Origin of the sequence: Arachnia propionica (genome assembly GCF_003932785.1) — a bacterium.
Taxonomy (GTDB): domain Bacteria; phylum Actinomycetota; class Actinomycetes; order Propionibacteriales; family Propionibacteriaceae; genus Arachnia; species Arachnia propionica_B.
Genome location: NZ_RQYT01000030.1, coordinates 1 through 57,671, shown reverse-complemented (window position 1 = coordinate 57,671; position 57,671 = coordinate 1). Strand labels below are relative to the sequence as shown.

Here is a 57,671-nt window from a genome sequence, read left to right as displayed (position 1 = left end):
ACAGCTTGTTGATGCCGCCGACAAGACGTTCCATCACCATGGTGCCGGTGGCCATGAGGAAGGCACTCAGGACCAGGATGGCCAGCAGCGCGAGGTTCACCCCCCAGTTGCGCACCAGGTCGGTACGTGAGTACCGCCAATACAATCTTTCCTTCATGGGGTGCTCCAGACGTGTTCGACATGGTCTCGGTGCGGATCGGCCGACGGGACCTACCCGACCTCGATGATGGTCGGGAGCTGCGGAGGTTCAATGGTGATGCTCTCACCGTCAGCCACGACCTTCGACCATCCTGCACCATTGCGTTCCAGCGACGCGGCGATTCGACGTGCCACGACCAGCCCGGCCTCGTTGAGCAATCCGTCGTGGATGGCGAGCACCCCGGTGGGTCGGAGCCGGTCGATGTAACGGATCAGATCCGTCGCCCGCAGCCAGGGGGCATCGACGGGGGTCGCCAGGACCGTGACCGGTCCGGGTGGGTCGGGGTGGTCGTCGCCGGTGACGAAGACCGTCTCCGCGATGAGGTAGGCGCGATTCTGCGGGCCGGGGATCACGGGATGCACCTCGGCGTGAAGGTCGCCGGTCACGTCCACCTGCAGCGTGTTCACGGTGAACGTGGCTCCGGCCACTGTCTCATGGAGGCCGCTTCCCCGGCCCAGGGCCTGGCAGGCGTCCGACGGGGCCCAGACGGGGATCCCGGCGTCGAGGGCGGAGCGCACCACCGTCGTCGACATGTGGTCGTAGTGCTGGTGGGTGATGAGCACGGCATCAACACCGCTGAGATCGGGAGCGTCGCCGAGTTCGCCGGGGTCGACGAGGAGCCGCGTCGCGTCGTCCTCGACGAGGAGGCAGGCGTGGTGGATCTTGGTCACCCGAATCACATCCGACATCCAGCCAGCCTACGTCGGCGGCAACCCCGTCGCGCAGCGCATCAGCCCGCTGGGGGACGGCTACTCGTAGCTGCGGCCGAGGTCCAGGAGGGTCGCCAGGAGGGACCAGTCCCAGGTGACCGGGAGGTCGTGGTCCTCGATGGCGCTGGCTCCGCATTCCAGGAGGGAGTGGGCGGTGGCGTTGTACCAACGGTGGCCGGTGGGTGAGGACACCCCGAGCCAGACCGCGTCCAGTTGCCCGGCCTCGGCGAGGCGGTGCAGGTCGGCGGCTGCGAATCGGATCATCGCGAGGGTGGCGGCGTGACCGTCGAACTCGGTGGGCGGGTCGGTGATGTGCAGCCACGACTCGTCCAGCGGCGGGGCCTCGGCGCTGAGGGAGGACTCCAGCAGGGACAGCATCGCCCGGCCCGGCGGCTCGGGGCCTGCGGCCTCGACGAATGGGTGGAGGGCGCGAAGCCAGCTGGCGCCGTCACGGTCGGGGTGCCGCGAGATGAGGGCGTCGATGAGTTCGGTCAGTTCCTCGGCGGTGCCGCGGAGCCCGTCGGTGTCCCTGAGGCTCTCGTCCGCATCCATGGTGTGAGGCTACCGTGTGCCCTCTAGACTGGGTCGTTGTGAGTGAACGGCGTCTGATGCTTGTCCATGCCCATCCTGACGATGAGTCGTCGCAGTCCCCGGCCACCCTGTCCCGGTACGTGGATGAGGGGGCCCAGGTGACCCTGGTGACCTGCACCCTGGGGGAGCTCGGCGAGATCCAGATGCCGGAGCTGGCCCACTACTCCCCTGCCCAGCTGGGCGAACACCGGTTCACCGAGGTCGCGGAGGCGATGCAGATCCTGGGCGTGACCGACCACCAGTGGCTTGGCGGGCGGGGCCGCTACCACGACTCCGGCATGACCACCGATGAGCACGGCAACGTGATCCCGGTGCCGGAACCTCCGGAGTCGTCGTTCTGGACCGCGGACCTGCAGGAGGCCGCGAACCACCTGGTGGCACTGCTCCGGGACCGTCGCCCCCAGGTCGTCGCCACCTACGACCCCTTCGGCAACTACGGTCATCCCGACCACATCCAGGCCCACCGGGTGACGATGTACGCCTCGCAGCTGGCGGCCATCCCCTTCCACCGTCCGGATCTCGGAGAGCCGTGGCAGGTGTCGCGGGTGCTGTGGATCACCCACAATCCGACGGCATGGACCCGGGCTTTCGAACGCGCCGAGGAGGAGGGGTTGACGATGTTCGACGGCTGGGACAAGGAGACGTTGGAGCGTCGCCTCAACCTGGACCCGTCGCAGGTCGCCGCGGTCATCCCGTACACGGGGCGTGAGGAGAAATGTTTCCAGGCCCTCGCCGCGCACCGCAGCCAGGTGGATGTCGATTCCCCGCTGTGGCAGGCGTTCTCCTTCATCCGCACGGTGGAGGGCTCCGGCGAGGCCTACCGGTTCGCAGCCGGGGTCCCGTTCCCCGAGGGCGGCCCGGCCGACGACCTGTTCGCCGGGCTGGGGGTGTGACCGGGACGGCCGGTGGTGAACGACCAGGACATCATCGACGCTGATCGCCGGGGCCACCTCGACGAGGCGGTCTCGTGGGCCTCGGCCCAGCTGCTCAGCCTTTCCGGAGCGTCGATCGAGGTCCGTGTCGCCCGTCACATCCGACTCGCTCGCGTGCTGCGTCACCGGGGACTCGGTGACGACTTCCGTCGCTCACTCGACGCGGCCCGACAGGGTCTTCATCTGGCTTCCCTGCCAACCTGTCCGGCGCAGTGGCGACCCATCGCCGAGCTGGCGGTGGCCAGCGCACACCTGGCCCTCGGCGACGAGGCCACCTGCCGCGGCCTCGTCGACCCCCTCACGGCACCGGGCAGCCGGGCCGACCCCGCAGTGGCCGCCTGGGCGTGGCGGCTGCAGGGCGAGGCGGCCCTGAAACGGTCGGCACTGTTCGAGGCCGTTCCGGCGCTGCTCAACTCGGTGGCCGAGGAGCAGCGGACGAGATCCGCACCGGGTGCCGACGCCACCCCGGCGCTCCTGCTCCTGGCGTTCAGCCGGATCGGGCAGGTCCTGGATGCCCAGAAGGTCCTGGGCGACACCGATCCCACCCGGATGTGGCCCCGACGTCGGTTGGTCCTCCTACTGGCGCGGGCGGAACATGAACGACGTTACGGGCACATCGCTGACGCCTTGGAGACCTTGGACGACGCTGAAGAGCTCATCGACCGGGGTTCCGGCCTCGATCGCCTTCGTGCTCGGCTGCACCTGCTGCGTGCCTCCTGCTTCGACGACTGGCGTCTGGGCTCGCACGCCCAGCGGGAGCGGCAGCGGGCGGTTGAACTCAAGATCCCCGATGCGCCCCCACCGGCCCAACCCGTCACCCGCCTCGGGGAGTCAGCCCCGATCACCCTGACGTCGCCGCAACCACGACAGGGCTCGGTGATGGACCTCATTCGGGAGTTCCGGGCCCTGCCCTGCCTCGGGGTGGAGCACGCCGTGATCCTGGAAGGCGCCCTCATGGCGTTGCAGGGTGTTCCCGGCGGGGAGCGGACGGAGGCGCTCGCGCTGGTCGAGGCGGGGTCCCTCCTCGCCTCAGGCTCTTCCGGGGTGAGGGCGACGGCGGAACGACTGCTGCGACGAGCCCTGGCTCGGCTGGACTACCTGGAGGGAACGCAGCTGTGGCGGGCCAGCTGTCAGGCTGCGCTCGGAAGGCTGCTGTCCGAGACGGCCACGGAGAAGGAGGAGGCGCTGGATCTCCTCCTGGCAGCCATCTCAGGGCTCAACCGTGAACGCTACTCCATGAGGCATCGATCCCATCGGGCCGAGTGGCAGCGACAGGTGGAGAGTCCTCCTCACGCGACGGCCATCGACCTGGCCAAGGCGTTGGGCCGCGATGAGATCGCGGCCGAGCTCATCATCCACTCACGGCTCTCGGGGGTGGTTTCGGCGCAGACGGTCGGTGAGGTCGAGGCCGCCACCGACACGGTGACGACGATCCCCCTGGCTCCCGTTCCGAGGCTGCACCACATCAATGGGACGGTCTCGGTCCTTGGTGGTCCCGGGCGATGTCGTCTGCTGTGAGGGTCGACTCGGCAGAGCTGAGGTGACGTTCCCGTGGGGCGATGAGGGTCATGGCGGCGCCCCACACGATCGGCGAGTTCCGCAGCATTGGCTTCTCCCGCCATGCCCGGAGACGCTTCACCTGGTACTGGCACAGCGCCGCAGTGGGATCGTCGGACTCCTGCGCCTCGTCGAAGGCGCCCACCAGTTCGAGGAAGCCTCCCGCTGCGTCACGCTGGGCCAGGGCATGATCGGTGGGCAGCGGCCACAGAGTGGCCTGGACGGTGTCGGCACCGCGCAGCAGCAACCCCGTGGCGAGACCGAGGGGTTCGGAATCCTCCAGGTCGGTTCCGGAGGCGCAGGCGACGATCGCGGCCCTCGGCGGGACCTTCACGTCCCTGAGGAGCAGGTCGGCGGCGCTGAGCCGACCCTGGCCGATGAGGAAGTCCACCTCACCGGGGCGCTCGGAGGTACGGCTGGCGTGACCGACGAGGAAGATCCGCGAGATGTCGTCGTTCAGGCCTGCCAGGAAAGCCAGGTCGGTGCTCAGACGGGGCATCCGGACTGCTCCGGGGCGCTGCGCTCCCCACGCAGCGGGGGTGAGGGTGTCCCACACGAGTTGCTGCATCGTGGTGACGATGGGGTCGAGCAGGTACAGCGGCGCCCCCTTCGCGTGGTTCCGTGGCGGCGGCGGATCGGCTGCTGTGTCCCGCGGCAGGATCGGCGCGATCCACGACACGTCGGCCACCTCGACGAGGCGGCGGTCCCCGTCGATGGGCAGCAGTCCCCACGGGATCCGAGCCAGGGGTGGGCTGGGCATCACCCTGAGGTCGATCCTCTCGGATGCCGCAAGAAGCTGCTCGACGAGCTCTGCGGGGAGGAGCGCCTGCGCAAGATCCCGCATCACCCGGTACTCCGAATCGAACCGCCTCAACGGACCGTCCAGACGAAGGTCCTCCAGGGCGACGACGTGGGCGCTGGGCAGCGCGGCGTGGAATCTCCGGAGCGGCTCGGCGAGCCCCGATGTGCGATGCACCCGCATCGGCTCATCCGGGCGGTTCCAGCACCAGGTCAGCCAGTCCCCGTTCATGCCGTCCCCGATGACCTGAACCATCGGTCGGCCGCCAGTCATGGTGTTCCCCCTTGTCGAGCAGTGCAACACTGGATACATGTCACAGCATGCCACTGCGCCCACGATGCTGTGGGGCAACAACGACGACCACACGGCTCAGCTGCTCACCGAACGCCTGTCCCACCACCCCGCCGAACCGGTGATGGTGTTCTTCGAGGACGAGGAGGTGGCAAGGCTGTGGTCGGGGCATCCAGGGGTCGACGCGAGGGCGTGGGCTCCGACCCTGGTGCGCGACCTGCTGGTGGAGCTGCCGCCACGGCCGGTGGAGCGGGTGGCGCCGCCGCCGATCGTCGTCGGCGACTCCACCGTCGCTGGCCGTCTGGTGCAGGGGATCGCCTCGGGGTGGGGTGACGCCACGGAACGGGTCACGATCCACTGTCTGGGCTCCGATGACTCCTGGGCGAAGGAGGCTGCTCTGAGGGTCGGGCATGCGGAGGTGACATGGCTCACGGTCCCGCTCCGTGCCGCATCGGTGGTGGAGGCCGTCACGTCGCTGGTGGCGCAGTGGCCTGCGCCGCGCCCGAAGCGCGGCACCCGAACGGGCCCGACGGTGTACGTCGCGGCCTCGCTGGAGGGTCAGGGACTCGCGGTGGCCTCAGCCGTCGCCGAGGCCGTCCCGGATGCACGCGTTGCGGTGGTGCTGTCGGGAGACATCACCTGGCCGCCCCCGCCCGGGGTGCGCGTCGTGACCGTCGCGGAGGTTCGGGCCCGGCTGGCCGAGCAGGGCGAGGACCCGCATGCCCGTTTGGCCCGGCTGTGGTTCGATGACGCTGCGTGGCTGTCCGCCCCGGACGCCTCCGCGACCGCACCGGGGATGCCTCTGTTCCCGGAGATCCGGTTCGGGGCCGAGGGGCGGGCGCGGTGGCAGGAGCAGGACGAAGCGGTGCGCGGCCGGTTCATCGCGGCCTCGGCGGCGACTCCCGCGATCCTGCGGGCGGGTGGGATCACGCTGCACCGGGAGACCCCCGTGACGACGGAGCAGGTGGTCTCGAGCCCGTCGGAGCTGGCCGGGATGGCGGACACCCTGCTGGGTGTGCTGGGGGTGGCCCCTACCCCGGCGGCCCGACTCACCGCCCTGGAGTGCGTCGCCCGGCTGCCGGTGCTGGCGGTGCGGGCCGGGTTCTCACTGCGTCGCCTCCCCGACGAGAAGCCGCTGCTCACCCCGGAGCTGGTGGAGCTGCTCGCCCCGCAGGTCCACGCCACCTACATGGGGGTCAGCGTGGCGACGGAGAACGCGTCGCAGTCGCCGATCGCCTCGGAGCTGTGGAGTGGCTTGTCCGAGTTCGAGAAGGCGAACAACCGAGCGGTGGTCGTCGGATGTGCCGTCGCCCATGCAGCCGAGGGGCTGGCCTGGCGGCGGTCGTCCGCTGATGGCGGGGTGGATCTCACCCCACGTCTGGAACGGCTGGGGGAACTCGAGCATCGCCGCTGGGCGATCCACGAGCGCCGGAACGGCCGCGGCGACCACCAGTGGGCGATCCCGTGGGATGACCTCGGCGAGGAGGTGCAGCGCTACGACGTGATGATCATGGGGGCGTTGCCCGGGATGCTTGCGGATGCGGGGCTGGAGATCTACGAGGTGCAGGGCCCTTCGATGACGTAGCCCTGTCGCAGCCCGGCCGAGGTGGTCAACCACTGGTGGCCGTCTGCGTCCTGAAGGACCCAGCAGTCCTCGGCCGCGGTCTGCTCCCCTTCCTGGGAGTGCACCTTCTCTCCCGGGAAGGCCAGCCGCGCGGTGACGGTCCCGACCCTGCGGTACTCCCCCACGACGGGGGTTCCCTCGTGGGTGGCGTGGAAGCTTTCGGCCGTGATCGAGCGTGTGGCGGTTGGGGGCTGGACCCCTTCGATGAGCAGGTCGCCGGGGTGGGCGGTCAGGGTGTTGCCGACGTCGTCCTTCCAGGTGTGGGTCGTGTCGAGTTCTTGGATCACCCGGACGGTTCCGACCCGCCGGAACCTCCACGCGCGGTCGTGCGCCGCGGCCGGCGGGACGGGGTGGAAGCCGAAGATCTCGAAGATCTCCATGAGGCTCTTCAGGTTGTGCAGGGTGCCCTGGGCGGCTGTTTCACGACGTTCCTCTTCGAGTTCGTCGAGGGGATGCAGCAGCCGGTTGAGTCGACGCTTCTTGTCATTGGTCGCCGCGTGGACGCCGCGCCACCCGGTGTCGTGCTTGAAGGCCATCCACGCTCGGTGTTCGAGTGGGATGAGCAGGCCCAGGAGGTCGTCGCTGGGGGGATTGGGCTCCTTCGGACGGGTCGCGGACCAGGTGTAGCCGAGTTCGGCCAGCCAGGTGAGGAGGCTCCAGGCGGCCCGGAAGTTGCTGTCCCGCTCGGTGGGGACCGCGTCATACCAGGTGCTCGGCTTTCCGTTGACGGCGTAGGAGTCGGCTGCGAGTTTCGCGGCCCGGAACCAGGAGTCCTGGGGGACGCCCTGGAGTGGGGTGGGCTGGGTGGATTCCCCGGGTTCCGTGGGCCCGACGGGGTCGCCGCCCAGACTGGGGCCGAAGGGGCGCAGGCACCCCATCAAGGGGATGCGTGCCAGTCCCCGCACACCTCGGGTCGGGATGAAGACATCGACGCGGAGGCCTCTCAGTTCGGTGGCCAGGGTTTCGAGCTCGGATCGTCCGGCCTCGTCCGGTTCGTGGGCGAGGAGGACGCTGACGCGATTCCCCGCCTCGCAGCGGCCCCTCAGCTTGGCGGTCGAGGGCAGACCCGCGACGCGCTCCAGATCGGGGAGCGCCGCCCGTCGTTCGAGGTCGCCTCGCCGCTCCTGCTCCGGCGTCGTCCTGTCCAGTAGGAAGGCCGCGGTGTCGCGCTGCAGGCGCCATTCGTCGGCGAATGCCCGGGAGAGGTCGGAGTCGCCGACCACCATGACGTGGGTGGGTGTGCCCTCGGTGGCGATGTGCTCGGCCAGCGCGTGGGCGATGACCTGGGTGCGTCCCAGGGTGGAGATGAACACGTGGGGGCCGGTGCGCAGGTCGCTGCGGTGCCTGCCGGTGGTCTCGCCCCCGACCCGCCAGTGTGTGGCCTGCTGGGCGGCGTGGTGGTGGGCGGGAAGGTAGCGGTCGATGCGGACGATGAGCCTTGTCGGGGGCTGGTGCGGGTCGTGGTAGGCGCTGCCGAGACCGGCGAGGACGTCGCGGATGACCTTGGCGGCCTCGAGGTTGGCCTGTTCATCGCTGGACAGGAGGTAGGCGCGCCGCAACGAGACGTGTCTGCCCCAAGCCGTGCACATGCCCTTGAGCCAGCGCTGCTCCGCGGTTCGGGTGGAGATCTCTCCCTTGATGACGCGGGCTCCGTAGCGTCGGACCTGGTGGCTGAGTGGGTGGTCGGGGTTGGGTTCGACGACGACGATGAGGGAGCGGTCGGGATCCTCGGTGAGGGCGCGGATGACGGGCAGGGTGTCGTCGCTGAGGCCGGTGACGAGGATGACGCGGGAGGCGAGGCTGGCGCGCCACCGGGCGATGGGGCCAGAGCTGATCTCATTGATGACGGCGAGGACGGTGGCGAAAAGCACGATGAGGCCACCCAGTTCGGCGACCTGAAGCCCAAGGGGTACCGGATGACAGCTCTCAGGGGCAGCCTGTCCTGTGAACAGGAGCAGGGCGTGGTAGACCTGCGCGACGAACGGGATCCGGCCGGGCAGACAGTCGCGCATGAACCAGCCACCGAGACCGACGACGTAGAGCGAGAGCGCCCCGAGGATGTAGAAGGCGCTGTGGCGACTCCGCCTGGCCCAGATCCGATGCCAGGACATCGCCGCCCATCCTCCGGAGACCAACAGGCCTCCCACGAGGAGGAACTGCAGCCAGGGCGCCCAGGTGAAGTCGAGGACCAGGACGATGGTGAGAACGACGAAAAAGAACAGGCCGAGGATCGCCCAGGCCCACCGGGTACTCTTGACGCCCCCGAACAGACGGAAGTTCCGAACGCGGGTCGATACCCGGCGCATCCGTCCTCGAAACGTCAACGGGGTCCCGTCCAGGTCGCGCCCGGAAAGGATCGTCCGTCCGAGGTACCTGATCTCCTCGACCAGGAACGACCAACCCGCCCCCCGGTCCTTCGATGTGTCGCTGCTGCCCACAGTTCATCCTCTCAGCTCGGCCCTGACAAGCAGTCACCCCGGTCATCCGAAACGCGCACCGCATGCCCCGCCGGTCGAGCCGAGGCAGAGGCCTCGAGTCGAGACCTCCACGAACATCCGCTGGAAACCTCACCAGGTCTCGACACGGACGGCTCACTCACGCTCAACACTCGGCTCGACCACCACCTCCCCGCTGGTCGAGCCGAGGCCGAAGGCCTCGAGTCGAGACCCCCGCAACCATCCACCGACAACCTCACCAGGTCTCGACACGGACAACCCGACCAACAGAGGGAGCAGGCTCGCGGGTGTTTCAGACATCGTGAAGCGCATCGAGCTGGCCTACGGCGTCCCATTTCAATCCGCTAACCGCTGGTCGAGCCGAGGCCGGAGGCCTCGAGTCGAGACCCCCGCAACCATCCGCCGAAACCCCCACCAGGTCTCGACACGGACAGCTCGCTGACGCCCGCGGTCCGGCTCGACCAGCAGGGAAAGGTTCGCGGGTGTTTCAGACTCGCTACCGGCTTCATTATCGGTCTCTGCTTCGCAGGGTTTCAATCCGCTTGAAGGTTCGCGGGTGTTTCAGACCGGAGCATGAGCGCTCGGATGGACGGGTCCTGGTGGTCGTTTCAATCCGCTTGAAGGTTCGCGGGTGTTTCAGACGGGGATGCAACTACGCATCCCCTCAAGCGGGGAGGGTTTCAATCCGCTTGAAGGTTCGCGGGTGTTTCAGACTTGAGCAGTTCGAGAATCTGGAACCGATTTTCAGTTTCAATCCGCTTGAAGGTTCGCGGGTGTTTCAGACCGGAGGAGGAGGGGATCCTTTACATCGTATCCGTTTCAATCCGCTTGAAGGTTCGCGGGTGTTTCAGACCCGCCATGGGAACGTGGCTGGCCGTCTACTTGGTTTCAATCCGCTTGAAGGTTCGCGGGTGTTTCAGACTTGACGCCCGGGAGGTGCAGTGATGACCGAGACGGGTTTCAATCCGCTTGAAGGTTCGCGGGTGTTTCAGACCCAGCGCCAGCGCCCCCTCGTGGGGCGTCCTCACGTTTCAATCCGCTTGAAGGTTCGCGGGTGTTTCAGACCCTACCCCTCTGGAGGGCCGGGTGACAAGGGGGTTTGCGGGGCCGTTGCACACTTGACCCGTCTCGGGCGTGTCGCGGAGGGGCCCGGAGGGCCGAAATCGAGCGTTTTGCCTTGTCAGACCGCATGCACACCTGAGGCTGTTTTTCGTCATCTCGTTGCCACCCCTGCTCCGGGGTGTCGCCAACCTTGGCGGCGTGCTCGTCTGGCGTACCTCTGCGCGGCGCGGATGTCCCGGAGCTGCTGTCGTGCCCAGGTCAGCATCTGCTTGTCGCCTGCTCTCCTGCTTGCCCGGAGGAGTTCTTCGAGGAGGGCGAGGGTCTGGTTGCGGTCACGGTGGTGGAGGGCCGCAACGATGAGGGGGAGCCGGGCGCGACACAGGAGTCGGGCATCGCCGAGGGTTTCGGCCTCCCGGCGGGCCTGTGCCGCAAGCCCCAGTCCCTCCTCCGTCCGGCCGCGGGCGATACGGGCGCTGCTGAGCCGGATCGTGCTCTCCACGACCTTGGCGCGGTCCCCCGCCGCCTCGGCGAGCGCCACGCCTCGCTCGAGGAGATCCGCTGCTTCCGTGATGCAGCTGGGCATGCCCCGGTCGGCGTCGTGGAGTTGCAGGACGCCGTTGTTGAGCACGATGTCCCACACCTCATCGAGGACCTTCTCCTGCAGCTCGGTGGAGGGGATGTGCTCGCCGAACCACCAGACGGTCCCGTCGGCATGATCGAACACCTCGACCAGTTCCCGGACGGCCGGGCCCGGCCACTGCCTGCGCATCCTCACCCTGACCTGGACGCTCACAAGCTTCCCGGCTGCCCAGACACCCGGGAATCGCTCCCGATCCAGCTCCCCCAGGGCGACGTCCAGGTCCTGCAGCGCCTGAAGCTCGTTCCTGCGCTTCAGGCACTCGGCCATGCAGGCGTGGAGGCGGTCCGGATCACCTCCGCCACCGGTCACCGTTTCCATCACGACATTCTCCCAGACCTTCGGACCCTCACCAGAGACACCTGATCGGCTGTCCGTCAGTAAGGTGCGAACGCAACGTCCAGCCGCGAAGGAGTGAACATGCCAAGGAAGCCGCCCAGCGCCGCTCCCCCGGATCTCAGGCCCGAAGCCGTGGTATCCGGCCACAAAGCTCGGGAGCACGAGGTCCTGCTCTCCACCATCACACCCATGTTCGGCGGGTCAGCACGTCCGGCGGAGGTGGACCTGGCGCAACCCGTGTCCGCCCGTACCGTGCGTGGCCATCTGCGGTTCTGGTGGCGGGCCCTCAACGGTGGCTGCTTCGGTTCCCTTCCCGCATTGTTCAAGGCGGAGTCCCACATCTGGGGCAGCGCCGCCTCCGAACATGGTTCCCCCTCCAGGGTGGACATCACGGTCGAGCCACTGAGACCCGCCCCAAAGCTATCTGACAAGGACTTGAGACATCTGGCAGCCGAGGAGGGTGTGGCCTACGGCGGCTACGGAGTGTTCGATCGAGGGAGAGCTTTGGTGGAGGGGGTGTCTCGGTTCCCCTTCAAGGTGACCGCCACCTGCGACGACGACCTGTGGCAACGCGACGTCGCCCCGGCCATCCGGGCATGGACCCTTCTCGGGGGAGTCGGACGACGCACCCGTCGAGGCTTCGGCTCCCTGCGCCAGTACCACGAGGAGCGCGCACTCTTCGGGCTTCCCGAGGATGCCCCTCACACCCACCGGTACTCCATGCTCCCCGCCACCTGGCTCGTCGGCCCGGCCCAAGCCAGCAGCGAGAAGGCGTGGTTCTGGATCCTGGACAAGTTCAAGGCCCAGGAACGCCGCGGCCCGAAACCGCGGGGCCGCCTGGCCTCTCCCGTCGTCGTGAAGGCCGTCGCCGACCCGCGCGCCACCGCCCCCGAGAGGCAGACCTTCTGGCCCGTCGCCTTCCAGTTCAGGGCACCCGGAGGCAGCCGTCACCGGATCGACCAGGTGTGGCGTGGCCTGACAGCCGCCGAGGGACTCCGCCGGGTCACGATTGGAGAGTTCCATGACTGAGCATCTACTGGCCATTCACATCGGCCCGGTGCAGGAGTTCATCGCCGCGGCCCGCCGGACCGCCGATCTGTGGGCGGGCTCGCAGCTCCTGCTCGAGGTCGTCGGGGCAGCCGCCGCAACTTTCGACGACGCCGACCGCGTCTTCCCCCGGGATCCTGACGGTGGCGGAGCCAACCGCATCCTGACCTTCGTCGCCGGTGATCCCGCCGCAGCCGTGGCGAGGGCCGAGAACGCCGCCCGCGACCATCTCATCCAGTGCTGGCGCACCTACACGGGCAGACTCAATGATTCCCAGCGGCGGGCCCTGGACCTCGAGCGGGGCGATCGCCAGATCCGCGACTTCCTCACGGTGATGGGGGCCTGGGTTCCTGTCGCCTCCCGCGCGGAGTACGGAGCCGCACGGGAACGGGTGGAACTCCTGTTGCGGGGCCGCAAGGCCACCCGGGACTTCACACCCGCCACGGGGGATGATGCGGGACTGCCGAAGTCACCGCTGGATCCCTCCCTCCCGACGATCCGTCGCCACGGCACGGAGCACGCCCAGGCACTGACCAAGGGGCCGTTGTTCCTGAAGCGGACCGAGTCCCTGGACGCCATCTCCCTGCTCAAACGCATCAAGGGCGTCACGGAGGGGGACAAGGTGCTCAGCACTCGAGCCCTCGCACAGCGTGCCAAGGATCCAGACGCCGTCGACTCCCCCACGGGCAGTGGCGACCCTGACGATGACGCCACCCCGCCGGACCACGCCTACTTCGCGATCGTCGTGGCCGACGGCGACCGCATGGGGCAGCTGCTGGAACGTCTCGCCGCGTCCCCGGACGGCGTTGATCGCCATCGAAGCGTTGGCAGGAACCTGGACGCGTTCGCTGATTCGGCCCGCAGGAAGCTCCGCGTCTCCGGCCAGCCGGTGTACTGCGGTGGTGACGATGTGATGGCGTTCCTGCCCGTGACGACGGCGCTGTCCGTGACCCAGGAGTTGGCGCATGAGTTCACGGCGACGCTGGGCGGCGAATCGACCCTGTCCGCTGGGGTCGCCGTCGTCCACTACAAGGAACCCCTCAGCACAGGGCTGGCCCGGGCGCGCCGGGCCGAGCAGGAGGCCAAGCGTCAACGTGACGCGATCTGTGTGGCCATCCACACCCGCGGTGGGTTCCCGCGCAGCATCGTCCGCCGTTGGGCGGAGCTCCGGCTCGACGACTGGCAGCGTCACTTCGCGGAGCAGCATCTTCCGGCGGGCCTGCCCTACGAACTGCATCAGCTCGCCATCGGCTGGCCCTCCAACCTTCCCGCGGCCGCCCTGGCCGGGGAGGCCGAACGGGTCATCAACCGCAAGATCGAACGCACCGAGGACAGCGACGACGCCAAGACCGCGCTGATCCAGTTCATCCGCGACTCCTTGGGGGCCGGAGGAAACCCGGCGGAGGCCCTCAGCCAGATCGCGGAGGAGTTGACCATGGCCCGGTTCCTTGCCGGGACCGTTGAGGAGAAGGAGGGGGATGGATGAAGCTGACCAAGGTCACCAGTCTCACACCGCTGCTGTTTCGGGACGGCAGACCGTTTTCTGCCGACTCGGACGAGAGCCGCGCGCGCGGCCCCGTCGTGCCGCCCCCCTCGGTGGTGGCAGGGCTCATTCGCACCGCCCATGGCGATCAGCACGGCTGGGACTGGTCGCAACCGGGAGTCCCTGAACGGGCGCGAGGCATCTCCGTGGGTTTTCACGGGTTGAGGATCCTTCACGGGGACACGCGCGAGTACCTTCTGCCCGCCCCGAGGGACGCCGTCGTCCACTGCGACGGCGACTCGCTCCGGACCGCGAAGCTCGCCCCCTGCCCTCTCGACGAGGGCGAGGGCACCAACCTTCCCACGGGCCTGGCCGTCCTTGCCGATGACTCGCGGGGCAAGCCCCTCCCCGGGTACGACATGTGGCGCTGGTCGGATGTGCTGCGCTGGCTGAGGGGCGAGACCGTGATCCCCTCGATGGCCCCGTCGCCTCCGGTGGATGAGCGGGTTCAGGTGGCCATCGACCCGAAACGACGGGCGGTGGCGGACGGGATGCTCTTCACGGTGGAGTTCCGGGCCTGGGAAGATGGCCGCTCCACCACCGACCTGACCCAGTTCGAGCTCGTCGTGGCCGCCACGGAGCAACCGACGGGGGTCGCCCGTTTCGGCGGCGAGTCCCGGCCCGTGATCCTGGGGCCGCTGGATGGTCACCTGCCACAACCGGATGCGGAGCTGCGGGACGCCCTCCTGCAGGCAACCACGCTGCGCTGCCTCCTGACGAGCCCAGCAGCCTTCAACCAGGGCTGGCGACCCCAGTGGCTGCTCACGGATTCGTCTCTGGCAGCCGCCAACCCCCGTCTCATCGCTGCCGCCGTCGGCAGCCCCGAGACTGTCAGCGGCTGGGACCATGTGACGCGCGCCCCCAAACCGGCACGACGTCTGGCTCCGTCCGGGAGCGTCTATTTCATCCAGCTCGATCGGCCCCTCAGCCCCGACGAGCTGTCCGCCCTGTGGCTGAGCAGCATCTCTGACAACGAACAGGACCGTCGCGACGGATTCGGCGTCGCTCTTTGGGGAGTGTGAACACAATGACTGAACAGGTGACCCTCAACCTCGTCTGGCAGGCGATCACGCCGCTGCACGTCGGCACTGGGCAGGACGGCGGCGGCCTCGTCGACCTGCCGGTGGCGCGGGAGGCCGCCACGGGATTCCCGATCCTTCCCGCATCGGGCATCAAGGGCGGTTTCCGGGACGGCGTCTACGACGAGACCGCCAACGCCCGCTACGGAACGCTCGAGAAGCAGGGGGAGGTGACCTTCACGGATGCCCGACTGTTCGCCCTGGCGGTTCCCTCCTTCAAGGGGACCTTTGCCCTGGTGACCTGCCCTGTCGTGCTCTACCGGCTGCGCAGGGACCGCGCCTCCCTGCTTCCCGGCCAGGGCGAACTGCCCCCGATCACGGTGACCGAGGACGGCGTCATCGCCCCGGAGCGACTCGTGACCGCAGGGCATGTGCAGCTGCGCGACTACCGGCTGCGACAGACCGGCTCCGTCGAGCAACTCCGCCGGTACTCGGATGTCCTGTTGGGTGGTTTCTCGGACGAGGACCGCAGCAACATCGCCGAACGGCTCTGCGTGGTCAGCGATCAGGTGTTCTCGTTCCTGTGCGAGACGAGCCTCGACATCTCCCCGCATGTGCGGCTGGATCCGAACTCGAAGACCGTGCAGCACGGCGCCCTGTGGTGGGAGGAGTGCATCCCCGCCGAGTCGCTGCTGACGAGTTTCGTGATCTGTGGTCGCAGCTCCGACGCGGACGTGTTCCGGCCGCAGCAGCTGCGACGGGTCGGCGGCAAGGGAACCGTCGGGCGTGGCCTGGTGTTGACGACGGCGGCCGAGGAGGCGTGATGATCGAGACCCTGTCCCAGCAGCGCATCACACTGGCCCATGACTTGGTCAGTTCCCGGCTGAATCGGGCGGAGGCGACGGTGTACGGCCGACTGTGCCACCGGTTCCCGATGATGGTGATGCAGGGTGGGCTGCTCGCCGCCGTCCTGTTCATCAGCAGCAAGAGCACCGGTTCGGATGAGCGTGCGAAGGCGCACCGGGCCATCCTCGCGGACGTGGCCCGGATCCTGAAGCTGGACGAGTCGGGCGTTGTGTCGGCTCTGACGAGGCAGCAGGACGCCCTGAAGCTCATGGCCTGGACCCACGAGGTGCTGCACACCTGGGCGATGATGCGCCGCTTCGCGGTGTCCATCCTCAAGGTGGAGTCCGGCGGTGACGACGACGGGGAGGGGGCGTGATGAAGGCATCGGATGTGGCGCGATGCCAGCACGCGGGCATCGCCCTGGCGACAGTGGATCCACCTCCTGAGGGCAGCACCTGGCTGGATCAGCTGGAGCCGTTCACCACATTGTCCTCCCCTCGGGCCTACGCGGTCGCTGCTCGACGGTGGTCGCGGATGTCCGCTGAGCTTCCGGGTGTGACGCAGCGCTGGGCGACGACGAAGAGTTCCCTCGCCATCGGGACGGGCAGCTTCTCGCCGATGGAGAACGGGTTGACCCTGCACGGCACCTGGGGGGTTCCGTACCTGCCGGGCTCGGCATTGAAGGGACTGGCGTTGCGGGCGGCGGCCACGTTCGGACTGTCCGAGCTGGAGTCGGAGGTGATGTTCGGCACCACCGAGTCCCGAGGCTACGTGAACTTCAACGACGGCTGGCTGCTCCCCGATGCGGAGGCGCCCTTGTTCAAGCTGGACGTGATGACCCCGCACGCGGGCAACTACTACTCGTCGCAGGGCGGGACAGCACCGGATGACTCACAGGATCCGGTTCCGATCCAGTTCCTCGTCGTCCCGCAGGGCACCCGCTTCCTCGTGACGTTGGACTGCCCGGAGAGCCAGGACTGGGCCGAGGCCGCGATGACCATCCTGACCTTCGGCCTGCAGAAGCTCGGCCTGGGGGGCATGACCAGTTCCGGGTACGGACGCTTCACCGTCGCACCGGTGGGAAGGGGTGGACATGATGGCTAGCGGCACCCGCACCGGTCGCCATCTGGGTCGTCGCGACGGGCCGGTGTTCATCTCGTATCGGCAGAGCGACGGCACGTGGATCGCCAACTTCGTGGAGACCTTCCTCCGGTGTGGCGGGATCATCCCGTGGCGGGATCTCGCCGACCTCCCGGCGGGCGACGTGGCGCGGTCCGTCCGGGAGGCCATGGAGGACGGGATCAGCGCGGGCATCCTCATCGTCACACCGGAGCTCGCGCACAGCGATTTCGTGCGCAGGTACGAGGTACCGCATCTGCAGCGGATGCTGCGCAACGATCCGCGGCGGTTCCGCCTCTACGTCGTCAACACGATCCGCGACTCCGCCGAGGGCCGGTCAGGGTTCGATGTTGACGCCCCCGACCGGCTGCTGGGCCTCACCTCCGACGCCCGGACGTCCCACCGTCGTCGACGCGTCGCGAAGGGGCCGCTGACCCGGGATCGGGCCGAGAGCCATCTGTTGCGGAACGCGAAACAATACGGCCTGCTGGCAGGGAGCTCGGATGTCCCGGCGGTGTCGGAGCTTCCCATGCTGCTGCGGGATCTGCTGCGTCATCGACTTCGCGCCCGACGTCCGCACCTGCTGGATCAGGAGGTGAACATCGCGGTTCAGACGCGGCCGGTGCCGAACAGCGATGAGGCATCCCGAGCCGCTCGACGGGACGCCGACCTGACCATCCGGTTGCGGCAGAACCCGGAGAACCGGCTCCCAGCCGAGCTGGACTACCGCTGCCTGCAGCTGACCCTCCCTCTCATCATCGACGCCGTGCACAACAGGGGCATCACCAAGGTGTCCTTCTCGGGAGGATGTCATCCGAGCGTCGCCTGGGTGCTGGGGACAGCGCTCCCTGAAGCACGTGGGATCAAGGAGTTCTCCTGGCTGGACTCCTACGAACCGGGGAGGGTGTGGCGGTCGCTTCCCTCCCCTGATCCGCTGCGTTCCTCGCTGTCCATGAGGGTCGACGCGTCAGCCCCGGTCGAGATCACCCCTGATCGGATTCCGACCGAGGATGCGGTCAAGGAGCTGTTCGCGGGGAAGCAGCCTGGCCGGGGGGTGGTCGTGCACCTGGCGACAAGGCCTCACAATCCTGCACCGGTGGCAGATCTGGCGGCGCGTCTCGGTGACGCCCCCACCATCGTCCTCAATGTGACCGGCCCCCGGGACCGGGCGGGGCGGTCCTGGGTGCCGCCGGAGGAGGGCGAGAACCTGGCCCGAATGCTGGGGGCGGTGATCCGTCTTTTGTCGCGGCTGGGGCCGGTGCATCTGAGCATCTCGGGCAGCGCACCGCTGGCCGCGTTGACGGCACGGCACTGCAACACCGTCGCCGTTCAGGTCCACGAGTTCGCCTGGTACGACGACGGGAGACGAAGTGAGTATGTTCCGGTCGGCACGACGGCCCCCGGTGGCGCATTCCCGCTGGCCCGCGTGGCGGGGCAGGGTGGCGGCTGCGGGGATCTGAACCGCCTGATCAACCTCACCCCTCATGACGTGACGCTGTACCGGGGCGATGAGGTGGTTCGCGTCTGGGAGGGGCCCGAGCAGGGGCGGGACTGGGTCCGTCGCTCGGATCGGCGGGTCCCACAGGAGCCGCTTCGGGTTGATGGCCTGGAAGTGCCTCACACCCGGCTGGAGCCGGGGCCTCTCACCGGAGTTCCCGACGACGAGGCGGGAACAGGGTTCATCGTGTCCCGTATCAGCGCCGCCGCAGCACGTCGCGGCGACTTCTTCTTCCCCATGGACGAGGTTCGGGATGAGCGGGGGACGCAGCGCGGGTGCCGAGGGCTGGGGAGTTTTCCATCCGTCTCGGACGAGGCGAGGCCGTATCTGCAGTGGCTTCAGGGGGAGGAGACGACATGGTGAACAGTCCCCTGGTGTTGCACGGGGCGACGCTGCCACCGGCTCCGCTTCGGCTGCTCCCGGGCCGCTCCCGGGAACGCAGGGGTTGGCTCGCTCTGCCTCCAGGACGGGTGCGGCAGTGGGAGGTGACCCTGAAGGTGCTGCCGGGTCAGGATCACTCACTGGCCCCTTCCCCTGCCGGGGTCCATTCGCTGACGTCGTCATGGTTGCACAGCAATGATCTCGACCCCGACGGGGAATCGCACCACGGGAGACACGACTACTGGGTGCGTTGGCGGCGCTCCACCCCGGACACACTGGGCATCCGGCTGGCTCTGCTCCGGGACGAGTTGTCGTCTGTACTGGTCAAGCGCCTGTTCCTCGGCCGTGCGGAGCGGCTGGGGCAGGTGGCCCTGCTCGTGACGGGGCTCCGGGAGGTGGGTTCCGCCAGGTTGGAGCAGCTGGTCGGCGCCCCCTGCAGGAGGTGGACGCTCCAGTTCCCGACCGGGGTGACGTTCAAACGTGGTGACATCTGCATGCCGTGGCCCTCCCCCGAGGCGGTGCTGAACAGCATCCGGCGCCGTCTGGCCCAGGTGTGGGGCTGGGAGCCGGACACGTCAGCGATGCGGGAGGCCATCCGGGCCGTCGCCCCCTGCCGGATCGACCTCGCCACCCGCAGCTGGCGGGAGGGCCGCAACGGTCGGGCCCGCGAGGTCGCCCTGGCGGTCGGGGAGATCGAATGGGCCGCATCGGGCCCCGAGGAGACCCGCCGCCTCATCGACCTGCTCCTCCAGGCGGGTGAACTCATCGGCGTGGGGGCCAAGACCACCTGGGGAGCCGGGGCCCTGGAGGTGTCGCGCCCAGGTTTGGCGACACCCCCGGAAGGGGTGGCAACGAGATGACGAAAAATGGCCTCAGGTGTGCATGCGACCTGACAAGGCCAAACACCCGATTTCGACCCTCTGGAGCCGCCCGCGACACGCCCGAGACCGGTCAAGTGTGCAACGGCCTCGCAAACCCCCTTGTCATCAGGCCCCCCAGAGGGGTAGGGTCTGAAACACCCGCGAACCTCAAAGCGGATTGAAACTCCAGTCGCCGTTCAGGCGACTGATACGGGCCTTGTCTGAAACACCCGCGAACCTCAAAGCGGATTGAAACCCCCCAGATTCCTAGGCGTGCGCCTCGCTAGGGACGGTCTGAAACACCCGCGAACCTCAAAGCGGATTGAAACTGAGGTCCCAGCAATGGGACCAGATTGCCTGGGCGAGTCTGAAACACCCGCGAACCTCAAAGCGGATTGAAACATCACCACACCGCCTGGGTGTCCAGCGCGGACCGTCTGAAACACCCGCGAACCTCAAAGCGGATTGAAACAACGGGAAAGACAAGGTGACCCAGGCCTTCCCGTGTCTGAAACACCCGCGAACCTCAAAGCGGATTGAAACGTCATGGTGAAATAGCCGCCGTATTCGGTGTCGTCTGAAACACCCGCGAACCTCAAAGCGGATTGAAACATGGTCACCGTGGCCAGCGTGCCGCAACAGTCGTCGAGTCTGAAACACCCGCGAACCTCAAAGCGGATTGAAACTGCCTTCTTCCTCCACCATCTTGGCGAAGACCGTCTGAAACACCCGCGAACCTCAAAGCGGATTGAAACAGGTCCGAGAAGAACATGCCCACGAAGATGATCGTGAGGTCTGAAACACCCGCGAACCTCAAAGCGGATTGAAACTGAAGGTTATTCTTGAAATCGGAATCTCTATGGTCTGAAACACCCGCGAACCTTCCCCCGCTGGTCGAGCCGGACCGCGAGCGCCAGCGAGCAGTCCGAGTCGAGACCTGGCGAGGTTTACAGCGAATGCTTGCGGAGGTCTCGACACGAGGCCTCCAGCCTCGGCTCGACCAACGGGAAAGCGGATTGAAACGTCCTCAGTTCGATGTCCGGAAGGATAACTTCTGGTCTGAAACACCCGCGAACCTTCCCCCGCTGGTCGAGCCGGACCGCGAACGCCAGCGAGCCGTCCGAGTCGAGACCCGGCGAGGATTCCGGCCAACGGTTCCAGAGGTCTCGACACGAGGCCTCCGGCCTCGGCTCGACCAGCGGAGGACAGGACCGCACACAGGCCACCATGACCTCACCCCAGGAAAAACAACCGAACATTGAAAACAGCAATGACGACCGTCAAGGAGGATGGATGAGCGCTGATGTTCTTTCTGGCCTTGAACTCCCGCTCTGTCTGCAGTTGCCCGCATTGACCAAGGCCTGGGAGCGGGTGCTGCGGAAGGACGCCCAGGATGGGGATCTCAGCGTCGGGGTGGAGCGGTTCGCCGAGGATGCGGAGACGCATCTTGCAGCTCTGGTCGTCGAGCTCTCGGATGGCTCCTATCAGCCGCGAACCCTGACCCGGGTGGCGATTCCGAAGAAGGGCGGGCAGCGGTTCCTGGACATCCCGCCGGTGAGGGACCGCATCGTGGAGCGGGCCATTCTTGAGCACCTCACCCCTCGCGTTGATCCGCTGTTCGGCAGCACCGCCTACGGGTACCGGCCCGGGTTGGGCGTCGCTGACGCCGTCGCCGAGGTGGTGCGGTTCCGGGAGGAGGGCTGCACACACGTGCTGCGCACCGACGTCCACAACTGTTTTCCCTCGCTGCCGGTGCCGCTCATCAAACGGCAGCTGGACGGGCTGATCGACGATCCGCTCATCCACCAGCTCGTGATGCTGCTGTTGGACCGGCGAACCCGCGATCAGAAGGGCCGGACGATGCCCTTCCCGGGCCTCCCTCAAGGGGCCGCTCTGTCCCCGATGCTGGCCAATCTCACTCTCACCCCCCTCGACGAGGCCCTCCTGGATGCGGGGTTCCCGGTGGTCCGTTACGCCGACGACCTCGTCGTCGGCCTCGACTCGCCGGACGACGGACCGGAGGCCCTCCGCGTCGCCACCGCTGCACTGAAAGGAATCGGCATGGAACTCGGAGCCGAGAAGACCGGGATCACAAGTTTCGACGAGGGATTCGCGTTCCTCGGGGAGGAGTTCGGCCCCCGATACCCTCCCGCGACCGGGGAGGGACGCATCCAGGAACCCGACAAGAAGGTGCTCTACGTGGCGCGGCAGGGCAGCCGCATCCAGGTGTCGAAGGGGCGCCTCGAGGTGGTCCACGGCGACAAGGAACTGCTGTCGGCTCCGGTCAGCGACATCGCCCGGATCGTCTGTTTCGGTGCTGTCGGGATCTCCGCCTGGGCGCGGAGCTGGGCCCTGCGAAACAACATCGACATTCTGCTGGCGTCCAGACGGGGCAGCTACATGGGCGCCATCGTCAACGACTCGTGGCCGGCCAGGCGGAGTCGCCTGCTGGCGCAGCTGCTCATCGACGGCACGGAACGGGAGATGGAGATAGCCCGGGAGATCGTCGCTGCGAAACTGCGGCACCAGGTGACCCTCCTGCGCCGGTTCTCCAAACGGGCTGAGGCGGAACACACCGCCGAGGTCACCCATCACATCCAGGCGCTGGGACGGATGATCCCCGATGCCACCAACCGGGACGAGCTGATGGGCCTGGAGGGGGCGGCGGCACGGGTCTACTGGCCACGCTTCGGGGCCCTGCTGCCGGAGGAGCTGCGGTTCGAGGAGCGTTCCCGCCAGCCACCCCGGGATGTGATGAACGCGGCGCTGTCGTTCCTCTACACACTGCTGCTCGGCGAGGCGGTCACCGCCATCCGCGCCACGGGACTGGACCCCGACATCGGAGTCCTGCACGCCGACCACGACACCCGCCCCAGCCTGGCGCTGGACCTCATGGAGGAGTTCCGCCCCCTCGTCGTGGATCACGTCGTCATGTCGGCGGCCCGACGGGGCACTCTCACAGCGGCTCACGGCCGGGACATCGACGGAAGGGGAGGCATCCACCTGACGGCAGCGGGTCGGGAGGCGATGATCGCCGCCTTCGAACAGCGGATGCTGACCCATGTGGCCGGGGCCCTGGAGGACGTCCGGGCCACCCGCCGCCATCACCTGTACCGGCAGGCACAGCGACTGCGGGCCGCCATCATGGATCCGACGCAGAAATGGACGGGACTGGCATGGCGGTGACCCATCTGGCGGCCTACGACGTGACGGAGGATCAACGACGGGCCCAACTGGCGGCCCTGCTCCAGGCCTTCGGCGACCGCATTCAGTACTCAGTGTTCCTGCTCAACACCACCCCCGAGGAACTGGACCTCATCAAGGAGAAGGCAGCAGACATCATCGACGAGGACACCGACTCCCTGTGGATCATCCGCCAGTGCGCAGCCTGCTGGAACGACGTGACCTGCATCGGCCAAGCGGAACCACCCACCAGGATCCTCCACTACGCGGTGATGTGAGATGACAGTTTTGGCGACACCCCCACGAGAGGGTGGCAACGAGACGACCAGAAACCGCTTCAGGTGTGCATGCGGTCTGACAAGGGTAAACACCCGATTTCAGCCCTCCAAACCGCTCCGCGACACGCCCGAGACCGCCCAAGTGTGCATCACCCCCGCAAACCCCCTTGTCAACAGCCCCTCCAGAGGGGTATGGTCTGAAACACCCGCGAACCTCAGAGCGGATTGAAACGAGCTCAATATAGCAGCCGGAGGGCCTAATGCCTCCTGTCTGAAACACCGAAACCAGTAACGATCTAGGTACGCCATACCTAGGCCGGTCTGAAACACCCGCGAACCTCAGAGCGGATTGAAACCAGTAACGATCTAGGTACGCCATACCTAGGCCGGTCTGAAACACCCGCGAACCTCAGAGCGGATTGAAACTCGTATAGAGGGGTCGTCCATGCACTGAACCCCAGGTCTGAAACACCCGCGAACCTCAGAGCGGATTGAAACGACTTCGTTGCTATATATGTAACGAAGACACTGTCTGAAACACCCGCGAACCTCAGAGCGGATTGAAACACTCCCATTCAAAGAAATTGTGTACAGGGTCTTCCGTCTGAAACACCCGCGAACCTCAGAGCGGATTGAAACTCACGCCGCGCCGGGTAGGCTGCGGCGACCAGCTGGGAGTCTGAAACACCCGCGAACCTCAGAGCGGATTGAAACCGCCAGAGCTCCACCTCTTCGCGGAATCGGAAGTCTGAAACACCCGCGAACCTCAGAGCGGATTGAAACACTGTGGCCGGGGCGCTTAGCTGCGTACTAAGCACCGCCTGTCTGAAACACCCGCGAACCTTCAACCGCTGGTCGAGCCGGACCGCGAGCGTCAGCGAGCCGTCCGTGTCGAGACCTGGCGAGGTTCCCAGCAAACGGTCAAGGAGGTCTCGACACGATGCCTCCGGCCTCGGCTCGACCAGCGGACAAGGTGGTGGTTGAACCGCCACCCTCAACGAGCCGCCCGCGTCGAGACCCAGAGAAGTTCCCAAGGACCGGAGGCGAAGGTCTCGACATGAGATCTCCCACCGCGGCTCGACCAACGGGGACGCCGTGACGTGAGATGCCAGTTTGGCGACGGCTCGCGTGCCCCTTGTCCAACTGTCCCGCCAGAGGGGTGGGGCCAGAAGCCTTCGTTCGAACCACTGAGCCCGCCCGGCGGTTCGAACACCCGAGATTCGTCCTCGTTGTTCAGAAGACATCCGGGGTGGGACACCCACAGCTGGGTGCCCCACCCCGGAGCGGTTGCGACGTGACTACTTGAAGGAGACTCGCATGGAGAGTGAGCTGTGGTGGTCGTCGTTCTTCTTGGCCACCAGACCGACGGCCGTCACCCGTCGCCAAATCCTCTCAGTTTCAGTGTCGATGCCGCCCTGCTGGGCCAGACCTTTCGTGATGCTTCCGACGTTGACGTACATGATCACGGACGCCCCGTTCGGGTCCTTGATGACGTCCTGATACGCCTCGTCGTCGGCCAGCTTCCCGCGAGGCTCCATGAGATCATCGGTGTCACCGTTCACTGTGCTGTAGACCTTGTCGCCCTTGGTTTCACTGTCCACCACGACGCCGACCTGGCCAGCGATGTCCTCGATGACCCTCGAATGCTTCCGCGGATCATCGGTCTTGACCACCAGCCCTCCGGAGGCAAGCTGGCCAAAGTCACTCGTCGCCCCGAAGATGCTCGGCGGGAGATACAAGGCCAGCTGCTTTCCGGCGACGTGGCCCAGGTCCTTCTTCGAGTTCACCCCGAGTTGTTCGAGGTAGTAGAACCACGAGCCGTCAGGTGCGCTGAGGGCGTCCCACGTGTCGCTGATGGACTGCTCGGTGGTGCCGACGCCGTAGGCGACGGTTGCATCGTCGGGCAGGTTCCCCACCAGTTCACCGACGCTCTCAGGATTCCCTTCGAGCTTCTTCTTCTGCCACGCGACAAGGTCCGTCACGACGGTTCCCTGCTCGACACCGATCCCGAAGGCCATCCGCTGATCCACCAGGAAGGACTCAACCGAGTGCAATTGGTAGAACGACCTGCTGGCGAAATCCGAGATCCCTTGCTCATTGATCCACCCGGTCACCACGTAGTTGCCCCGGAGTTTCGACAACATCGACTTCAAGTCTTGGTTGCCACTCAGGGGCGCCTTCTGGATCTTCTCATGCTTGGGCATCTCGTCGCGGGAGAGGATCAGCTGATCGCCGACCACCCGGTAGAAGTTGAATCCCCACCAGCCGTGCTCAGATTCAACAACGTGCTCTTCAGCGAACCTCTGTGCCGCGTCGGCATCCGTGTGCTGCATCACAAGAACCGGCGCCAGCCTGTCGTACTCGCCCTCGGGCTCCTCCGGCTCGTAGATGGCCCAGGTCACGGAGTCACCCAGCCAGTCCTCAAAATCCGCCCACTCCACGTCCTCGTAGTACGACTGCCGCACAACGAAGCTCCACACAGACTGCTTGAAGCCACCCCCATCCGTGTCGATGTCCTGGGTGAGCTCCGAGGGGAACTCGTCCACGATCTCCGCCAGTTCCTTCTGGTCCTCCAACGAGGGATTGAGGTTGAGCGTGGCAACGAACATCGCCCCGTCGGGCAGGTACTCAGCAGCTGCGATCGAGGGCGCCTTCTTCAGCAACGTGACAGCCGCGAACACTCCCCCACCGAGGAAGAGCAGCCCGACGACCACAGCCAACACCACGACGAGCTTCGACTTCTTCCCCTTGGCCGGGGGCGCGACCCCGACAGTCATGGGCATTTCCGGGGTGAGCGGAGGCCCTTCAACCCCCTGCGACTCGGCCAGGAACGGCCCAGGGCCCGGGGGCATGGGCCGCTGGCTCCCAGCCGGATTCATAGGATCAGTCACGGTTTCCTCCTTCATCCAGCCGAAACATGATCGACTCCACTGTTACTGACGGACAGGAAATGATTCCGCTCAAGTCGATTGCGCAAGGCCAGAAGTAGCGCAAGGTGAAGGTCGAAATCCCTTTCAAACACGCTCAGCAGCCCGAGAAAGAGTTATGCTGCCATCAACCAGCCGTGAAAGGGAAAGAGATGAATGTACGAGCCTTCTCCGCTGCCGTGACGGTGGCGCTCCTCCTCACCGGGTGCGGCAACCAGACCAAGATCCCGGATGTGCGAGAAGGAGGCCCGTCGGGCCCCACTTCCAGCGGGGCGCAGGCATCCCCGTCGGCCGACGTCTCGCCGTCGGGACCCTCCTCAGGATCATCCGAGACAGCCAATCCCCGCACCTCCCTGCCCGTCGTGGTGGTGTTGGACGCCTCCGGGTCGATGAAGCACGACGACGCCGGTTCCGGCCTCACCCGCATGACCGCGGCCCAGGCCGCCGTCAATGGCATCTTCACCGCCCTCCCGGCGGATTCACAAGCCGCCTTCGTCGGCTACGGCACCAGGATGCACGGCGAGGAGGTCACAGCGGAGCAGGGCTGCGAGGACGTCGAGGTCCTGTCCCCGTTGGGTGCGGTGGATGCCGCTGCCTTGAAGACGAAGGTCGACGCCGTCACCGCTGGCGGTTGGACCCCGATCGGCCCGGCCCTGAGGGAGGCCGCCGGCCAGCTGGGTGGAAAGCCGGGCCGGATCGTACTGGTCTCCGACGGGAAGAACACCTGCCAGGCGGCCCCGCCCTGTGATGTGGCGAAGGAACTCAAGGAGCAGAACCCAGAGCTGACGATCTCCGTGGTGAGCCTCCGTACGGATCAGGAGGACGTGCGCTGCGTCGCAGAAGCCACCGGCGGCTACTACACCACCGCGGACACCGGGAAGCAGTTGGAGTCTCGGGCCACGGCAGCTCTCGATGAGCTGAAGGCCAGGCGCTCCCTGTCGCCGTCCGGCGTGGAGGGCATCACCGTCGGCGCCACGCATTCGGCAATCCGGGCAGCGATCCCCGATTTCCCCGCCCTCGACGCCACGACCACCCGCGAATGGAACGGTCAGACGGTCACCGTCGTGGTGTGGCTGGACTGCGAGTGGCTGTTCAAGGATGACGTTCTGGTGGCCATCGGCACCGGTGGCGACTCACAGCGGCAGACCATCGATGGCATCGGTGTCGGGCAGCAGATCTCTGCGGCCGAGGAGTTCCTCGGCACTCCCATCGTCCAGCTGACGGAGGGCAACGACCATGTGCGGGTGTACCCGGCAAGCCAGACCGGGCTGTTCTGGCGGGTACTGACCGGGGCTGACAACGTGATCCGCTACATCTTCCTGTGCCGCTGCGGTCCGTCCTCCGACGCGCTGGTGCTGTCCTTCGACGGGCTCGGCCCCTACAAGGTGACCGACAAGACCCTGTTCGCCAGTAACGAGCTCGTGCAAGATCCGGACGGCTGCATGGATTGGAAGACCCTGCCCGGCTACGAAGGTCGCGGCATCTCGCTGTACCAGATGGGTTTCAAACTGGAGGACCCCACGGCAACCGTGGCCTTCGAGGTCTTCGTGCACCAGCCCGACGATCCCACCATGCAGAGCCCAGTCGTCACCTACGCCGGAGCGAGGGTCGGAATGACCCTGGGCGAGATCAAGAAGCTCCACCCCGACCTGCGCATCGAGCACAAGTTGGACAACTATGGGGGAAGCGACCTTCCTGTCGTCCGCTCAGGTGAACGCGAGATGATCTTCTTCCCGGACGGCTACTTCGGCTTCGACGAGGACAGGACCCCCAGGGACGACAAGATCATCACGCACATCCTTCTGAGGGACTGGTCCTGGGACGCCACTGGAGGGTGCTGACTCAGGGCACTCCCATACGGGGGAAACGACCATTTGGAACCCACAGGGGCAAAGATCCGATGGCAGCCCTCCGGGTCCACCAGCGACTCCCCGGCGCGCAAGACCTTCACCAGGCGTCCAGCCTCGGCTCCACGAACGGGATGTGAGATGACAGTTTTCGCGACACCCCCACGAGAGGGTGGCAACGAGACACCCCGAAACCGCTTCAGGTGTGCATGCTGTCTGACAAGGGCAAACACCCGATTTCGACCCTCTGGACCCCTCCGCGACACGCCCGAGACCGGCCAAGTGTGCAACACCCCCGCAAACCCCCTTGTCAACAGCGCCTCCAGAGGGGTAGGGTCTGAAACACCCGCGAACCTCAGAGCGGATTGAAACGTCGTTCCACAGTTGGATAACACACACGGGAGGTCTGAAACACCCGCGAACCTCAGAGCGGATTGAAACATTTGTGTTCCCACTGTGAGTTCAATATCTCGGCCTGAAACACCCGCGAACCTCAGAGCGGATTGAAACCAGGCCGTCGGGGCGGGTCAGGATCAGGGCAGTCTGAAACACCCGCGAACCTCAGAGCGGATTGAAACTGCCTCAGGCTGTCGGGCGCCAGATCCGCGGTCTGAAACACCCGCGAACCTCAGAGCGGATTGAAACGTCATTCGTCTACTCCTTTCACTTGAGCTTCCGTCTGAAACACCCGCGAACCTCAGAGCGGATTGAAACTTTATTTTCTCGCTTCCATATATGACTTCCCAGGTCTGAAACACCCGCGAACCTCAAAGCGGATTGAAACAGGTTCCAATCGCCGTTCAGGCGATTGATTCGGATCGTCTGAAACACCCGCGAACCTCAAAGCGGATTGAAACATGAGGATCAGGTCGTAGTCATCGGCTACGGTCGTCTGAAACACCCGCGAACCTCTCCCCCGCTGGTCGAGCCGGACCACGAGCGCCAGCGAGCAGTCCGAGTCGAGACCTGGTGAGGTTTACAGCGAATGATTGCGGAGGTCTCGACACGAGGCCACTGGCCTCGGCTCGACCAACGGGAAAGCGGATTGAAACATTCGCCCTGAACCCTTCCCAGTCCCTCCCCTGAAGTCTGAAACACCCGCGAACCTCAAAGCGGATTGAAACGTGGTGCGCCAGGTCCAGACTCGGTCGCGTTGGGTGCCTGAAACACCCGCGAACCTTTCCCCACTGGTCGAGCCGGACCGCGAGCGACAGCGAGCCGTCCGAGTCGAGACCCGCACAACCCTCCAGGCAGCGCTTCGTGACCGCGGTGGATTCGCCTGCCTTGACCTGGTTTCGCCTGTCCTGGGTGTGGCTCGCCTGCCTTAACGGCGGCTCGCCTGCCCAGTTAGGCAGGCAAAGGCAGGCAAAGTGAAAGAAGGCAGGCGTTTCTGACCCAAGGCAGGCGAATCAGCGCGCTGACGAGACCAGCTGGACGGGGCGCCTGAAGGAAGGGGGTGTGGTCGACACGCTCACCTCGTGGCTCGACCAATGGATTCAGGACGGGCGGCGAGGCAGAGGGCCGGGAGCCCATTCAGCTCCCGGCCCTCGTTGTTGGGGGTCTCAGCCCAGCTTGCGCCTCAGCTCCTGCAGGACGACGTGCTGGCGCCCATTGTCCTTGTCCAGTTTCGACAGGAAGGACCTGAGGGTCTTCTTGATGACGACCTTCTCCGTGACATCGGTGATGAAGTCCATCCGCTCCGCCTGGCTCCGGTAGTACTCCTGGGCCAGCTGGCGGATCATGAAGGTGTCGTGTGGGTACTTCTCCTTGTAGGTGAGGTAGAAGGACTCCTTCGCAACCAGCGCCGCCGCGTTGCTGACCTCGGCTTCCTCCTTCTGCCCCAGCGAGTCGTAGACCCGGTACTTGTCACGCTCGACGTAACCTCGGTAGAGATTGACGTAGGAGGCGTCCAGCGGGAATCGCTTGCTGATCTCCTCCAAGATCTCCCCGGCCCGTTCCAAGAAACTCACCGTCGACTGCAGCAGTCCGAGACGTTCCTCGTCGGAGAAGTCCTCGTTGAGGGACACCAGCCTGTAGAGCAGGCTCAACCGCCGCGCCGTGAAATAGCGCAACCACAGATCGATCTCCTCATCCTGATACGAGAAGTCGAACTTGCTCTCGAACACCGCCCGCATCTCCGTGAACGAGTCGAACGGCAACGGCTCGGCCAACCCCCCGGTCTCGAGGCCGAGTCGGATGTTGTTCTTGAGCAGCAGGATGACGAAACTGAGAATGCTCGACGATGGCTGCACCTTGTTCAACAGCGACTCGGTGTACTCCTCCTCCATGTAGTAGTCGCACACCTCCGCCGTGTGCAGTAGGTACTGCGCCAACTCCAGGTCAGAGCACTGCGGACTCGTGTCATGCATGTCGAGGAAACGCTTCACGTCCTCCCACATGTGCATGATCTTCAACTTGTCGAGCTCCACATGGCGGCGAGCATCCTTCTGGAACGCCTCAACGATGGCATCGGCGATCTCCTCGACATCCCGTTCCTGCGTCGTCACCTCCGTCGCCCAGGAGCCCCCGAGGTCACTCGGGAGATCCTTGACGGAGATGTCGATGAGGAAGACATGCAGCTTGTTGGGGCTGTAGGTGCCGGTGATGTACCCCCACTCGAACATCAGGTTGTCGTTGAGGCCAATCCCCGGATTGGCCTCGATTCCCTCACCGTTGACGAGGATGATCGCCCGCGTGCACCCCCGGATCTGGGAGAACACCTGCGTCCCGATGAACAGTTCCGTCGGACTCCCGCCCCCTACGACGGGGTCGAACCCCAGCTCGGAGATCCGCTGCCCCACCAGGGTCGCCAGTCGTTGGGTACCGCCCCAGGCGATGAAGACCCTCTCGAGCACATCCTTCGCCATCACACGGTCCCCACTGGTTCAGCCGCCTCCGGCGCTGCGATCTCCAGCTGCGCGACGAGCCTGCTCGCCTCACCCCCGGACAGCTGCCCCTGCTGCACATAGGTGGTGAGCTTGGCGCGTGTGTCCGCGATGTCGAGATTCCGCATCGTGAGCTGACCGATCCGGTCGAGAGGACCGAAGGCGGCGTCCTCGACCCGTTCCATGCTGAGCCGCTCCGGCTGGTAGCTGAATCCGTCGCCGACGGTGTTGACGATGGTGTAGTCGTCCCCACGACGCAGCTTCACCGTCACCTCCCCCGTCACGACGGAGGCCACCCATCTCAGCAGTGACTCGCGGATCATCATGGCCTGCGGATCGAACCAGCGTCCCTCGTAGAGGAGCCGCCCGAGCCGAATTCCCTCGCTCTGGTAGTTGGCGAGGGTGTCCTCATTGTGAATCGCGGTCAGAAGTCGCTCATAGACGAGATGCAGCAATGCCATGCCCGGCGCCTCGTAGATGCCGCGGGACTTGGCCTCGATGATCCGGTTCTCGATCTGGTCACTCATCCCCAGCCCGTGACGGCCACCGATCTCGTTGGCCTTCAACACGAGCTGGACGGGATCGTCGAACCGTTCCCCGTTGATGGCGACGGGGTAGCCGCGTTCGAACGCCACCGTCACGGTCTCCTCGGCGATGGGAACGGCGGGATCCCAGAACCGCACACCCATGATGGGTTCCACGATCTCCATCGACACGTCGAGTTCCTCCAGGGTCTTCGCCTCATGGGTGGCGCCCCAGATGTTCGCGTCGGTGGAGTAGGCCTTCTCAGCGGAGTCCCGATAGGGCAGGTTCCGGGCAGTGAGCCATTCGCTCATCTGCTGGCGACCGCCCAGCTCGTCGACGAACTCCTGGTCCAGCCACGGCTTGTAGATCCTGAGGTCGGGGTTGGCGAGCAGCCCGTACCGGTAGAACCGTTCGATGTCGTTGCCCTTGTAGGTGGAGCCGTCACCCCAGACGTTGACGTCATCCGCGGCCATCGCCCGCACCAGCATGGTGCCCGCCACCGCCCGGCCGATGGGGGTGGTGTTGAAGTACGGTTTACCTCCCGTCCGAATGTGGAAGGCCCCGCAGGCCAGGGCGTGCAGCCCCTGCTCCACCAGCGACTCCCGGCAGTCCACGAGCCTGGAGATCTCGGCCCCGTACTGGGCGGCACGCCCCGGAACCGACTGGATGTCCGTCTCGTCGTACTGCCCGATGTCAGCGGTGTAGGTGCAGGGAATCGCTCCCTTCTCACGCATCCACGCCACCGCGACGGAGGTGTCAAGACCTCCGGAGAACGCCAGTCCGACGCGTTCCCCTGTCGGCAACGATGTCAACACCTTGGACATGTAACCCCCTTACCTTCGGCACCCGCCACCGTGGCGAGCGCCGAACCCTCGAAGCCGGCAGGTCGCCAGCTCGTGTTGTTCTCTTGCCCTTCACTGACGGACAGGGATCGCACACGGAGGAACTGTTCACAAGGGCCGGATCGAGCCCCCTTCACGCTGCCCACCCTGAGGGCGCTCAGCGCCCGAGAGTCGAGATCTCGCAAGGGTTCCGTGGGGCCGTCAGCAGGGTCTCGACACGGACTGCTCGCTGGCGCTCGCAGTCCGGCTCGACCAGCGAACCACCCAAGGCGCGCACTCATGAACGTCCCAAAGGGCTCACTCCTCCATCTCCTCGGGGATTCTCGCTGCCAGCAGATGGACCCAGAGAGCCACGAACACCGTCGCTGTTGCCGGGGCGATGAACCAGTCGCTCCGGTTCGGGCCTCCCTTGGCCGTGAACCAGAAGACCGCGATCATCGCACCCACCACGTGGCCGATCGCCGCCACCTTGAGCACCGCCTGCGGATCGACGATGCGGTCCCCGTTGAAGGCCCGCTCCACGCAGGCCGCCACCGTCACCACACCGAAGATCCCCGCCCAGAGCGCCAGTTCCTGCCAGCCGCCGCCCTGCCCCGGGCTGTACTGGCTGCCCGCCCAGAGCTGCGTGACGAACACCAGCGGCACGTACAGCAGCGCCCAGCGGACCGCCACACCAACCCCCACCATGACCGGATACATCCTCGACTTCCTTCCCTTCCATGTCCTCTGGCCGTCAGTAATGGCTGTGGAAGCACTCCACCCACGTCACCCCGGAGAAGGAGCCATGGCCCGCACCTGCCCCCGCTGCAAGCGCTACCTCGGCGCCCAGGACCACTGCACGCGCTGCGACGGCCCGTCCAGCCCGAACCGCAGTCCGCACGGTTCTCGACGCGTCGTCCTGCCGCCGACCTCCCCGACCAGCCCTCCGCCACCCTGGGAGCGTCGTCCCGAGCAGCCCACTCCCGCCAGCCCACGACGGACTTCCGGCCGGTCCGGCTTCCTCAGCGTGCGCGGCGAGGTGGTCAGCGTCTCCCCCACCGGCCGGGCCTGGGTCTGGGGTGTTTTCCCGATCAGGACCGTCCTGCTCCTCGGGACCCCGATCCTGTTCCTCATCAAGGCCCGAGATCTCATCGTCGAGGCGACCTTGGGCCTGTTCATGATGCTGTGGCCGCTGCTCCTCATCCTCGCCATCGCCTCCTGGCTGCTCAGCAAGGTCCATCTCGACGGCTGCATGAGCGCCCTGCTGCGGATGGTCGGCTCCATCTTCGGCACGGGGCTCCGCCTCGGCGCCAACCTCACCAGCGGCGCCGCCCCCTCCCGTCACGGCTGGCAGGTCATCGTCGAGCACTCCGGCGGCCGCGAGCATGTCAACATCGCAGCCGACATCCCCATCGACGAGGGACAGGTCCTCCTCGTCCACGGCCCACGCCTCGGCGCCACGCGGGAGGCCTGGCTGGTGCAGGGCATCACCCCCATGACCTTCACCCGGCTGGGACGGGGCCTCGTCTCGACGACGGTGCTCGTCCTGCTCCTCACCCCGGTCATCGTGTGGCTGCTGAGCCTGTGACCTCACCTGCGGTCCCTGCGCTTCCTGAACCGTTCCCACCACGCCCGGGACCTCACGGCGGTGAGCCTGCCCGCGTCGATCACCTGATCTAGCACCTGCTCGGAGACCTCATGGGTGTACGGCGGAGCCTCGGCCCTGAGCACCCCCGCCACACCATCTTCGATCAGGTTTGATGCCACCTGCTTGGTTCCCTGTTCCACACACGCCCGGACTCCCGCCTTGGTCACCAACCAGCCAATCTCCGCCCAATCCCCGAGGGAGACCGGCACCTTTCCCCCACAGGGCACCGCAGCCTCCAAAGCCCGCAGAGCGCGCAGACAGCGATCAGTACACGTCTCGACGGCCCGCATCCCGGACTCGATGGCGTTCGCTGCATCCAGCAGTTCTTGTCTGGCCTGTCGCTCCGCCTCCGCGCACGGTGTCATGTGGTTCTGAGCCTCGTCGAGACGCTCCTCGATCACCGCGACACACGCCACGGCCGCCTCATGATGTTGACGCCACTGCTGTTCGGCCCGGACCTGGGCGTCCAGATCTGCGGCCAGGGGATGCAGCACCTCGGCCCGCATCCGCATCGCCCGGTCGTCCTCCCACACCCGGGCCAGCTGATCCCTAGCCTTGTCATAGCCCTGTACAGCCGTTTGAAGTGTGCTCTGACCAGTCATCACAGTGCCCCGTCGATGCCCTTGAGTTGTGACACTGCCGCATCGATCTGATCCACCCCGGTGCTGACCAGCCGGGCCGAACGCGCTGCGGCATCCTGCTGTGCCTGGATCTGCTTCCTGGCCGCCTTTTCGTGGTCCTCCGCCTTGAGACCGTTGTGCCGGGCCGTCTCCACCTCCGGCTCGGCCTGTCCCAGCTGGCAGCGAGCCTTGACCGTCTCCTCCTTGGCTCGGAGATGCTGATCGTTCGCCACCGACGCCTCCCGCTCAGCCAGCACCACGATCTCCCGTGCCTCCACCACCAGTTCATCGGCCCGACGGCAGGCCTCCACCGCCGCCTCACAGCAGCCGATGCGTTGCTGCACCTCTGCGCGACGCTGCAGCAACACCGCCCGTGGTTTCCCCTTCGCCGTCTGCAGTTCCACATCAATGTGTTCCAGATCCTTCCGGGACGCCTCCAGTCGTCTCCGGCAGCGTTTGAGCATCCGCCCAACCACCTCCGCGACCCGACGCGACCGGGTAGTGACCCGCCCCACCTTGGACCTGAGCGTCTTCACGGACTCCTCCATCAGCACCATCTGACGCTCCATCTCGGCCACCCGTGACCTCCAGTCCTCGACGACCCCCTCAGACCGCTGGACCCTCTCACTCGCCGCCGCCACCTGCTGCGACAACACGGTGTACTCGTCGTGGGTGCTGCGGACCTCACCGGCCGCGGAGGCAGCGACGGTGGTCAACTCGCCCTGGAAGCGGCGCAGATGCCGGATCAACACCCCTGGATCGGCCATCAGATCCCCCGCAACACCACGGCCCGCGACCGCAGTTCCTTCAGCAACGTCGGCAGGGCCGCACACAACGGCTCGAACCCGCCCGTCGCAGCCTCCCAGCGACGTCCGAACTCCGCCGCCCCCTCGCCCTGCCACACCTGCATCAGGTGCACGAAGGCCTTGTCGACGTCGCCGAAACCACGACCGATCACCGCGCGGTGACGCTCCAGGGCATCCGCGTAGTCGTCGATGGCCTCGGCCAGGATCACCGGATCAGCCATGGAAGTACCTCTCCACTCGTTGGATCTTGTCGTTCACCGCCGCCTCCACCCGGGGCGTGCCCTTCCGGTACTGGTCCGTGGGCTCCTTCACCCGACGCAGCTGCGCCCCGAACTGCTGGAGGAAGTCGTCGTCGCCGAGCGCGAGCAGACGCTTCTCCGCCTCCTCGACGGCCTCCGCGCTCCGGGCGAGGTCGCGGTGGAAGGCCTCCAGCGCCGTCAGGAAACGCGGCAGCGCCACACGCAGTTCATTCATGGACACGTCAGCTCCTCACCAACCCCGCCAACGACTGGTCCAGGTCCGCTCCGCAGACGTAGGGCAGGAACACCGTCTGCGACCCCGACACCGCGTCGCTGTAGCCCATCCGACGCGGCCCCTGGATGACGCCGCCCGGCTCCACCTCGGTGGCCCGCTGGTCGCCGAAAAGCCACTGGGAATCCGTCTGCGACAACTGCCCGCAGAACCGATGGTTGAACGCCGTCATCCGCTGGGTGGGCCACACCCGCTCCCACGCATCCCGCGACGTCGCCCCCAACACGACGTGGATCCCCAGCAGCGGCCCGTCATTGGCCAGCCGGGCCAGGTGCGCGGTGGCTTCGGACAGCTCCGTCTCGTACCGGCCCTCGATGCCGTGGAACTCCTGATACGCCTCCAGCCCGGCCGCCACGACGACGAGGGTGTCCTGCTCCGCCTGCTGGTCCGCGGTCAGGGCTCGACGCCGCTCCAACTCCACCACCGCGGCCGCCACCATCGCGACGGCGGCGGCACCGTCGGCCGCGACCCGCACACTGTGCTGCCAGCTGGCCAGGATCTCGGACAGGCGATCGGTGAGACCACCACGCCAGCTCGATCCCTCCCGCCCACGGAGCTGGCTCAGCACCCACACCTGGCAGCCGCCGGGCAGACACGACGCGGACAGGCTCGCCAGGCCGGACTGGAGCACCCCGGTGAGGACCTCCGCGTCATCGGCCAGGACGGCGACGTTCTGCCGGGCCGCCCGTTTCACCACCGCGAAGGCGGAGCCGTGAACGGTCATGGAACGTCCGACGATGAACGCCGCGGGCAGGTCGTGGGCGGGCCAGTTCACCACCCCGAGCCCTCCCTCCGCCTCGGGACGGCTCGCCCACGCATCCACCGTCGCCGTCCTGGGGACGCGGGCCAGGCCCTGAAGGGCCGGGTTCCGGGCCGCCGACGGCGGGGCGTTGCCGTCCAGGACCAGAGGCCGACGGCGGTCCTTCGCAGCGAGGGCCGCCACCAGATCGGCCAGCTGCTCGCCCGGCAGGAAACCCACCCGACCGGCCACATCCGGGGCGGCCCCGATCCCGGAGTGCACCACCACGTCGCCCGCCTCTCGGCAGTGCGAACCGATGAGGCGGCGAGCATCGGAGCTGAACTCCGTCAGCATCTGGACCGTGTTCGCAGGCATCGGCAACGCCACCCGGGTCTGCACGTTGTTGAAGAACTGGGCCCGATGCCCCGCCCCGGCCCCGTGGAAACTCTGCGAGGCGAGCACCAGGTGGATACCGGCGGCGCGGCCACGGGCGGCGATGTCGGTCAGGGCCTCCCCCACGCCGTTGGTGATGTCGTCGAGATACACCTGGTACTCGTCGATCACCACCACCAGCCGCGCCAGCAGGGTCGACTCCGAGGACGGGAGATCGCGCAGCGCCGGGACCTTGTGTCGGACCAGCAACTGGTGGCGTCGGGTCAGCTCCTTGTGGACGTCGAGGATGATGCCCGCGGCCATGTCCGGCGGGGTGTGGATGGCGACGGCCTGGGCGTGCGGGAGTTCCCGGTAAGCCTGCATCTCCGCGCCGTCCCTGCCGTCGATGAGCAGGAACTGGAGCTCGTCGGGGCCGTACCGGGTGGCCAGGCTCGTGATGAGGCAGTGCAGCAGCATCGACTTGCCGGACCCCGTCGTCCCGCCGATGACGAGGTGCGACAGCCACACCCCGGCCTGATCCTGCCCGAAGGTGAGCTCGATGGGGCGCCCGGCGGTGTCCGTCCCCACCGTCGCGACGACCCGCTCGCGGGCCCTCCCCGACCACCACAGGCTGGGGTCGACGGCGTTGACGTCACCCCAGTTGGCGTTGGTGGCGGGAAGGTTGGCGGCCAACGCGTCGTGGATGCGGTGGAACAGGTCGTCGGGGGCTGCCGGGTCGAGCAGGGCCAGGAGTCTGCCCCAACACCCCAAGGCCACACCATTCGATGCGACCTCCATCACGAGGACATCCCTCAGGTCGAGGCCGGAGATCGCGGGTTCGGGCGCGAGGAGGTCGTGATGCAGGATGAGCTGGGTGTTCGGCAGCTGCGGGAGGCTGTTGAGGATGTCGATCCCCTGATGGGTGAATCCACGCGGATAGTCCATGGCCAGGACGACGTGCCGTCGTCCGTCGGGGCCGGTGAGGGAGTCGGCGTGGGCGGCATCGCGGGCCGCCCTGAGGTTGTCCATGGCGTCGGCGCCGGCGGGGGCGACGCCCGGCAGGTCGCGTTCCCGCAGGAAGCCGTGCCCCATCCGGAAGGGGTCGATGAGGTGGAGGACGACGTCGGGGCCCGCAGCCGCGGCGATCCGCAGCGCCAGGTTCCTCAGGATGGTGCGGGCGTGGTCGCAGGCCTCGGGCTCCTCGGTGGTGAGCAGGATCGGCTGGCCGCGGAACAGGGGCAGTGTGGCCGGGAGGTGCGCCAGCTCGGTGCCGTCGACGTGACCGACGCGCACCTCGTCGGGGATGCGGGGATCGGGGGTCCAGCCCTCCCAGTCGGTGGACGACCAGGCCCCGAGATCGGCCACGTGGCCTGCCGCCACGAGTTCTCTGACGGTGTCGGCGATCGCGCGTTCCTCACGGTCGACGCGTCGCGCGTGGGCGGCCATCGCGCCGACCGCGCGCTCGTAGTGCTCACGCATCCGCTCCTCCCCGGAGGCGAGTTCGGCCTGCGCCCTCGCGAAGCGCGCCCGGGCGCTCACAGGATCCCCTGGACGACGAGGATCACCACGACGACGGTGGCCAGCAGGCCGAGGAGGACCAGCCTCCCCCGGCGCCGTCGACGCTCCTCCTCGGCGGCGAGCGCGAGCTCGGGCAGCCCATCGGCGATCTCGGCGAGCTCGTCGCTGATCCGCTGGATGTGCCCCAGCTCCCGTTCCACGATGTCCAGCTCCTCGCCGGGCCTCCCCTCGTAGGGGCCGGTGAAGACACCCGGGAAGTGCTGTGCCAGCACATTCACGGGCTTCATCAACTGATCGTGGCGCTCGTCCTCACGGACACGGCTCAGCAGGTCGTACACAGTCATCTCGTCCTCCATCGGTCACTGACGGACGAAGCCGTGTCCTTCAGGACAGGATGTTCCTGCAGGGAGCCGTCCACCTTGCCAGGAGGCCACCCTGCCGATCCCCGCGCAGCCTCCACTCAACCCACCAGCGATGGGGCGGCGTTCTGCACAGCAGAAATCATGCGTTTTGCACACTAGAAACCATGCGTTTTGTACACTGGGCGGTATGCGGTACCTGCGCAGAGCCCTGGACGACCTCCTCGACGAGGTCTTCCCCGACATACCCGCCATCGCGATCGAGGGCGCCAAGGCGGTTGGCAAGACCGAGACCGCACGCCGTCGGGCGCAGCGGGTCCTCGAGCTCGACGACCCCCACACGCTCCGCGTGCTGCAGGCCGGCACCGACGCACTGTTGACCGGCGAGAAGCCGCTGCTCATCGACGAATGGCAGCACTTCCCGCCGGTGTGGGATCGGGTGCGCCGGGCGGTGGACCGACATCACAACCTCGCCGTGCTGCTGACCGGGAGCGCCACCCCACGCCCCGGCACCACCAGCCATTCAGGCGCAGGCCGGATTGCCACCGTCGTCATGCGACCGATGTCGCTCACCGAACGTGGCGCAGCCCCAGGAGGAATCGACATCGCAGCCCTCCTGACGGGCGGAGTGGACATCGAGGGACGCAGCCCGCTCGGCCTGCCCGACTACGTGGAGGAGATCTGCGCCTCGGGGCTGCCCGGGCTTCGGGGAATGCGTCCCGCTGCCCTCAGGCTCCAGCTCGACAGCTACCTTGCCCGCATCGTCGACCGGGACCTACCCGAGGAGGGTATGACGCTTCGACGTCCACAGGCCCTGACGGACTGGCTCCGGGCATACGCCGCGGCCAGTTCCACGACGGCCTCGTACACGGCCATCCTGGATGCCGCCACATCCGGACAGATCGACAAACCGAGCCGCGGCGCCTCCGAGAACTACCGCAATCTCCTCACCCGGATCTGGGTGCTGGACCCGGTGCCGGGCTGGACCTCGTCGCTCGCCCCACTGCCCAGACTCAAGGTGGGCCCGAAACACCAACTGCTCGACCCGGCACTGGCGGCACGACTCCTCGACCTCAGCCCGGCGAAACTGCTCAGCGGAGCCCCCGGCTCCGGGGAAGTGCTCGGACAACTGTTCGAGTCCCTGGTCACGTTGTGCGTGAGGGTACGAGCCGCCGTCACCGGTCTCCAGGTCTCGCATCTGCGCACCCGCAACGGCGACCGCGAGGTGGACCTCATCGTGGAGAACACGGCAGGCCACGTGGTGGCCATCGAGGTCAAACTCACCCGCGACCCCGACGACAGGGACGTGCGACACCTCCACTGGCTGGGCGAGCACCTGGGCGACCGCCTCATCGACAAGGTGGTCATCACCACCGGGGAGTACGCCTACCGACGCGGCGACGGCGTGGCAGTCATCCCCCTCGGGCTGCTGGCCTGACCCCGTCGCGCCGAGAAGACGCGCCGCACAGGCACCCGGCCCCGATCCGTCCGTCAGGACTCCTTGAACAAGGAGGAGTCACGGTGGCACAACGAGGCGGTCGGCCCTGGGATCAGAGAATCCAAGGACCCCGGGGACCCCGAGCGCCTCGCGGAACACCACCAATCCCGAGAGGGTCGTCCACCTCGGTTGGGAGACCCGGGACTCCCTCGTACCGGATGCCGTGGGACCCGTCGGTCTCGTTGCCACCGTCACCGGCCAAGGCGAGCACGAATGCGTGGACGTCCCTCCGCCCCACAACCAGGAGGCGTGCTTCGCTCACGAGAAAGCCGTGGTGGAATCGCCACCCTCCGGAGATCGTGGGCGCGGCGGCCATCGTTGCGGTGGGGCTGCTCAGTCTGTGGCTCATCCCGTGGCTCACCGACTTGAACAACCAGCTCCGTGCGACCGCAACCCCACAGCCGCCGTCGCCTTCAGCGACGGCCACCCCCACCCCGTCGCCCAGCCCTTCGCCCAGTCCCTCAGGTCCGCCGACGGCTGACGATTTCGTCACGTTCCAGCAACCGCCCCGACCGGACTGGCTGCCGGAGCACACCTGGGAGGAACTTCAGACCCAGACCTCGTTCCCGGAGAGCCTGACAGAGCATCCCCTGTTCCTCGCCGAGTACCCGGTGGCGGACTGCCCCGACCCGTATCACTTCGAGACGCACGAGGAGTACCGTCGTTACGCCGAGGAACTCGCCACCTGCATCCTCCAGGCCTGGACCCCGCACTTCGAGACGTTGGGGGTTGCGTTGGAGCCGATCCTCGTGGAGAGCTACGACCGGGAGATCCAGACGCCTTGCGGATATCAAGGACCACGTTTCCCCGCGTTCTACTGCTCGGCCAACAACACGTTCTACCTGTCCAGCAAGAGTCTCAACTACGCAGCAAAACACCCCACCGAAGGGGCCATGACCACCATCCACGAGGTCTTCCACCACATCCAGCTGCAGAGCGGAATCGGCCACGCGGGATACTCCCTCCCCATCGACTACTGGGAAATCAGCCGTCGACTCGAACTGCAGGCGATCTGCTCCGAGTCCAGACAGGCGCTCACCCTCGACATCGGCTTCACGGCCGAGGACTACGAAAGGGTGATGCACAATCTTGGAATCTTCGGGGAAGAGGTCCACGGATCCAACGAGTCCCTGACCTATTGGGGAGGTCGGGGCTTCCACATCACCACCCTTCAGGGCTGCAACACCTGGGTGGTCCCAGCGGACATGGTGGACTGAAGTCCTTCTTCTCCGCTGGTCGAGCCGGACCGCGCGTGCCAGCGCGCCGTCCGTGTCGAGACCCCTGGCACACGGTGCCGGAACTCGAGTTGAGCGGGAGTCCCACGGGGTCTCGACACGGGTCCTTCCCAGGCTCCGGCCCCGGTGCGAGCAGCGGTGGAGAGGACGGCACTGAAGCCGAAATGAGCAACCACCTCAGCTCCGTAAACAACGCCTTGACACGGTTTCGCCTGTCCTCCCGCGGGTTCGCCTGCCTTGGGCGTGGCTCGCCTGCCTTGGGCGGGTTCGCCTGTGTTGGGTGCGGCTCGCCTGCCTTAACGGCGGCTCGCCTGTCTTGTTTGGCAGGCGATTTGAAAGAAGGCAGGCGTTTCCAACCCAAGGCAGGCGAATCAGGGCCCGGAGAGGCCAGTGGGAGGGAGAGAGGGGGTGATTGGAGGATCGGGCGTTCACGAATCGCCGCTTTGCTTCGGCGAGATCGCGATGTCAACGCTGCCATGGAAAACAGGACGGAGATTCGTGACCGCGGTGGTTTCACCTGTCTTATCCCGGGTTCGCCCGCCTTGACCAGGGAGGTCCAGTCAGACAACAGCGAAGAAGAAAGGCAGTGAACAACGCCTTGAGAGCGTTGTCTAAGGCGTCTGCCCTTGACGGGATCCGCCGACAGCAGGGCGGTAGAGCCCCCGCTGCCGCGTCAAGGGCTCGACCCTCCCGTGCCCTAAATCGCCTGCCTCGTTTCAATATGCCTGCCCAACTAGACAGGCAAGCCGGGAAAATTGAAGGCAAATACGACCCAATACAGGCGAACTAAGGAAGTTAGACCGCCCCAGGAAACTCTCGACGCAGCGTGGCCAAGAGGCTACTGATCACTTCCTTCACATGGCCATGATCGTAGTAGTCACACTGGAGACCATGAATGTTACTGAACATGTCAACCCCCTTCTCAACCACCATCATGACACGACTCGCCCCCAGAGAACTTTGCATGAAACCTGCCTCATGAACCACATTCTGCCTTGCCCTCATGCTGCCGTCGCGAAGCTCATCTTCAGCACTGAAGACCATGATGGCAAAAGAACACTTCTTTGCCATGGAACGGAGCACTTCGAACGCAGAAATCCCGCCACGACTTCCCGCCTCGAAAGTCTCAATCTCGAGACCATGCTTACCTTGGAGCTCGTCCCTGATCTCGCACCAGGCACGACTACCCCCTCCATGCCCGATGAAAATTATTGGCCTGTCTGGAACAGCACCCTTTTTGATCTCTTCCTCGCCATCATCGAAGACCTTCACGACACGATCAATTTTCCCTCTCACTCGGGAGCCTACCTGAACCATCGTGTCACCAAAGTAGACCTGAATAAACAGCGCCACGTCATCCCAGTCCAGATGAAGATCAGCAAAACTGAATCCGCGACCATATCTGTCCAGCCATTCACCCAAAGTATCGAGAACCCACGCATCCCTCCCCTCTTCAATCCTATTGAAAGAAGAAGCCTGGGCCATGAACTTCTCATCCCATTTCTTCTCTCCGGGCAGACCAAGAATGTCGAACGCCTGCTCGATCACCTTACCAGGGAAGCATATTCCCTCATATTTTCTACTTAGCCTCACGCCATCTCCTTATCCGCAGCTAGAACGCCCCGCACTAAGCGCCAACAAGCAGAGCCTCGAGTCGCCACAACAACAGTTTCAGATCCACTGATACCCATTACTCACTTGAATGGGAATGAACCTGTTCGATCGCGGCCCTGCAACAGATGGGACCATATCAACGAGGCGCCCCTCAGCAGAACCGTAGTTCCTACAGAAGAAGCCTCGGACCCTGAAACCAAGTTTGAACACGGAGACAACCTACCCCAAGGTACGTGAATCACCCTGACGCCGGGCCAGCCACTCGTCGAGGTAGGAGCGCTCCTGAGTTGGCCGGACCAGGCTGGCCGGGGTGAGGATGGCTCCCTTCGGGTCCAGCAGGCCGTAACGCTCGCTACTCCGTTGCTGCACTTCCTCGACGATCTCCGGGCTGGCGGGGATTCCTCGCCCGTTGTGGTCAATCTGGAGGGTGAACGGATCGGTGAAGCCGCTCCCCACGTTGAGGGACGTGGCGGCGGTCAGCCGCTCCAGCCGGGTCAGGAGACCGCCGCTCCACTCGCCCAGACGAGCCAGGGCCGCCCCCATCTCCTGGATGCCGGTGCGGAAGACGACCACATTGTTGGTCGACGAGATCACCGCTTCGCGCAGACTGCCGTCGAGCTGCTCAAGGTTCTGGTGCGCCACCACCACACCCACCCCGTACTTCCGGGCCTGGGTGAGGATGCGCGGCAGCAGCCCGGAGGCGAACAGGTGGGCCTCATCGACGATGAGCAGGTGCGGCTCGTCGCGGTGGGCACGCAGTGACAGCGCCTCCCAGTGCTTGGCCAGCCACATCTCCCCCAGCAGCTGCGCCGACAGACTCCCGAGGGTGTTGGCGGCCAGGTCGATGAGGAGGGTGGAACGGGCATCCAGAACCTCGACGACATCGATCGCGTCCAACCCGCTCCCCAGGATCCCCCGCATCTGTGGCGAGCCAACCATCCGCTGGAACTTCGCCACCACCCAGGTCACGTGATCGTTGAACTCCTCTTCCCGACGCTGGAACAACGCCCTGAACTCGCGGGCCAAGGTGCGATCCCCCTGCTCCACCTGCCTCGCGAGCTGCGCCATGAGCTCCTTGTCAGAGGCCATGGACGGGATGAGCGCCAGGTTGGCCCTGTCCCCCAACAGGGCCCGCTGGACCGCAAGCAGCAGCCCGAACCACCGCTCCCACACCGGCCCCATGTATCCCCGGTTCCCCGGGTCGTGGAGTTCCCGCAACACCTGGACCAGCGTGTCCGTCATCATCTCCGGGTTGGGCCCGGCCAGCGGGTTGAGCGGGATGGGGTGCGCCTCGTCGCCGCTGCGCACCAGTACCACGTCGGAGGTGGCGGTGGGGCTCTCCTGGAGAATTCGGTCGACGAGCTGGCCGTGAGGATCGAGGACGGTGATCCCGATCCCCGCGGCACGGCACTCGCGGGCCAGGGCCGCGAGCAGCGTCGACTTGCCCGACCCCGTTGATCCGATCACCTGGGTGTGAAGCAGGAGATCCTCCTCCCGCACCCGGATCTCGCGCTCTTGCCCCGAGGTGGACAGAGCCGTCCCGATCCGCAGACCCTCCAGGCACACGCCGTCGTCGACGGGCACCTGCTTCGGGACCGGGATGGTCACGGGCAGTCCACACACCCCCGTGCCGAACCCCGCCACCGGGATCACGGTGAGACACTGCGCAGCCCCGAATGGCAAACCGGAGCTGATCAGAGACGACGCCTCCCCCTGCCACGCGGCGGTGGTGTCGGGGGCGTGCGCGTCGAGGGGTTTCAGGGCGAGCCCCAGGCCCCGATCCAGCAGCACCGCCCTCAGCCGTGGGGGAAGCGAGCCGCGATGACCGATGAGCAACCGCGCCGCCACCGGGATCCCCTGGTAGAGGGCGTGGATCACCGGGTCGCTGGCCTGCACCGCATCACGGATCTCGTGCAGGGCCAGCTGAGCCGCGATCTCGTTGACCGGGGCGAGGTGCAGCCGCACCTCAGCCGTCGCGCCACGCATGGCGGCGAGCAGTTCCATCCCGGAGGTCGCGAAGGGCGACGGCCACACCACCGCCTGCTGCCCGGACGTGCTGGGCGGCTGAGGATCCAGCTCATCCAGCGGATCCACAGCGCCCAGGCGCGCCCGAGGCACCAGCTCGGTGACATGGGACCAGGTGCGGGGCCGAGGCCGTCGCGACGGCTCCAGCTCCGCGACGTCCTGGAACACCCAGTCCGTGACGTCGGCATCGGGCACCCCACAACACTCGAACAACATCTCGACGGCCCCCCGACCGTCGGAGATGAGTCGCAGCGTGGCACGTCCATGCCCCTCCATCCCCGATGCCAGCTGCAGCAACCGGTCCCCCGCCTGGCGGGCAGCATTCACAGGATCGGCGGAGCGCAGCAGGCAGCGCACTTTCCAGGTACGGCGACGAGACGAAGACATGGTGGGGCCTTTCAGAACGACACGAGAGTTCATTGATTACTTAGAGGGTGCGCGGATAGATCTACTGCGGTCGCCCCGGTGACCCCCTGGCAGCGTTGTCCTCCTCGAACGCACAATCCAGTGCGCTCTTCGTCGTCCGCCTTGCCAGGAGGCCACCGCGACGATCCTCGTGACGACCCCCCTATCCGCGCGCCCTCTTACCGACGCCGTGAGGCAGTCGAAACTGGGGTTCCGGGGTCAATCACCGTGGATGATCGACCCCGGAACTGCACGTCAGGGCTTCCTCCCGGTCCCGCGACAGCCGTCGCAGGTCACGTGACGCCCCAACGTCGACGAATACGTCTTTCCCTTGCCGTTGCAGTAGCTGCAGATTGCCATGATGTCCTCCTCAGGTTGTTGGTGGTGCTCCCCCCACTGGGACAAGGACCCGATGGCGCCGGACTTCAGAGAAGCTCAGAAGTTATTCGGCGCGGGGTCCGCCGCTGGTCGGGCCGCGATGGGACGCGCACCCGACCAGCCGACGAACCGATCAGCGCTTGCGACCGGTCCCGCGACAGCCGTCGCAGGTGACGTAGCGTCCCAGGTTCGCGTTGTAGTCCTTGCCGGTGCCGTTACACCAGTGGCACTTGTCCCAGCCGGTACGTCCCGTCCCGGCGCAGCCGTCACAGGTCACGTCCCGCTTCAGCGTCTGCGAGTACGCCTTGCCGCGCCCCTTGCAGTAGTTGCACGTGGCCATGTCTTCCTCCTCAGATCAGGGGTGGTGATCCCCACCCACTGAGGAAAGGACCCGGGACGCCCCAACTTCAGAGAATCACCGAGAAATCTTCAGCAACATGTGGAGGCGGCCCACGTCGGCCATGACGCAGGCCGGCCATGATCGCCTCTTCATCCTCGTCAGCGAGCAGTCCGTGTCGAGACCAGCGGGGCAAGGACAGCGCTCAAGCCGTCGTGAACAACCACCTCAGCCTCGGAACAACGCCTTCATCCCAGAACGACGAGTTCCGCGAGGAACGGCCTGCCGGGGTCCTCGTCGACGTGCGGGACCTTCACGTCGACGAATCCGATCGCCTCCTGACGGGTCTCTGCCACCATCGCGGCCCAGGGGTGCTCGGCCTCGACGACGGGCTGGTCACCCCCAGCGGCCAGGGCCAGGCCGTCGAGGATCCGGCCCTGGCCGGGCGTGGCAACTTTCACGCCGTCGGCGAGCAGCTGGCTGAGCGCTGGCGCCTCGGGGATGTCAGGGGTGAGGGTCAGGATGGCGGCCGCGGCACGGCGCAGTTCCGCCTCCGCCAGGGCCCGTCTCGGCCCCTCCCACGTCGCCACGATCCCGAGGAGATTGACCAGCACGTCACCGGCATCAACGAGGAGGTCGCGGTCAGGCGATCCGTCGAGGAGGTCGGCGTGTTCGACAGCGAGGGTACCCAGCTCCAGCCGTAGCAGGGAGTCCGGCAGGCGGGGCTGGGAGTGGTGCCGTAGCCACTGCCCCAGCGCGTAGCGGGCGAGGGGGTGCGGCTCGTGGAAGAGCATCTCGCAGACACTCTCATCGCGGTTGGCTGCGAGGTCGTCGAGGATGCCCTCACCCAGCAGGTCCGGCACCCAATCCGGCACCGAAGGACCATGCCAGGAGACAACGGGCGGCCAGGTCGGCTCCGCCGGATGCCAGGCCGCCCAGCCGTCGGGAAGGTCGACGCGTGCGAGCAGTTCCGGCTCGAGGGCGTCGAATCCGTCCGGGCAGAGGGTCGTGGTGTCGCCGTCGCGGCGGATGGTGATGAGTGCCTGTGTGTGGTCGGGGCGTTCGTCGAGGGCGATGAGGTACAGCTCGGTGCTGGCGGGGGCGTCGTCGCCCAGGGCCTGCATCGTCCATCCGTAGCCGAGTTCGACCCGTGCGGCGAGTTGTCTCAGGTGGCTGAGCAGGGCGGGGTCGTCGAGGATCTCGCGGGCACGGGGTTCGGTGAATCCCTGCTCGATCTCCTCCAGGGTTGCAGCGCCCTCCGGTACGGGGACAAGAAGGTCGCGGAAGAACTGGACGGTGTCGTCGAGGTCGTATTCCTCGGTCATGGCTTCATGCTTTCAGAACTATGGGCTGCGCATCGTTTCACGCAGTCGAATCGTGGGCGGAACCTGTCCTGCCCGGGGACGTGGATGGCGTACTTGGCCTCGGCGGCGTGGAGGTCGTCGACCATCTGGGCCAAGGTGTGCTTCTTGAAGGACTGCAGCTTGCGCACAGCCGCGTGGGCTGCGACGGTGTCCACCCGGTAGGTGTAGTCGTCCAGCCTCACGCACGCGCCAGCCTTCTTCACGAGGTCGCTTTGACCGTCAAAAAAGTCCTTCGATTTGGTGAAGATCAGGTCCAGCAGCCGCGTCATGTCGGCCTCGTCCTGGACCACGGACGAGTAGGGGGCAAGTGTGATGAACAAGTACAGACACGTGGCAACGAGTCTTCGGGCACGAGAGATGTCGTGGTTGACCGAACTCGGTTCCTGGCGCCCATGGGGGCGCGTTCCCCGGATCCGGAGTAGGTGGGAGGGCCAGTTCTCCTCGCCCCGCTTGAACAGTTCGATCACTGGAACGTGCTCAGCTGGTATCGATACCGGCATGTTCGTGCAGTAGAGCATCACCCAGTAGGCCTCCACCTGATCGGCTGACAGACCACCGTTGCCGGAGCGCTGCGCCAACACGTTGAGGATCCGTGGAAGCAGTGCTGCTGTGACCACCAACAACGCGTCGTTGACAGAGGTCTCGACGTCATACGTGGTGTCGGTATCCTGACGGATTCTGTCGAAGAAGGGGGTTGGGGAACCTTCTTCCCGTTCCTTCTTGGGCACCTTGGTGACGCCTCGCCACTTGTCATTCATCGCCGCACGGTTGTGTCCCTTGCGAGCGCGCTTGGCGTAGGAGAGGAACGTCCAGACACTTCCCAGCCCTCCATCAACTGTTCCGGATCGGGCCTGCCTGCGCAGCGCCCTGAGCAGGTCCTCAGCCGCACGTGAGACGAGGTCGCGGGCCACTTCGCCAGATCCTCGGGCCGAGAGAAACAGCGCAGCGTTCCTCGCGATGCGGCGCTTGATCTTCGCCACCTCTGCCTCGGTTGCTGGAATCTTCCTTCGCAAGGGCGAACTCTTCATCCCACGTCCTTTGCCACTCACCCCTGGCCTCCCTTCGCGCCACCTGTTCCAGATGATAGGGGCGCGGAGGAGGAGGGGTGCTCAGTTCACCGGATGCAGACGGTTGAACTGATCGGTGGGTTTCGGCTCATGCGGGGCCCGAACCAGTGGTGTCGCCGCGGGGTCGCCCACGGCCCGGGCGATGGCGTCGCGGGCGTAGGCCTTGAGCTGGGCTTCTCTGGCAATGAGCTGCTCCACGGCACAGGCGTGATCTCGGTGAAGTTGCTCTTCGCGTTCCTCCTGACGTCGGATCCGTTCCTGGACTGCCACGAGATCCGCTTCAAAGAGCGCCAGGGTCTCCGACGACCGCTCCATCTCTCGTTGGTGGTGCTTCAGTTGCTTACGGGCCGGGTGGAGCACCTTGATGGAGGCAGCAAAGACGCTTGCCACGGAAGCGCAGTAGATGCCGAGCATGAGCAGGGTCGCGGGTCCCTCATCGTGCACCGCCTCCTCACCGACGCTCAAAGCTGTTTCGATCATCGGCGCGTCCGCCTCCGGAGCGATCCCGTGCACGGTGCGGGCCCATGCCATGGCCACACCGATGAGCAACGCCAGCAACAACAACACGCCAGCCGCAAAGCGTTTGCCACTGGTCCAGCGTTCTCCGGCGACGATGGCCAGATCGGCTGCCCCGATCGCCACCACGGTGAGGATGAACACCGACGGCCAGAACGGCACGCCGAAGGCCAACTCCATGACGGGCAACGCCAGTGTGGCATCGGCCGTCAAACCCACCATGCCGACGACGAGGGCAGCCACCCCGGAGAACGGGAGCGCCACGCCCGGCGGTCGGGACCGGGTCTCCGGGATCGGGACGGAGTCGGTGGGGTTGACGGAATGACGAGTGATGTCAGAAGGGTTGTGGATGGTCATGACTTCCTCCCTCAGTGGTCGAGCTCGATGATGGCGGGGCGGTGAAGACGATCGTGGTCGTCGAGGCTTTCGTCCCTCGTCGTTGCGACGCCCTCCGCCCCGGGGCCCTCCGGTTGGGGCAGGGCGGGCTCCTCGCCGGTGAGCTCCTGCCAGGCGCGGCAGAACTCACGCTCGGAACGGGCGCGACGGTGGCGCAGCCGGGTGATGTGCTGCTGCAGCTCGGCCTCAGCGGCCATGGCCTGCTCGAGGAACTGCTTGAGCATCTCGCGGGCCTGCTCATGGGCCGCGTCGATCCGGGCCCTGACCTCGGCGCAGTTCTCGTGGATCTCCCGGTCGAGGAGGTCGGGGACAAGGCCGTCGAGAGTGCTATCGGCGGCATGCCTTGTCACTCGCTCCTCGATCTTCCTCAGTTGAGGTTCCAGGTCGGGGATCTCCTCGCTCATCGGGAGGGGACGATAGATGTCCCATCTGCTCAACCGCGAGAAATAGGAGGTATGGGTGCGGTAGTCGTCGAGATCAACCTTCACCGGCTTGGGCATGATGCGGGTCTCGGGTTCGGACTTCTTGGGGGTTCGGCGGAGCCAGTTCAGGATGCTCATGGTCTGACTTCCTCTCGTGGATCAGGCGGTGGGAGCGCCGAGGTCGGCGAGGGCCCAGTCGGGGCAGGGGATGTCGGGGACCTGCCAGGTGACGCCGTCGCGGCGGCGTTCCATGGCGCGGACGTAGGTGCTGGCGCGGCGCCGGTAGTGCTTGACGAGGTTGCGGACCCGCTCCCGGAGCACCGCCCAGTGGGAGCGCCGTTCCTGGGTGAGGACCTCGAGGCGGGCGTTGATCTCGAGCACCTCGGCGTTGGCGGAGGCGATGCGTCCTTCCTGGGCGGAGACGGCGGCGGCGCGTTCGAGCTGGCGCCGCTGGAGCCGTTCCTCGGGGGAGCTGAACTGCTCTCCGGTGCCGACGATCCCGTCGCCGATGGGGGCGTCGCTGATCCGCTGGAGTTCAGCCTGACTACTGGTTGCGACGGCCTCGGCGCGATGGAGGCGGGCCTCCAGCTCGGCCCGTTCCCGGTCGATGACGGCGACGAGGGCCTCCGTGCGGATCCGTTCAGCGGTGATGACGTTGCTGCACTCGCTGACGAGGCGGGTCAGCCAGGGGGTGTCGGCGACCGGCGCGTCGTCACCCGAGGTGCGGGTGGCGTCGGTGCGGTCGCGGCGCCCGGCCCAACGGTCCCAGAACCTGGACCACAGCGAGTAGCGCAGCGGCTTGCCGGGGAGGAGCAGGAAGAAGGGCAGGGCGTCGGGAACGTGGGCGTGGTCGGGGCGAAGCCGGAACTTGGTGGCCATGATGTCCTTCTCTCAGCAGGAGGCGGTGAAATCGACGATGATCTTGCGGTTCTTGGTGCGGAGTTCGGGGATGGGGGTTCCGTCGGGTTCGCGGTCCTCGATCCGGCCGGGGTAGTGGGGGCCCAGCCCCCGCACGTCGGTGATCTGGCTGGGGTTGACACCGAGGGAGATCAGCAGGTCGGCGGCCTTGCGGGCCCGGGCCAGGGAGAGGGTGAGGCCCTCGTTGGGGTCGCCGGTGCGGTCGTCGCTGGTGGTTCCGGAGATGACGATGCTGCGGGCCGGGTCGGCCTGGAGCCACTCCACGATGCGGGCGAACTCGGCGCGGGCCGCGTCGACGTCCACCCACTCGGCGCGGTCGGGCTCGAAGCGGGCCCCGGAGGAGCCGTCGAAGTTCTCGGGCTCCGGGTCGCAGGTGGCGATGACTGCGCGGACCGGCTCCGGCCCGAGGGCGACGGTGGGGACGGTGAACTCGGTCTCGATGGAGGGGCCGCCCAGCGGCAGGGGGTCGATGTGGACCTCGGCCCCTCCTGCCTTGAGCACTTCGGCCCACTGATGGGTCAGGGCCTTCTGCAGGCGCGGGCTGAGTGGTTCCTGTGGCGGGGCCGTCGCGCCGGTGGCGACGAGGTGGACCTCAGCGTGGGTGAAGGCGGTGAAGGACACCAGCTGGTCCTGGAAGCTCAGGTACTCCACCACCGCTTCCACGTCCGAGTCGAGGGCACCGGGGAGGGTCATGTCGAGGGGGCCTGCGGTGTCGAGGCCGCAGGCGATGCAGACGAAGGCGGGCCGGGTCATGCCCTCCGACTGGGCCTTCCCGACGGCGACGGCGAAGGCGTCGTAGGAGTTGGCCCCGTCAGCGTTGGGCAGGGCGGTGATGGCGGCGGCGATGACCTGGAGGTTCCGGTTCAGGCTCTGTCTGCGTCGGCCGTCGTTGTCCCCGGTGACCCTGAGGTCCCCGAGATCGAGCACCTCGGGGGTGCCGTCGGCGGAGACGAGGATGATGGGCAGCCCGTGCTGGAGCGCACTGGTGACCATCGCGGCGACCGTCTTCGACAGCCGGGGCACGGGCACGTTGGCGTGCGAGTTGGTGATGATGACGATGCCGTCCGCATCGATCGGAGCGGCAGGTGGGACCTCCTCCGAGCAGGAGACGAGGCCAAGGACGACGGCGACGCCCAGCAGGGCGACGAGGACACGGTGAACCAGCCCGCGGGGCTGTGACAGGAGCTTCATACATTTCATAGGTCCCGGCGTCGCGAGACTTCAGAGAATCCGGGAAGAAATTTTCCTGCGGCGGTCCCAGGTCTACCGCAGCCGCTGAACCTGACCGGCCGGACGAGGGTGCCCGCGGCACGAAGCGACACCTGTCTGGGGCCGGTCGATGGCCCAGGTGAACGAGATCCTGGACAGCCAAGCGTCCCGCAAAGGACTTGACCACAACGCCCTTCTTCCCCACTGGTTCGGGGAGTGGCACCGATCAGGAGGATCAGGACCCACCCGCGGAGTCCTCACGCAGGACCGGGATCAGGATTTCCATGCGGCCCGCAGCAGCGTCGACCTCCTCGCGTTCCTCGGCGGTCAGCGCTCTGTCCCGGGCGAATGACCGGAACACTGCGACGGCCCGTGTGGCTTCACGCTGTGTCATGTCCGGGAACAGCTCCGCGTAGTGAAGACGCAGCTGTTCGGCCACCTCGAACCCACCCGAGGTCTCTCCCATGGCTTCGCTGACATCAAGTACGTAGGCAATGTCCTGGGATTCACAGATCACCTGCCCCACTGCACGAGCGACTCCCGCCCGTTGGTGGGGGTCCTGCGTGATGTCCCTCAGGAACGGCACCACCCATGCGGGCAGTGGCGTCGTCGGGTGCTGGACCCAGCGGCTGATGGTCTGGCCATCGACGATCCGTCCTGAACGCGCCAGCAGTTCACGTAGATGATCCGAGAGGTTCCGGGCGAAGTCATCAGGATCCTGGAACCAGTTGTAGCCACGCTTGGCGTCATCCAGGGCTTGGAAGAAGGCATCAACCTTGGTGCCCTGTTCGTCGCTCGGGTGTTCTCCCTTCTTTCGGTAGATGAGCAGCTCGGTTGGCCAGACCGGCCGTTCAGCACCACGCAGGGCGTCGTGGTACTCCCATTCGGTTCCGGTGACCTCCGACAGCCCGAGGGCTGACGCGTATTCGTCTGGCAGCGGAGTCCCCAGCCTTGAATGGAGGATGAGCACCACGAACTCACAGTCGCCGGGACGAGGAAGTCCTTCGGAGATCGCCGCCTGGGGATCGAGGTGGCCGAGCATCGGCACCGTGGCCGATGGGCCATCCCAGGCCACGACCTGAAGGGAGACACGTCCCTTGAGGAACGGGTCGTAGGCCAAGGTGTTGACGACCTCAAAGACGAGGTCCCGTTCTTTCTTCACGTCGCTGGGTGCTGCGACGAACACTCGATACTGCGAAATCATGTTGTGTTCTCCCTCCTCAGAGGACGATGCGGGGGTCTGTCAGATGGCTGGGAACTGGATCAACCAGCCCGGCTGCGGCAAGGTCTCGAACCCGCCACAACTCCTCGAGCGGCCACTTCGCGGCAAACAGCAGGCCGAGATCGTCAGGGTGCTGGCGAAGATGTGTCCCGACGGCGCGGGAACCAGTGAAGTAGACGTGATCCTTGACGTTCGCTCCAGGTTCGTCAGGGTTGACGAGCCCTCGCTTGACACGGATGGCAGTGCCGATCGCGCTGGTCAGGCCGATGTGATCCGCCAAGGCTTCGATGACGTCCCGGATTCCAGCACGCAGCGCCACATCGACGGCCACGACCCGCGCCGCATAGATGCGGGAACGCGACGGGAAGCTCACCTGGGCTTCGTGCTCACGCCAGACCGCGAAACCCTCCTCGGTGCGGATCGCTGCTCCGACAGGAAGACGCACGGGGTAACTCGCCTGATTCTCTGCACAGTGACGACGCAGGACATGAGTGCCGATCTCGTGGACCAACAGCTGCCGAACCGCCGAATCAGTGAAGCGTGCCCCCTTCCGAACGTCGACACGGTGCCTTCCCCCGATGACGGCCATGTCGGAGACCTTGCCATCGGCGATCTCCACCGTCCATCCCTCGATGCCGAGTCGATCGAGCGCGAGACGCATCGACGCTGCCACTTCCTCATCGGATACCGTTGCGGTCTGCTCGTCCTCTGTGGGGGCGGTGAGGATCCGGCTGGCCTCGGCTACTTCGTCGGGAGTGGGAAGGCCATGGGTACGGGTGGTTCTCTCGGTCACCGCCGCAGCTTCGTGGTTCCTCGCCTCAGCCGCTGAAGCGAGGGCTTCCTCCAGAAGGGTCCGAAGGGCCCAGACCTCGTGCTTATGAAGGTCCTCCTCCACCCGAGCCAGTGCTCGTTCACAGACCCCCACAGCGTCCGGGACCTGCAACAGGTCTGGATGGTCGTACTCCCACAGACTGAGCCCACTGGTCGATCCACCTCGCATGACAAGCTCAGCCAGTTCCGACCGTACCCTCGACAGACCCAGTGGCGTCGTCCAGCGCGTGGGCCGCACCACCCGTCCCAGAAGACCATAGGCCTCCCGCAGATCATCCATCGGACTCATACCGACTCCTTTCTTGCGCGCGCCTCCTCCACAAGGCGATTGAAGATCGCGATCCATCGCTGCTTGACAGCCTCACGCTCCCCCAGCCACTGAGTTGGAAGGGGCACCATGTCAAAGTCAACCAGACCCAAGTCCTTGAGGTGTTCATACAACATCTCGACTGGAACGCTCACCCACGTCGGCAATCCAGCTTCCCTGAATTCATTGACGTAGTGATCGTCCTTCGTGGCCAGCAGCCGAAGCCCTGCAACCATCACTTGAGCGTCAAGCTCTTCCTTTTGCTGCACACCATCCGCATTGACCAGTTTTGATAGCTGCCGCCACGATTCAGCCACCTTTTCCTCGTCGAAAATGTTCCACATCGCCCGCCACGTCCAATAATGACGCGGACCATCCATTCGCTCGAGCTCAGCCGCTTCACCGTAGGCTCTTCGAAGAACATCATCCACATTTTTATCGGACCAACACTTCGCACCTACAAGCGAAACAAAGAGCTGAGACGTCCAATGTCGGGAGACTCTGGCTTTGTCGACCGCTTCAAGACGCTGTCCCTTGAGGGTAGCGGCAGCATCACAGAGGCCTAGCGACTGCATCAGCGTTCCCATCACCTGCCCCACATCGGAGCCCCACCTCAGCCAGGAAACCAGGGCATCCCGGTATCTCCGAGCATACAGACATGTAAGGACATATTGCGTCGCATAGGTCCGAAGCCGCCGACGGCTACGCAAACTCCGGAATACCGCGAGAGCTTCATCATAACGCCACATGGATCGATACGAGTACGCCAGCCACAGTTCTGCTTTCCTGTGCACTTCCTCGTAACTGAAGGATTCAAGGGCCCACTCAAGCTCCTTGAGGCGCGCACGAGCAGGCTTGGCAAGAATGGAGTTCAGGCGCACGGTTTGCGACAGAAGTGAGGTCCCGCGAGGCATCTCACCCAATAGACGTGACAACCGCAGCCGCGAAGGTGTTCTACCGAACTCTTCAATCACCCACTCGACTTCCATCTCATATTCGAATGCTATTCGAATCGCCGCCGCGTGCACCAATAGTCTGCGCTCCAGCTCGTCAGACTCTTTCGCCGAACGGAGCTCAGCCTCCAAGTGAGCAAGCCCTCGACTGGCTGCCACTTTTCGATCATGGTCGTTCCACGCATTCACCACCGCGTGGCCCGCCGCCAACAGAATCTCCCTGATTTCATCATGGAGGTGATACTGAAAGTACCCCCTACCGGGAACCCTGTGGATGAGAGCACTGTCCAGGAACGCTTCAGCTTCAGCCACTCTGGTCTCGGCGACGGCCGCCAACATGGGGGCGTCGAACTGTCCGGCGACGGCAGCGGCCTGGAGGAGGTCAGCCCGTCGGGGTGACGTACGTTCCATGAGGCGCTCCACCACTGTCTCCAGGTTGCCGCCGAGGTCCTCCTCTGTCAGGGTCCTGCCCGGGTTCGCCCGTACACACTCGCGAGCCAGCTGGACGATGGCGTCGATGTGGATGGGAAGTCTTGCTCGCTCAGCCAAGCGCTCGCACAGTCCTTCTGCCAGTGATGCGCCGAGCTCATCAAGGTAGGCCTCCAACAGGGCCCGGGCGTCGTGAACGTCCAGCAGGCCGATCAGGTGCTGACGGGGCTCCTCCGCCATCCCGTTGGTTCTGGCCAATGAAGGCCACGTGTGGGGCCCATGGTGGAGCAACCCCAGTCGATCCCCTGCCCAGTTCACCAGTTCTCGGCCAGTGACGACGATCAGGCAGCTGTGGAGGGCAGCCAGTGCACAGTTCACCACCCGTTCGTCCTCTCTGCGCGCCACGTCGGAGAGAACCTCGAAGGTGTCGACGAAGACCACCGGCAGGGGCCGTCGTGTCGGAGGGAGCTTCTTGAGGTCCTCGGACAGTGACCACCCCAGTGTCTGCACTGCAAGGGACAGTCCCCGGACGTCCGCCTCAGACCTCATGATCCTGGAGACGGCTTCGGGGATCCACGACGTGATTCCCTCGGGGACGCTGTTTGTGGTGACCACCAGGTTGAGCAGGTGGTGTGAGGCAGACAGCCCACCGCCGTCCTGTGTGTCGACTGTCGGGAACAACGTCGAGAGCAGACCTTCCGCAAGTGCCGGTACGGCTGCCAGGGAACCATGCTGCTCCGCGCCCATGCTCGAGTTGAACTTGGTTGCCACCGCGACGATCCCCAGATCCAGCATGGGTGTTTCCACACCAGCCGCTGCGAGCGCCTCGCGCAGCCGGAGGTGGAGCAGTACAGGGCTCTTGAGTTCCGCATCAGTACGCAGGTCCCATCGAGCCGTCACCACGCCAAACCCGGTGGGGCACGCCCCCCAGTGGGCGCAGCCCTTCCCACCGTTCAGCCACTCTTCGAGCTTCTCGGACAGAGCCGACTTGCCCACGCCACCGATGCCGTAGAAGACCAGCATGTTGTTCATGACCTCGGGGTCGATGGCATCGGCGTCGATCGCAGCTCGATGTACCTCGAGACTCCGTCGCAGTGCCTCCGACTCCAGGACACGGTCGGTGAACCGCGAACTGGCTGAGGCCCCATCCCCATGGTCCTCCTGGAACGGAAGCTGTTCTCGACCCATCGGACTGTTCCTCCCTGCATCCGTCGGCATTCAGTTACCACTGACGGACAGACCCGACGGCCCCAACCGCGACGAAGCCGACCTCTGGGTTCCGCGGCACCCGAAACGACCCAAGGGCGTTTATCGTCCGCAAGGGTTATTCATCGGGCTGAAGTAGTTGTCCATGACGGCCCCAGCACTGTCCCTCCCACCGCTGGTCGAGCCGGGTCCGGAGCCTGCGGAGGATCCGTGTCGAGACCTCCGTGGGATCCCCGCCCAACTTGAGTCCCAGCACCGTGTACCAGAGGTCTCGACACGGACGGCTCGCTGACGCTCGCAGTCCGGCTCGACCAGCGAAAAATGGGCGTGATCACCACCAACAGTTCTGAACGCCGGGGATCTCGTTCACTCGTTGTAGCGGCTGTTCCGGACGCTCTCCGGGGCCATCGAGACGACTTCGTTGATGAACTCCCGCCATGCCTGCTCAAGGCGCGCGTGGCTCCCGCCAGACTGGCGCATGTGATGGGCGAGATTGCTGAAGCCCCAGCGGATCACGTCCATCCAGTAGTCATCGGGGAGTTGAGCCGCACTGGAGATGAGCCGAAGCCCTTCCACGATCCGAGGCCCTTCCGAGACGATCTCCTGTTCGTCCTCCTCGATCGAGCGGATGCTCGAGTTGATGATCGTCATCATCAGCGATGCTGTTCCTTCCAAGGCAGTGAAGCGCCCCAGGTTTCGTGCCGGTCCTTTCTGGGGTGGGAAGGTTGGCATCATGCCGAAGAAGATTGATCCCGCGGTGAAGGCTCGTG

General features: G+C 66.1%; 46 protein-coding genes and 4 CRISPR repeat arrays (1 of these 50 running past the window's edge). Of the genes, 17 read left to right on the top strand and 29 right to left on the bottom strand.

Features of this window, described 5'->3' with window-relative positions:
• The 3 genes in view from EII35_RS11345 to EII35_RS11335 are tightly spaced (at most 60 nt apart) and all read right to left on the bottom strand, a layout consistent with a single transcriptional unit that may run on beyond the window.
• Positions 1-157: the start of an ABC transporter permease gene (locus tag EII35_RS11345; protein WP_125228583.1), read on the bottom strand. Its footprint begins 2,237 nt before the window's first position; only the first 157 of its 2,394 coding nucleotides appear in the window; the start codon lies at positions 155-157; its stop codon lies off the left edge, out of view.
• A gap of 53 nt (positions 158-210) precedes the next feature.
• The gene (locus tag EII35_RS11340; protein WP_125228582.1) at positions 211-888 is read right to left on the bottom strand and encodes an MBL fold metallo-hydrolase; all 678 of its coding nucleotides are present in this window, start codon (positions 886-888) and stop codon (positions 211-213) included.
• 60 nt (positions 889-948) lie between these two features.
• Positions 949-1,461, bottom strand: a complete 513-nt coding sequence (locus EII35_RS11335; RefSeq protein WP_125228581.1) for a hypothetical protein — start codon at positions 1,459-1,461, stop codon at positions 949-951.
• Between the two features lie 38 nt (positions 1,462-1,499).
• Between EII35_RS11335 and mshB the strand changes: the two genes are divergently transcribed.
• Entirely contained in the window at positions 1,500-2,393 is an 894-nt protein-coding gene (gene mshB, locus EII35_RS11330; RefSeq protein ID WP_125228580.1) for an N-acetyl-1-D-myo-inositol-2-amino-2-deoxy-alpha-D-glucopyranoside deacetylase, read from the top strand.
• Positions 2,394-2,405: 12 nt separating this feature from the next.
• On the top strand, positions 2,406-3,950 hold the full coding sequence (locus EII35_RS11325; protein ID WP_125228579.1) for a hypothetical protein: 1,545 nt from the start codon (positions 2,406-2,408) through the stop codon (positions 3,948-3,950).
• Here EII35_RS11325 and EII35_RS11320 read toward each other — a convergent pair.
• On the bottom strand, positions 3,898-5,061 hold the full coding sequence (locus EII35_RS11320; RefSeq protein ID WP_185744294.1) for a CHAT domain-containing protein: 1,164 nt from the start codon (positions 5,059-5,061) through the stop codon (positions 3,898-3,900). The genes EII35_RS11325 and EII35_RS11320 overlap by 53 nt on opposite strands.
• A gap of 37 nt (positions 5,062-5,098) precedes the next feature.
• On the opposite strand from EII35_RS11320, the gene EII35_RS11315 reads away from it, so the two are divergent.
• Positions 5,099-6,664, top strand: a complete 1,566-nt coding sequence (locus tag EII35_RS11315) for a hypothetical protein (RefSeq protein ID WP_125228577.1) — start codon at positions 5,099-5,101, stop codon at positions 6,662-6,664.
• On the opposite strand, the gene EII35_RS11310 is transcribed toward EII35_RS11315, so the two are convergent.
• Both EII35_RS11310 and EII35_RS11305 read right to left on the bottom strand, forming a co-directional pair.
• On the bottom strand, positions 6,634-9,141 hold the full coding sequence (locus EII35_RS11310; RefSeq protein ID WP_125228576.1) for a phage holin family protein: 2,508 nt from the start codon (positions 9,139-9,141) through the stop codon (positions 6,634-6,636). The genes EII35_RS11315 and EII35_RS11310 overlap by 31 nt on opposite strands.
• 548 nt (positions 9,142-9,689) lie before the next feature.
• Positions 9,690-10,224: direct repeats of the CRISPR family, unit length 37 nt; unit sequence GTTTCAATCCGCTTGAAGGTTCGCGGGTGTTTCAGAC.
• Positions 10,225-10,372: 148 nt separating this feature from the next.
• A complete protein-coding gene (locus tag EII35_RS11305; RefSeq protein ID WP_125228575.1) occupies positions 10,373-11,179 on the bottom strand; it encodes a hypothetical protein in 807 nt (268 codons plus the stop codon).
• A gap of 99 nt (positions 11,180-11,278) precedes the next feature.
• Between EII35_RS11305 and cmr1 the strand changes: the two genes are divergently transcribed.
• The 10 genes from cmr1 (at position 11,279) to cas2 (ending at position 22,971) form a co-directional block, all read left to right on the top strand.
• Complete coding sequence (gene cmr1 / locus EII35_RS11300) at positions 11,279-12,226, top strand: type III-B CRISPR module RAMP protein Cmr1 (RefSeq protein WP_125228574.1); 948 nt, start codon at positions 11,279-11,281, stop codon at positions 12,224-12,226.
• Complete coding sequence (gene cas10 / locus EII35_RS11295) at positions 12,219-13,730, top strand: type III-B CRISPR-associated protein Cas10/Cmr2 (RefSeq protein ID WP_125228573.1); 1,512 nt, start codon at positions 12,219-12,221, stop codon at positions 13,728-13,730. Before cmr1 ends, cas10 begins: the two co-directional genes overlap by 8 nt.
• A complete protein-coding gene (locus EII35_RS11290; RefSeq protein ID WP_125228572.1) occupies positions 13,727-14,809 on the top strand; it encodes a type III-B CRISPR module-associated Cmr3 family protein in 1,083 nt (360 codons plus the stop codon). The genes cas10 and EII35_RS11290 overlap by 4 nt, the downstream gene beginning before the upstream one ends.
• A gap of 5 nt (positions 14,810-14,814) precedes the next feature.
• Entirely contained in the window at positions 14,815-15,630 is an 816-nt protein-coding gene (gene cmr4, locus EII35_RS11285) for a type III-B CRISPR module RAMP protein Cmr4 (protein WP_125228571.1), read from the top strand.
• A complete protein-coding gene (cmr5, locus tag EII35_RS11280; protein WP_125228570.1) occupies positions 15,630-16,028 on the top strand; it encodes a type III-B CRISPR module-associated protein Cmr5 in 399 nt (132 codons plus the stop codon). The genes cmr4 and cmr5 overlap by 1 nt, the downstream gene beginning before the upstream one ends.
• Entirely contained in the window at positions 16,028-16,756 is a 729-nt protein-coding gene (gene cmr6, locus EII35_RS11275; protein WP_260465109.1) for a type III-B CRISPR module RAMP protein Cmr6, read from the top strand. The genes cmr5 and cmr6 overlap by 1 nt, the downstream gene beginning before the upstream one ends.
• Complete coding sequence (locus EII35_RS11270; RefSeq protein WP_125228568.1) at positions 16,746-18,632, top strand: TIR domain-containing protein; 1,887 nt, start codon at positions 16,746-16,748, stop codon at positions 18,630-18,632. The genes cmr6 and EII35_RS11270 overlap by 11 nt, the downstream gene beginning before the upstream one ends.
• Positions 18,626-19,510 (top strand): CRISPR system precrRNA processing endoribonuclease RAMP protein Cas6, encoded by an 885-nt coding sequence (gene cas6 / locus EII35_RS11265; RefSeq protein WP_125228567.1) that lies wholly within the window; start codon positions 18,626-18,628, stop codon positions 19,508-19,510. Before EII35_RS11270 ends, cas6 begins: the two co-directional genes overlap by 7 nt.
• 148 nt (positions 19,511-19,658) lie before the next feature.
• Positions 19,659-20,340: a CRISPR direct-repeat array (repeat unit 37 nt; unit sequence GTCTGAAACACCCGCGAACCTCAAAGCGGATTGAAAC).
• Positions 20,341-20,803: 463 nt separating this feature from the next.
• Positions 20,804-22,696: a CRISPR-associated endonuclease Cas1 gene (cas1, locus tag EII35_RS11260; RefSeq protein WP_185744293.1), complete on the top strand. Its 1,893-nt coding sequence runs from the start codon at positions 20,804-20,806 to the stop codon at positions 22,694-22,696.
• Positions 22,687-22,971 carry a CRISPR-associated endonuclease Cas2 gene (cas2, locus tag EII35_RS11255; RefSeq protein ID WP_125228592.1) on the top strand — a complete coding sequence of 95 codons (285 nt, stop codon included), beginning with the start codon at positions 22,687-22,689 and terminating at the stop codon, positions 22,969-22,971. Before cas1 ends, cas2 begins: the two co-directional genes overlap by 10 nt.
• A 195-nt stretch (positions 22,972-23,166) precedes the next feature.
• A CRISPR array of direct repeats spans positions 23,167-23,754; the repeat unit is 37 nt; unit sequence GTCTGAAACACCCGCGAACCTCAGAGCGGATTGAAAC.
• Positions 23,755-24,269: 515 nt separating this feature from the next.
• On the opposite strand, the gene EII35_RS11250 is transcribed toward cas2, so the two are convergent.
• Positions 24,270-25,748, bottom strand: coding sequence for a hypothetical protein (locus tag EII35_RS11250; RefSeq protein WP_125228565.1), 1,479 nt, complete (start codon positions 25,746-25,748; stop codon positions 24,270-24,272).
• A 302-nt stretch (positions 25,749-26,050) separates the two neighbouring features.
• Between EII35_RS11250 and EII35_RS11245 the strand changes: the two genes are divergently transcribed.
• The gene (locus EII35_RS11245; RefSeq protein ID WP_125228564.1) at positions 26,051-27,739 is read left to right on the top strand and encodes a vWA domain-containing protein; all 1,689 of its coding nucleotides are present in this window, start codon (positions 26,051-26,053) and stop codon (positions 27,737-27,739) included.
• A 341-nt stretch (positions 27,740-28,080) separates the two neighbouring features.
• Positions 28,081-28,602: direct repeats of the CRISPR family, unit length 37 nt; unit sequence GTCTGAAACACCCGCGAACCTCAGAGCGGATTGAAAC.
• A gap of 705 nt (positions 28,603-29,307) precedes the next feature.
• On the opposite strand, the gene EII35_RS11240 is transcribed toward EII35_RS11245, so the two are convergent.
• From EII35_RS11240 to EII35_RS11230, 3 genes are all read right to left on the bottom strand, one after another.
• Complete coding sequence (locus EII35_RS11240) at positions 29,308-30,612, bottom strand: TIR domain-containing protein (RefSeq protein ID WP_125228563.1); 1,305 nt, start codon at positions 30,610-30,612, stop codon at positions 29,308-29,310.
• The gene (gene argG, locus EII35_RS11235) at positions 30,612-31,979 is read right to left on the bottom strand and encodes an argininosuccinate synthase (protein WP_125228562.1); all 1,368 of its coding nucleotides are present in this window, start codon (positions 31,977-31,979) and stop codon (positions 30,612-30,614) included. Before argG ends, EII35_RS11240 begins: the two co-directional genes overlap by 1 nt.
• Before the next feature lie 315 nt (positions 31,980-32,294).
• Positions 32,295-32,696 (bottom strand): hypothetical protein, encoded by a 402-nt coding sequence (locus EII35_RS11230; RefSeq protein ID WP_125228561.1) that lies wholly within the window; start codon positions 32,694-32,696, stop codon positions 32,295-32,297.
• Between the two features lie 85 nt (positions 32,697-32,781).
• Here EII35_RS11230 and EII35_RS11225 point away from each other — a divergent pair, with 85 nt between their 5' ends.
• Positions 32,782-33,564, top strand: a complete 783-nt coding sequence (locus tag EII35_RS11225; protein ID WP_125228560.1) for a hypothetical protein — start codon at positions 32,782-32,784, stop codon at positions 33,562-33,564.
• Positions 33,565-33,566: 2 nt separating this feature from the next.
• Here EII35_RS11225 and EII35_RS11220 read toward each other — a convergent pair whose 3' ends face one another.
• The 6 genes from EII35_RS11220 to EII35_RS11195 all read right to left on the bottom strand — a co-directional run bounded on the left by EII35_RS11220 (position 33,567) and on the right by EII35_RS11195 (position 38,554).
• The gene (locus tag EII35_RS11220) at positions 33,567-34,157 is read right to left on the bottom strand and encodes a hypothetical protein (protein WP_125228559.1); all 591 of its coding nucleotides are present in this window, start codon (positions 34,155-34,157) and stop codon (positions 33,567-33,569) included.
• Positions 34,158-34,225: 68 nt separating this feature from the next.
• Positions 34,226-35,011 (bottom strand): hypothetical protein, encoded by a 786-nt coding sequence (locus tag EII35_RS11215; protein ID WP_125228558.1) that lies wholly within the window; start codon positions 35,009-35,011, stop codon positions 34,226-34,228.
• Complete coding sequence (locus EII35_RS11210) at positions 35,011-35,271, bottom strand: hypothetical protein (protein ID WP_125228557.1); 261 nt, start codon at positions 35,269-35,271, stop codon at positions 35,011-35,013. The genes EII35_RS11215 and EII35_RS11210 overlap by 1 nt, the downstream gene beginning before the upstream one ends.
• The gene (locus EII35_RS11205; protein WP_125228556.1) at positions 35,264-35,524 is read right to left on the bottom strand and encodes a hypothetical protein; all 261 of its coding nucleotides are present in this window, start codon (positions 35,522-35,524) and stop codon (positions 35,264-35,266) included. The genes EII35_RS11210 and EII35_RS11205 overlap by 8 nt, the downstream gene beginning before the upstream one ends.
• A gap of 7 nt (positions 35,525-35,531) precedes the next feature.
• Positions 35,532-38,231 (bottom strand): FtsK/SpoIIIE domain-containing protein, encoded by a 2,700-nt coding sequence (locus EII35_RS11200; protein WP_125228555.1) that lies wholly within the window; start codon positions 38,229-38,231, stop codon positions 35,532-35,534.
• Positions 38,228-38,554, bottom strand: coding sequence for a hypothetical protein (locus tag EII35_RS11195; protein WP_125228554.1), 327 nt, complete (start codon positions 38,552-38,554; stop codon positions 38,228-38,230). Before EII35_RS11195 ends, EII35_RS11200 begins: the two co-directional genes overlap by 4 nt.
• Before the next feature lie 205 nt (positions 38,555-38,759).
• On the opposite strand from EII35_RS11195, the gene EII35_RS11190 reads away from it, so the two are divergent.
• Complete coding sequence (locus EII35_RS11190) at positions 38,760-40,007, top strand: ATP-binding protein (protein ID WP_125228553.1); 1,248 nt, start codon at positions 38,760-38,762, stop codon at positions 40,005-40,007.
• Positions 40,008-40,366: 359 nt separating this feature from the next.
• Positions 40,367-41,284: a neutral zinc metallopeptidase gene (locus EII35_RS11185; protein WP_185744292.1), complete on the top strand. Its 918-nt coding sequence runs from the start codon at positions 40,367-40,369 to the stop codon at positions 41,282-41,284.
• An 813-nt stretch (positions 41,285-42,097) separates the two neighbouring features.
• Here the strand turns inward: EII35_RS11185 and EII35_RS11180 are convergent.
• From EII35_RS11180 to EII35_RS11120, 13 genes are all read right to left on the bottom strand, one after another.
• Positions 42,098-42,895, bottom strand: a complete 798-nt coding sequence (locus EII35_RS11180; RefSeq protein ID WP_125228551.1) for a TIR domain-containing protein — start codon at positions 42,893-42,895, stop codon at positions 42,098-42,100.
• Positions 42,896-43,135: 240 nt separating this feature from the next.
• Positions 43,136-45,328, bottom strand: a complete 2,193-nt coding sequence (locus EII35_RS11175; protein ID WP_125228550.1) for a type IV secretion system DNA-binding domain-containing protein — start codon at positions 45,326-45,328, stop codon at positions 43,136-43,138.
• Positions 45,329-45,857: 529 nt separating this feature from the next.
• Positions 45,858-46,064, bottom strand: coding sequence for a hypothetical protein (locus tag EII35_RS11170; protein WP_125228549.1), 207 nt, complete (start codon positions 46,062-46,064; stop codon positions 45,858-45,860).
• Between the two features lie 245 nt (positions 46,065-46,309).
• Positions 46,310-47,386, bottom strand: a complete 1,077-nt coding sequence (locus tag EII35_RS11165) for a hypothetical protein (RefSeq protein ID WP_125228548.1) — start codon at positions 47,384-47,386, stop codon at positions 46,310-46,312.
• Entirely contained in the window at positions 47,383-48,336 is a 954-nt protein-coding gene (locus EII35_RS11160) for a hypothetical protein (RefSeq protein ID WP_125228547.1), read from the bottom strand. The genes EII35_RS11165 and EII35_RS11160 overlap by 4 nt, the downstream gene beginning before the upstream one ends.
• A gap of 198 nt (positions 48,337-48,534) precedes the next feature.
• Positions 48,535-49,365: a hypothetical protein gene (locus EII35_RS11155; RefSeq protein ID WP_125228546.1), complete on the bottom strand. Its 831-nt coding sequence runs from the start codon at positions 49,363-49,365 to the stop codon at positions 48,535-48,537.
• Between the two features lie 11 nt (positions 49,366-49,376).
• The gene (locus EII35_RS11150) at positions 49,377-49,964 is read right to left on the bottom strand and encodes a hypothetical protein (RefSeq protein ID WP_125228545.1); all 588 of its coding nucleotides are present in this window, start codon (positions 49,962-49,964) and stop codon (positions 49,377-49,379) included.
• A 21-nt stretch (positions 49,965-49,985) separates the two neighbouring features.
• A complete protein-coding gene (locus EII35_RS11145; protein WP_125228544.1) occupies positions 49,986-50,705 on the bottom strand; it encodes a coiled-coil domain-containing protein in 720 nt (239 codons plus the stop codon).
• 12 nt (positions 50,706-50,717) lie between these two features.
• Positions 50,718-51,935: an OmpA family protein gene (locus EII35_RS11140; RefSeq protein ID WP_185744291.1), complete on the bottom strand. Its 1,218-nt coding sequence runs from the start codon at positions 51,933-51,935 to the stop codon at positions 50,718-50,720.
• A gap of 253 nt (positions 51,936-52,188) precedes the next feature.
• The gene (locus tag EII35_RS11135) at positions 52,189-53,157 is read right to left on the bottom strand and encodes a hypothetical protein (RefSeq protein WP_125228542.1); all 969 of its coding nucleotides are present in this window, start codon (positions 53,155-53,157) and stop codon (positions 52,189-52,191) included.
• Positions 53,158-53,173: 16 nt separating this feature from the next.
• Positions 53,174-53,968 (bottom strand): tyrosine/phenylalanine carboxypeptidase domain-containing protein, encoded by a 795-nt coding sequence (locus tag EII35_RS11130; RefSeq protein WP_185744290.1) that lies wholly within the window; start codon positions 53,966-53,968, stop codon positions 53,174-53,176.
• 323 nt (positions 53,969-54,291) lie between these two features.
• Positions 54,292-56,883 carry an ATP-binding protein gene (locus EII35_RS11125; RefSeq protein WP_125228540.1) on the bottom strand — a complete coding sequence of 864 codons (2,592 nt, stop codon included), beginning with the start codon at positions 56,881-56,883 and terminating at the stop codon, positions 54,292-54,294.
• 384 nt (positions 56,884-57,267) lie between these two features.
• Positions 57,268-57,555 (bottom strand): hypothetical protein, encoded by a 288-nt coding sequence (locus EII35_RS11120; RefSeq protein ID WP_125228539.1) that lies wholly within the window; start codon positions 57,553-57,555, stop codon positions 57,268-57,270.
• Positions 57,556-57,671: the final 116 nt, after the last annotated feature.

Bases quoted from the DNA above. Each gene is read 5' to 3' on its own strand.
- EII35_RS11340 (WP_125228582.1), bottom strand. From the start codon at position 888: ATGTCGGATGTGATTCGGGTGACCAAGATCCACCACGCCTGCCTCCTC.
- EII35_RS11335 (WP_125228581.1), bottom strand. From the start codon at position 1,461: ATGGATGCGGACGAGAGCCTCAGGGACACCGACGGGCTCCGCGGCACC.
- EII35_RS11320 (WP_185744294.1), bottom strand. From the start codon at position 5,061: ATGACTGGCGGCCGACCGATGGTTCAGGTCATCGGGGACGGCATGAAC.
- EII35_RS11315 (WP_125228577.1), top strand. From the start codon at position 5,099: ATGTCACAGCATGCCACTGCGCCCACGATGCTGTGGGGCAACAACGAC.
- EII35_RS11305 (WP_125228575.1), bottom strand. From the start codon at position 11,179: ATGGAAACGGTGACCGGTGGCGGAGGTGATCCGGACCGCCTCCACGCC.
- cmr1 (WP_125228574.1), top strand. From the start codon at position 11,279: ATGCCAAGGAAGCCGCCCAGCGCCGCTCCCCCGGATCTCAGGCCCGAA.
- cas10 (WP_125228573.1), top strand. From the start codon at position 12,219: ATGACTGAGCATCTACTGGCCATTCACATCGGCCCGGTGCAGGAGTTC.
- EII35_RS11290 (WP_125228572.1), top strand. From the start codon at position 13,727: ATGAAGCTGACCAAGGTCACCAGTCTCACACCGCTGCTGTTTCGGGAC.
- cmr4 (WP_125228571.1), top strand. From the start codon at position 14,815: ATGACTGAACAGGTGACCCTCAACCTCGTCTGGCAGGCGATCACGCCG.
- cmr5 (WP_125228570.1), top strand. From the start codon at position 15,630: ATGATCGAGACCCTGTCCCAGCAGCGCATCACACTGGCCCATGACTTG.
- cmr6 (WP_260465109.1), top strand. From the start codon at position 16,028: ATGAAGGCATCGGATGTGGCGCGATGCCAGCACGCGGGCATCGCCCTG.
- EII35_RS11270 (WP_125228568.1), top strand. From the start codon at position 16,746: ATGATGGCTAGCGGCACCCGCACCGGTCGCCATCTGGGTCGTCGCGAC.
- cas6 (WP_125228567.1), top strand. From the start codon at position 18,626: ATGGTGAACAGTCCCCTGGTGTTGCACGGGGCGACGCTGCCACCGGCT.
- cas1 (WP_185744293.1), top strand. From the start codon at position 20,804: ATGAGCGCTGATGTTCTTTCTGGCCTTGAACTCCCGCTCTGTCTGCAG.
- cas2 (WP_125228592.1), top strand. From the start codon at position 22,687: ATGGCGGTGACCCATCTGGCGGCCTACGACGTGACGGAGGATCAACGA.
- EII35_RS11250 (WP_125228565.1), bottom strand. From the start codon at position 25,748: ATGACTGTCGGGGTCGCGCCCCCGGCCAAGGGGAAGAAGTCGAAGCTC.
- EII35_RS11245 (WP_125228564.1), top strand. From the start codon at position 26,051: ATGAATGTACGAGCCTTCTCCGCTGCCGTGACGGTGGCGCTCCTCCTC.
- EII35_RS11240 (WP_125228563.1), bottom strand. From the start codon at position 30,612: ATGGCGAAGGATGTGCTCGAGAGGGTCTTCATCGCCTGGGGCGGTACC.
- argG (WP_125228562.1), bottom strand. From the start codon at position 31,979: ATGTCCAAGGTGTTGACATCGTTGCCGACAGGGGAACGCGTCGGACTG.
- EII35_RS11230 (WP_125228561.1), bottom strand. From the start codon at position 32,696: ATGTATCCGGTCATGGTGGGGGTTGGTGTGGCGGTCCGCTGGGCGCTG.
- EII35_RS11225 (WP_125228560.1), top strand. From the start codon at position 32,782: ATGGCCCGCACCTGCCCCCGCTGCAAGCGCTACCTCGGCGCCCAGGAC.
- EII35_RS11215 (WP_125228558.1), bottom strand. From the start codon at position 35,011: ATGGCCGATCCAGGGGTGTTGATCCGGCATCTGCGCCGCTTCCAGGGC.
- EII35_RS11210 (WP_125228557.1), bottom strand. From the start codon at position 35,271: ATGGCTGATCCGGTGATCCTGGCCGAGGCCATCGACGACTACGCGGAT.
- EII35_RS11205 (WP_125228556.1), bottom strand. From the start codon at position 35,524: ATGAATGAACTGCGTGTGGCGCTGCCGCGTTTCCTGACGGCGCTGGAG.
- EII35_RS11195 (WP_125228554.1), bottom strand. From the start codon at position 38,554: ATGACTGTGTACGACCTGCTGAGCCGTGTCCGTGAGGACGAGCGCCAC.
- EII35_RS11190 (WP_125228553.1), top strand. From the start codon at position 38,760: ATGCGGTACCTGCGCAGAGCCCTGGACGACCTCCTCGACGAGGTCTTC.
- EII35_RS11175 (WP_125228550.1), bottom strand. From the start codon at position 45,328: ATGTCTTCGTCTCGTCGCCGTACCTGGAAAGTGCGCTGCCTGCTGCGC.
- EII35_RS11170 (WP_125228549.1), bottom strand. From the start codon at position 46,064: ATGGCCACGTGCAACTACTGCAAGGGGCGCGGCAAGGCGTACTCGCAG.
- EII35_RS11165 (WP_125228548.1), bottom strand. From the start codon at position 47,386: ATGACCGAGGAATACGACCTCGACGACACCGTCCAGTTCTTCCGCGAC.
- EII35_RS11155 (WP_125228546.1), bottom strand. From the start codon at position 49,365: ATGACCATCCACAACCCTTCTGACATCACTCGTCATTCCGTCAACCCC.
- EII35_RS11150 (WP_125228545.1), bottom strand. From the start codon at position 49,964: ATGAGCATCCTGAACTGGCTCCGCCGAACCCCCAAGAAGTCCGAACCC.
- EII35_RS11145 (WP_125228544.1), bottom strand. From the start codon at position 50,705: ATGGCCACCAAGTTCCGGCTTCGCCCCGACCACGCCCACGTTCCCGAC.
- EII35_RS11140 (WP_185744291.1), bottom strand. From the start codon at position 51,935: ATGAAGCTCCTGTCACAGCCCCGCGGGCTGGTTCACCGTGTCCTCGTC.
- EII35_RS11135 (WP_125228542.1), bottom strand. From the start codon at position 53,157: ATGATTTCGCAGTATCGAGTGTTCGTCGCAGCACCCAGCGACGTGAAG.
- EII35_RS11125 (WP_125228540.1), bottom strand. From the start codon at position 56,883: ATGGGTCGAGAACAGCTTCCGTTCCAGGAGGACCATGGGGATGGGGCC.
- EII35_RS11120 (WP_125228539.1), bottom strand. From the start codon at position 57,555: ATGATGACGATCATCAACTCGAGCATCCGCTCGATCGAGGAGGACGAA.